Here is a 57473-nt window from a genome sequence, read left to right as displayed (position 1 = left end):
TATGAGTTTGTCGTCTTAACTGCCATGGATGCCGTGACTAATTACAAAACGGATTTTGAAAGTAAGCCCAGCGCCGATTTCTATTTGAAAGGATTTGGCATCAATCAACCGGCTAACTTTACTTCTTTAGGCTTAAATACCGACCATCCTTATGCGAATGGCTCGGAAGAATCGTATGATAATTCAGGTGGTTCAGATAAGTATACGAACTATGATGCTATTTTATTGAAGCCTATCATCGTGCGAGCAGATACTGCAAGAATCTTTTTTGATGAAGTGGTATTGGTGGAAACGGCAGAAACAACGGGTACCTCGTTTTTAAATGCTGACGGATCGGTTAATCGCTCATTTTATGACTATGTCATTGTGCAAGGTTCCAAAGATGGAGGTTTGACCTGGAATAATTTAAGAGATGGATGGGATTCCAATGATTATTCTGAATGGCAAAAAGGGTGGTCAGGAACCAACGTGGATAAAAACGGAAATTCCATTTTGAAAGGTTCTGCTGCCTTATACCAAAAAAGAGAAATTGATATTCTAGGTTCAGGTAAATTTAACCCAGGTGATAAGGTATTGATTCGTTTCCGACTACATTCCGACGTAGGTGCTTATGGCTGGGGCTGGGCCATTGATAATTTAAATATTCAAGGAGCTCAAGCAGTGACTCCGCCTAAATTAGTTTTGGCAGTAGAAAACGGAACTGAAAATACTGGCTTACTCATCCGCCCTAACCCTAGTCAAGGTTTATTTCGAGTTCAATTGCCTTTGGAGCAAATGGGTCAAATCGTGGAGCTGAATGTAATTGATTTGCAAGGAAGAGTGGTCTATCAAGAGCAAGTGACCGTAGGTGGATCTCAGTTAGACACTGAAATACAGGCGGGAAATTGGCCAACAGGAACTTATTTTTGTGTGGTCAAAACAAGTAAACAGCAATTTGTCAAACGAGTATTTTTACTGAAATAAGTATCAAATAGGGAATTAGTTTTCCATGCCATCTCTTTTTAATTATCTTTGCAGTCCTTTAGAAAAAAGAAAATATGTCTTGGTTTACCAGAAAAGATAAGGGAATTCAAACTCCTACCGAATTCAAAAGAGAAGCTCCAGATGGTTTATGGTATCAATGCCCTTCTTGCAAGAAGGCCATCCATACAAGAGAACATCGTTTATTTGCTTACACTTGTTCCAGTTGCAATTACCATGAGAAAATAGGTTCTCAAGATTATTTTGAATTGCTATTTGATCAAACTCGATATACCGAATTAGATGCACTAATGAGTTCAGGCGATCCCTTGAACTTTGTGGATACGAAGAATTATCCAGATCGCGTTAAAGCAACTGAATTAAAGACTGGATTGAAAGATGCGGTTCGTTCGGCTTATGGCGAAATGAATGGCTTACCTATCACGATAGCAGCTATGGATTTCAGTTTTATCGGAGGTTCCATGGGTTCTGTTGTAGGTGAGAAAATCGCCCGAGCGATTGATTATTCCTTAGAGCACAAGCAGCCATTCTTGATGATTTCTCGTTCAGGAGGAGCTCGTATGATGGAAGCAGGTTTTTCTTTGATGCAAATGGCCAAGACATCAGCGCGTTTGGCCTTATTGGATGAAGCGAAGATTCCTTACATTTCTTTATTGACAGATCCTACCACGGGTGGTGTGACAGCTTCTTTTGCCATGTTAGGAGATTTTAACATTGCTGAACCAGGAGCTTTAATTGGCTTTGCAGGTCCACGCGTTATCCGTGAAACAATAGGTAAAGATTTACCAAAAGGATTCCAAAGTGCCGACTTCGTATTGGAGCATGGATTTTTGGATTTCATTGTAGATCGTAAAGACCTAAAAGATAAATTGACTTCGTTGTTGGGTATGTTGCAGAAATAATCCCAAATCAATCATCATAAAAAAAGTCTCCCGAAATTTTCGGGAGACTTTTTTATTATTCAGCAGCTGGAGCAGCAGGAGCGGCAACCGCTGCCTTGCTACGGCTTTTCTTTTCTTTCTCTGGAGGAGGAATAACGTCTTCCACACCGGCAAAAACACGACCACAGTGCTCACACACAATGATTTTCTTTTTGTCTTTGATGTCTGTTTGTCTTTGTGGAGGTACTGAACTAAAACATCCACCACAAGCACCACGCTTCACCATCACTACGGCTAATCCGTTACGGGCATTGTCACGTAATTTCTCATAGGACTTAAACAAACGAGGGTCAACAAGTTTCAAGGCCTTTTCGCGATCTTTCATCGCTTTTTGCTCATCTTCTTCACTTTCGTTGATGATAACCTCTAATTCCTTTTGCTTTTGTTCTAAATCTTTTTTGCGTTCAAACAAAGTAGATTCTACAGAAGCGATTTCATCATTTTTGTTCAATACTTTGAAATCAATTTCTTTGATACGCTTGTCAGCGATCTCCATTTCTAATCCTTGAAGTTCAATTTCTTTCGAAATAGCTTCAAATTCACGGTTATTACGCACGTTCATTTGTTGCTCTTTGTACTTCACAATTAACTTGTCAGAATCCTTTTTAGAATTTTTGTAGTTAGAAATTTGCTCTTCAAAAGACGCGATTTCTTGTTGGAATTTAGACAAACGAGTCTCTAAACCCATGATCTCATCCTCTAAATCACGTACTTCTTCGGGTAAATCACCTCTAACTTTCTTGATATTATCTAAGGCTGAATCAATGGTCTGAAGCTTTAATAATGCTTCTAACTTTTGGGCAATCGTAGTTTCGGTAGCTGTAGCCATTATTATTGTTACGTTTGAAAGTGTCTAACTCTCTTTATTCTTATGCATACCTGACCGGATTGGTCAAGGTCTCGCTTTTCAGAACGGCAAAATTACTAAAAATATTTGATAAATAAGTATGGATGGCATCCTTTATCATAACTTCTGATTCATAATGCCCTATATCACAAAGCATACAGTTATTTTCTCCATCAAAGAACTCATGATATTTTAAATCACCCGTTAAGTAGGCATCCGCTCCCTGTCTTTTGGCCTCAGGAATTAAAAAACTACCAGCCCCACCGCAAAGCGCTACTTTCTTGATTTTCTTTGGTAAAATAGGTGTATGTCGGATAGCCGAAAGTCCCAATGATTTCTTGACAAATTGAATGAAATCTTCACCGGTCATAGCCTCCTCTAATTCACCTATAAAGCCTGCCCCTACTTCATCCCATCGGTTACTTAGGGAATGAATGATATAAGCTACCTCTTCATAGGGATGTACTTTTTTTAAAGTACTCAGTATGGTAGATTCCAAATGACTAGGGAATATCATATCTACTTTCACCTCCTGGACCTCTTCAGCCTCACCTTGTTGGCCTATTACTGGATTCGCTTCATCCGAAGGAGTAAATCGTCCAATGCCCTCTGAAGCAAAACTACATGCTGAATATTCTCCGATATTACCTGCTCCAGCGGCATGAAGTGCTTCACGAACTACCTCTTGATCTGGTATAGGGACATAATAAGTTAACTGTTTCAACGCATTTTCTGCAGGCAAGAGCACCTTTCCTTTCAAACCTATATTTTGAGCTAAATGATAGGAAACTCCTTTTGGGGCATGGTCTAAATTGGTATGAGAAGCATATAAAGCCACCTGATGTTGAATGGCTTTGATGACTGTTCTTTCTACATAATTTTTTCCTGTTAAGGATTTGAGGCCTTTGAACACAATAGGGTGGTGGGAAATAATCACATTGCAGCCTTTTAGAATGGCTTCGTCGACGACCTCTTCCGTGCAATCCAAGCTGATTAAAACACCTTTTACTTCCATGGAAGGATCTCCGACCAGCAATCCGGCATTGTCATAGGATTCTTGCCAGGCCAAAGGTGCCCATTGTTCCATACTGCGGCAAACGTCTGCAAGCTTCATATTCTTTTTTTAGTGTACCAAAGGTAAAATTCTTTCGGGAGCTTTGAAAAAAATGGTTATATTTAAGGAGATAAACCCTATCTATTTGATTTAAATATATGCGATGTAGACCGGCCATAGTGATTATGGAAAATGATCATGTATTATTAATGCGTTACCAATTTGGCTCAGGAATGGTGTATAATTTTCCAGGCGGAAATCCTGACCCAGGTGAAATTTTTCCAGAAACCATTTGTCGGGAATGTCGAGAAGAATTAGCAGTAGAAGTAGAAGTGGGCAATATGCTCTTGATGGGAGAAGTTCCCCATAAAGAAGAGAAAAAAAGTGTATTACATATTCTATTTGAGGGTAAAATTGTTTCAGGGATTCCCATTTTACAAGCGGGAGAAACTACAGCTCAAGAAGTTTGTTGGGTGCCTTTGCATCAGTTATCCAGCCTTCATTTATACCCCCACGTTGGGGAGGCTTTACAAGATTTAGTATTCCTACAAAAGAAAGGTGTTTATCTCGGTGCTATTCAACAGCCTTGGGTGGATTAGGCCAGACATAAGTTCCAAGCAGCAATCCTATTAAACTGGCAGTTAGTCCTGGCCAGATGGATGGTATTTCCAATGGTTCAATAAACTGAAAATATCCCCAAACACCTAAGCCCAATAGCATACTCAAATGGCTACCCATTGAACTGGCCTTTTTCCACCATAAACCCGCATTTAGGGGAATAAACAAAGAGACTAGACCAAATGCCGAGGATTCGCCTACAAGCTCAAAGATGTTTTGCCTTTTAACGGCCATATAAATACATGAGAGTGTGACTAAGACCACTGATAATCGAATGATGCGTAACACTTTTTGATCTGAAGGGTTTTTCATCATCGGTTTAATCAAGTTTTCTCCTAGTACCGAAGCAGGTGCTAAAATAGCTCCGCTAGTCGTACTTAATAAGGCCGATAACAAAGCTCCCAAAAATAAGATTTGAATTCCTGTTGGGGTGAATTTCATGACTAAATGCGGGATTAGGAGCATATCGTCCGACATTAAACTCGGGTACAAACTCACTCCTAAAAAAGCAATCATTAAGGGTAATATTGCCACGGTTAAATACATGATTCCCGCAGAAAAACTAGCTATACCTGCCACATGAGCTGATTTGGCTGACATCACTCGTTGAAATATATCCTGCTGTGGAATAGATCCTAAGCCTATCGTAATCCACGCTGCCAAGTAAGTGAGCCAAGAAGTGATATCGTGTTTTTGGGGAGTGAATTTGAAAAAATCAGTCTCTTGTTTTTCTATAATGGCACCTAGATCGGGAGTTTTTTGATACAATAAAAAAGTCAAAAATATCAATCCAATAATGAGGATGATGTTATGCAAAAAGTCAGTTATGGAAATAGACCACATTCCTCCCAATAAAGTATAAGTCATAACCAAGAGTGCCCCCATTACAATTCCCCATTCTGTGCTGATGGGCAAAAGCAAGTGCAAGGTTAAGCCTAAAGCCACTAACTGTGCCGAAATCCAACCAAAATAGGAGGGAACCATGACCATGGCAGAAAGTTTCTCAGAGAAATTGCCGAACCTTTGTCGGAAATAATCACTAAAGGTTAAGACTTTGAGTGGATATAGTTTTCGGGCATAAACAGTTCCCACAATCACCAATCCCAAAGCAGCACCGAAGGGCTCCTCAATAATCGATAAAACTCCTCCATGTACAAATTCCCGGGGAGCGCCCAAAATGGTCTCAGATCCAAACCAAGTAGCAAAGGTAACCATGGTAGCTAAGGCGAAGGGAAGGTTTCTTCCTGCCAAAACAAAATCCTGAGTTGTATGCACTTTTTTACTCGCCCACCAGCCTACTGCTAGGTTCAATGCCAAATAAAAAAGTACAAATGCAATTAACATGTTGAAAAGAATAAGCTTAAAAATACGTAATTTTCGTGTAAGCTTTCCATTCATCTTTGCCTTAAACCTATGTTTATTAAAAGTCCTGCTTTTGTTTTCCTTTTCTTGATCAGCCTGTTTTTATCTTCTTGCCAAACAGCTAAAATCAAGCAGGCATTCGTGCAATCTGGACTTAATAAATTACATACAGGGATTCTCATTCAGGAACAAACAGGAAAAGTGGTTTTTTCCCAACAAGCAGACCAGTATTTTATGCCTGCTTCCAATGCCAAATTATTGACTTTGCTTTTGGCCAAAACAGTATTGCCAGATTCCGTTCCCTCTTTTGCTTACCAAGAACGTGGGGATAGTTTGTATTTTTGGGGAACAGGTGATCCATCTACCTTGCATGTAAGGTTAAAGAATAGAGCGATTTTGGATTTTTTACAAGGAACTCAAAAAACCTTGGTTTATGCGGATGAGGCGAAATTAGCGCTTCCCCAAGGTGCAGGCTGGGCCTGGGATGATTACCAAGATTATTATGCAGCAGAAATTTCAACTTTGCCCTTGTATGAAAACTTGGCTCATTTTATAAATCAGGGGACCACTTGGAAAGTTTATCCATCCTATTTTAAAACCAATATCACTATCACCAGCGATAAAGATGCTTCTCGAGATCGACTGAGCAATCAATTCTTTCTCCCTGCCCCAGAAGCCAAAACTTCACCCAAAAACATCACCATTCCCTACCTAACTTCCCCTGTCCTGACAGCTAAACTGTTATCAGATACCTTACAAAAACCTGTTTTTTATCAAGCAGTTAAACGAGACCCACTTCAGTCGAAATTAGTTTATGCTGCCAAATTAGATAGCTTATTAGTCCCTTTGCTTCATAATAGTGACAACATGATTGGAGAACAATTGATTTATTTGATGGGAGCACAAAGAGGCTGGACTGGGCCAAGCGCAAATATCATCCAAAAATTAATGCAAGAGCCAGGTTTCGAGTTTTTGAAAGAGCTTAAATGGGTGGATGGTTCAGGGCTTTCGCGATATAACTTATTTCGACCAAAAGATATGATTTTGATTTTGAACAAGTTGCAGAATAAGTTAAGCGAATCTCAATGGAAGTTTCTTTTGCCAGAAGTAGGAAAATCTGGGACCTTGAAATCCATGAAATTAGCCAACCCTCAATCCCATGCCTGGGCTAAATCAGGCTCTTTTGGAAATACCTATAATTTGTCGGGTTATTACCAAAATGCTCAAGGGAAATTATATGTATTCACCATTATGACCAATTTAGCTAATCAAGCAGTCTCAGTCAACAAAAAACAAATCTTGGAGTTTTTGAATGTGCTGCATTGAAAGAAGAGGGTTTTCTAAAGTTGAATCACCCCGCATTTTCTGAAAGGGTTTTATGGATGGCATAAGCCTGCAAACCTAGTATTTTGGCAGATGCTCCGAGTTTAGAAATTTCAACTTGTAAGTTTTCTTTGTAATCAGCCAAGCAATTTTCGTGAATAGCCTGTTCAATTGGGTTACGAATGAAATCACCCAAATTAGCTAAAACACCATGGATGATGATGGATTTGGGATTTAATAAGTGAACGGCAATCGCCAGAACTTTCCCCATTTCATGGCCCATGTCTTGCAATAAATCTATCGCTAATTCATCTCCTTGGTTGGCCGCCTGAACCACCATTTCTATATCTATTTTTTCTAAATTCTCTTTTGTCAGCAAAGAGACATGGCCTTCTTTGATGAGTTCTTTAATTCTTTTGATTAAGTAGGAGGCCTTTGTGACCGTATCCAAGCAACCCACTTTACCACAGTAACACAATTCACCCTGAGGTTTTACCTGAATATGCGCTAACTCTCCGGCAAATCCTGATTCCCCCAAAACCACTTGTCCATTCACTAATAAGCCAAAACCCACTCCATTCCAATCCATATTTACGGTGATGGCATGTTGTATATTTTGAGCAAGACCAAAATGATGCTCTCCTAAGGTGATTGCTTTAGTATCATGTATGACATAGGTTTTTACATGAAGTAATTTTTTTAGTTCTTCAGGTAGGCTTTTGCCTTGAGCGCAAATAGAAGGATAGGTATAATTGATACCCGTTTTCGGATTGATCAATCCAGGCATGGAAATACTAATTGCCTCCAATTCTTGAATTTTGATAGATGATGCTTGAAGAAAAGCACGTATCTCTTTGGTCAGAGATTCTACCATGGCTTTGTTTTCTATCACTAAAGGGATAGCTTGACTAAATATGACCTCATTGTGTAAGTTTAAGATATAGGCTTTACTTGAGTAAGTAGTCATGTCCAAAGCTAAAACATATCTTTCTCGCGCATTTAACCCATATAAAGCCGGTTTTCGACCCAGTTGAACCTCAGCCGGGCCAACTTCCACTATCCATTTCTCGTGGATTAATTCTTCTATCAAAGTGGTTACTGAAGGAACACTGGTATGAACGTGTTTGCTCAAATGTGAAATGGTGAAATTCCCTTGATTGTAAAGTTGTTGTAGTAGTTTTCTTTTTAGTTTACTTTTTTTTAGATCTACAATGGATTCTTTTTCAACAAGTTCACCTTCAGAAATTGATTTGGACAAATCTGACATAATTATGGGCGGATTAATGGTTTCAACTAGATGTGTAAGGGACTTATCTAGGAAATTCGGTGTAAAAGTTCAACTAAATATAAACAATTCATGGAATTTTGTCACATTACTAATGAAAATCAAGGGCTTAGACATCGTAATTGACGATAGTTTCCAAGAAACAAAACGTTATTTCAGGCTATCTTGTTGTTTTGGTTTTTGAAATAGTCTTCGATACAAGGCATAAGTACCTCCGATAAATAAAAGTACATAAATACCACTGCTCGGATTTTGGACCAATGTACCAGCTAAAAATAGTATGGAAATAAATAACAGTAAACTCGGAACATAAGGGTAGGCCCAAGCTCGATAAGGTCGGAGTAATTGAGGTTCAGTTTGTCGTAATCTCAATAAAGAAGAAAATCCAGAGATGTAACTGGCCACAAAGAAAAAAGTAGCAATATCCGACAATCGTTCATTTAAGTTTTTACCAAACAATAGGAGTAAACAGGACATACCCACCGTTAAATGTGTGGCAAAACTAGGGCTACCAAGTGCATTGACTTCACTAGCTTTTTTCCAAAAAAGTCCATCCCGACTCATAGAATACAATACCCGAGGAGCAAACATTACTTGGGTATTCAAAATGCCAAAAATACTTATGGCTAAAAAGGCTGTAATCCATTTGCCTGTATTTTGGCCAAATAGTAAGGTGATGGCATCTGCCGCAGCTAATTTGGAATGACGCACATCTTCCAAAGGTAGTACGTATAAGATGGAGATATTGATGAGTAGATAAATGCTTGCCACTGAAATAACGCCGATGTACATCGACTTAGGCATGCTGTTAACTGGATTTGCATTTTCTTCGGTAAAGTAGGCAGCAGTATGCCAGCCATCAAAAGCATAAAAAATAGAGAGTAAGGCGGTCATAATTCCTGACCAAAGTGGTAATCCTTTAGGACTTGCACTTGGTTCATGCCACATACCACCAGAACCATACATCAAACAGAGTATGATGAAACCTAAAAGGGCAACCGCCTTGATTCCTGAGAGCCATTCTTGCGATTTCCCGGCCATAACCACGCCCAATTGATGGAAAAACCATAGTAAGGCTAAGGTACCAATAGCCACGTAATTTTCTGCATCTTCAAAAAATGGGAAGAGAATTCCCACGTATTCACTAAAAGTATAGGAACCAAATGCCAATGCAGTCACTGTTCCTAACCAAGAACTTACTCCAACTAGAAATCCAATATATCGTCCAAAGGCTCTTTCTGCATATCCGTACCAAGCTCCTGCTTTGGGAATGGATAAACTAAGTTCCAAGACCGTACTGATACCCAATAAGGCATAAGCGGCTACCAATATCCACAAAGTAATTATCAAAAAGGGATTGGCTATCTGATCAGCAATGGGTCCTAGTTTACGAAGTATCCCTGTCCCTACGGTTCCTCCCAAGGTAACAGCTACTCCAAAGCCCGTACCCAATACTTTCCAAAGTTGATTTGTTGCCTTATTTTTCGACATAATTGAACAAAAATAACTTAATTTTAGTTTTCGCAAGGCTTACCCTAACATGAATGAAAAACCGGTTTTTCATTAAGCTGTGTGTTCTATTACTAATTTCTACCGCTCTTTTTGCTCAAAAGCCTAAAGCAGTGAAGGAAGAGTATATCAGTTTCCATTGGAAAAAGCCTAAGAAAACGGTTTATATTCCGTTTGACTTATATTCCAATCTGGTGATTATTCCTTTGGTGATCAATGGTTCAGATACATTAAAATTCATTTTGGATACGGGTGTAGGAACAACCATTCTATCAGATCCTGCTGTTGCCAAAAAGTTGGAATTAAAATCCGTACGAAAAATTCGCGTGAACGGAGTAGGAATGGGAGAGCCTATTTCTGCTAATATTGTCATTGATGTTCGTCTAGGTATTGGAGAAGCGCAAGCAAATCGACAAAGTATCATTTTTCTGGATACAGATGTGTTGGATTTATCCAGTTTCGTTGGGACTAAAATTCATGGAATCATAGGGGCGGATTTATTTACCAATTTGGTGGTGACCATGGATTATTTGAATCGGAAGATCGAGCTACGATATCCTTCCAATTATCGATATAAACCCAGTAAAGGGATAAAATTTCCGATCACTATTTTGGATAATAAACCTTATATCCATGGGGTGAATTTGACTAATAAACGGAGTACTACTTCAGATTTACTGTTATTGGATTCGGGAGCTGGGCATGCTTTTTCCATTGAAGGACAAACAGGAGATACGACCAAATTTCATTTGTCAGAGTATCAATTTCAGTTGGGGAAAGGCCTAAATGGGATAATATTGGGGCATTTAGGAAGAATTAAACAAGTGGGTTTAGGACCTTGGAAATGGAAGGATGTTGTGAGTTCATTCCCAGATTCATTATCCTATCAAGTCAAACAAATGCAAGGTGTATCCCCTGTATCAGGAAGTATTGGAGGAGAATTTTTAAGAAGGTTTAAATTGACCTTCCACTATTTAGATAATTATGTCGTATTTAAGCCCATTGCCTCACGACTAAACCGACCATTTGAAGAAGGACTTTCTGGACTAACTTTGGTGGCCATTGCTCCAGAATTCAAACGATTTAAAGTGGAATCTGTGCAAGACGGTTCACCAGCTGATGATGTCGATTTTAGGGCTGGGGATGAAATTTGGATGGTGAATAATCGTAAGGCTACGGAGTATAGGTTGGATGAGCTGAACCGGTTACTTCAAACTAAAGTGGGGGATAAAGTGATGTTTTTAGTCAAAAGAGGAACTGAAATTCACTTGAAAGAAATCACCTTGAAGAGGCTATTTTAATGTTTTTTAATAACATAGCTTGCCACAATCGGGAAGTGATCTGAATAGGTGATTTTTCGTAGCGTGTTGAATTGTAAAATCTCAAACTCTTGGGAGAAAAACTGGTTGTCGATACGCACCATATAAGGACTGCGATTCAAAGTAAAACCAAATCCTCTCCCTGCACTTTCAAAAGCATTCTCCATTCTCTCCCTCAGGGTACCATAGGCCCATCCATAGGGAGTTTCGTTCAAATCACCCATCACTAAAACGGGATAAGGACTTTGTTGAATGATGCGATTGATTTGGCTAATTTCTTCTTTATGACGAATAAAACCTTTTTTCAGGGAAGCAATGATGCCTCGACCTTCTTTTTTGGCATCCTCGTAATCTTGATCGCGGATTTTTCCAGTGACTTTGCCTACCCGGATTCCCATGGACCAAAGTTGTAAATTGATAACACGAATGGTGTCTTTGCCTTTTACTAAATCAGCAAATAGAAAACCATTGGCCGAGTTTTTAAACTGTTGTCCTTCTTGGTGAATGATGGGGTATTTAGAAAATATGGCTAAACCCATTTTCTCTTTGGCATCAAATATTTCTTTTTTTAAAGGCTGAAAGGCATAATGAGGGTATTGCTCCTTCATCATACTAATGCTTTTATAAGCTGGACGATCGGCATTGGAATAAAATTCTTGGAAACATTTGATGTCGGCCTCATAATCCCGCATGAATTTTTTCAGTTTCTCCACATTGTCTTCATTGGCCTCATAGGCATTGGAATACATCCCGTAAACATTATAATTAAGCACTTTAATGGGCTTTTCTAAACTTTCTTTGGGATTGTGAATGGCAATACTTCTTTGTATGAAACTATATCCTAATAGTAAGACAGTTAAAGGTAATAATGCCCTTTTTGCCCTTTGGAATATCCAATAAATGAGGGAAATAAAACATAGGATTTGAGCCACTGGCATGGTCATCATAATGAATCCCGCTAACCAGTGATCGATGATAAGGGAATAGCTAAGTAAATAGGTTAATAGGGTATATAAACACAAGGGTAAAGTTCCTAACCAGATGATGGAGGATATTATTTTTTTAGGAAGAGATTCGGTGGTTTTACGCTTACCCATACTCAAAGATAACAATTGAAAGATTATGGGAGAGATATTTTATAAATTTTAGAAAGGGGATTGCAATTTTATAAAATTATGAGTACTTTTGCCATCCGATTTGATAACAAATATAATTCAAGAGCTAGTCTCAAATAAAAAGCAAATATTATGGCAAAGGTTTGTCAATTAACTGGAAAGAGAACAAGAGTAGGAAACAATGTTTCTCACGCGAACAATAAGACAAAACGTAAGTTTTTCCCAAATTTACAAACAAAGAAATTCTTTTTAGAATCTGAAGGTGTTTGGGTACGTATGAAAGTAAGTGCTAAGGCGATTCGTACCATCAACAAGAATGGTTTCGAAAAGACTTTAATTGCTTCTGCACGTAAAGGAACTTTATCTGTATAGATTGTAAAAATTTTACGAAATTAGAGCCTCTTTGAAAATCAAAGAGGCTTTTTTTGTTTCTCATGCTTTCATCAGAAGATTATATACGCTACCAAAAACAGCTTAAAATGGCTGATTGGGGAGAATCACAACAGCTGACATTGTCTCGAGCTAAGCTCTTGGTAGTAGGTGCTGGTGGACTCGCTAGTGGGGCATTACCTTATTTGGCAGCAGCGGGTATTGGAAACATCACCATCATCGATGGAGATACGGTAGATTTATCCAATCTAGGTCGACAAGTCATTTACCAACAAGCTGATTTGGGTGAGTTTAAGGCGAAAAAGGCCGAAGCATTTCTTCAAGCCTTAAATCCGAGTATTCAAGTTCAGGGTATTGCTCAAAAATTGACAGAGGAAAATGCAGAAAATCTTATCCAAGCGGTAGACTTAGTGATTGATTGTACTGATAATTTTAAAACACGGTATTTAATTAATGATCATTGCGTTGCTATGGGTAAACCATTTATCTATGCAGCTATCCATACTTGGGAAGGTCATTTAAGTGTGTGTAACATGCGGATGGATTCGGGAAAAATGAGTCCGACATACCGTTGTTTCTTTCCCAATGAACCAGGACCTAATGAAATTCCCACTTGCGATGAAGCGGGAGTATTGGGCTTTTTGCCCGGTATCTTGGGGATTATGCAAGCCAAGGAAGCAATCTTTTGTTTGGCTGGTATGTCTTCTCCAGCTCAAGGGGCCTTAATGACTTGGGATGCCCAAGAAATGCGAAGTCACTTTTTTGCTTTAGAAAGAGATCCTTTGGCTGAGGAAAAGATATTCCCAACTACCGAAGACAGTAGTATCGTAAGAGAATTAAGTCCTGAGGAGGCATTTGCCCAATGGCAGGATGGTCAGATTGACTATGTTTTGGATGTACGTGAGGAAGACGAATGGGATTTTGCTCGCATTGAAGGGGCTATCCATATACCGATGAATGAGATTCCAGCTAAGCTAGCCATGTTGCCCAAAGGCTCCAAAGGATTAGTGCTTTGCCACCATGGCATGCGCTCTGCACATGTCATTGTATACTTACAGCAACAAGCAGGTTTCAAACATGTATTTAATTTAGCAGGGGGTATTGATGCCTGGTCTAGACGCATCAATCCTGATATTCCTCGTTATTAAGAAACGATGGTTCCGTATAAATCAAATTCCTCGGCACGGTCAATTTTAACCTGAACAAAATCACCCAAACGGGCATATTGTTCTGCAGGAATCAATACTTCATTATCGACTTCAGGAGAATCAAATTCGGTACGACCAACAAAATAACCACTCTCTTTGCGGTCAACCATCACTTTGTAGGTATTGCCAACACGAGCTTGGTTCAACTCTTCTGAAATGCCTTGTTGCAAAGCCATGATTTCGTCTGAACGTTCTTGCTTCACATCTTCGGGTACATCATCTTGAACAGAGAAAGCATGGGTGTTTTCCTCATGACTATAATTGAAAATACCCAAACGATCAAAACGCATACGTTCTACGAAGGAATAAGTTTCTTCATAATCTTCTTCTGTTTCACCGGGATAACCTGAAATCAAGGTTGTTCTCAATGCAATGTTGGGTACTGTTCCACGGATGGTTTCAATCAAAGCCTCTGTTTTTTCTCGGGTGATACCACGGCGCATACGTTTTAAAACCGCGTCAGAACCACTTTGAAGGGGCATATCTAGGTACTTGCAAATGTTCTCTCTTTCTGCCATGGTTTGCAAGATTTCTACGGGGAAACCTGCAGGGTAAGCGTATTGTAAACGGATCCATTCGATGCCATTGACATCGGAAAGGCGCTCTAATAATTCTTTTAATTTGCGTCCACTTGGGTTTCCTGCTTCTTTGAAATCCAAACCATAAAAGGTCAAATCTTGTGCAATCAGGATGAGCTCTTTGGTGCCCTTCTTAGCGAGAGAACTGGCCTCTTTTACCAATTCGTCCATGGGACGAGATACGTGGTTGCCACGCATCAAAGGAATGGCACAGAAGGAGCAAGGTCGGTCGCAACCTTCTGCGATTTTCAAATATGCATAATGTGCAGGTGTGGTCAAAAGACGTTCACCTACCAATTCATGTTTATAATCCGCCTTTAAGGCTTTCAGTAAGCGGGGTAATTCATTGGTCCCAAAGAAGGAATCCACTAAAGGGATTTCTCTTTCTAAATCATCTTTATAGCGATGAGAAAGACATCCGGTAACATAGAGCTTGTCTATTTTACCAGCTTCTTTGGCATCCGCATAGCGGAGAATGGTATCAATGGATTCTTGTTTGGCATTATCAATAAAGCCACACGTATTGATGACAACGATGTTGGCCTTATCCTTTTTTGCTTCATGGGTTACTTCCAGGCCATTTCCTTTTAATTGGGTAAATAGCACTTCCGAGTCGACCAAGTTTTTGGAACAACCTAGGGTGATAATATTGATGGAAGGTTTGGCAACAACTTTAGTTTTCATGAAGCATGATTAAATGAACATGCAATTTACGAAGAAAGAACGAAACCTCGATTTTTACCTTTTTTGTGTAATTTTTTCTTTTCGGGATACAAATTTTAGATTCTTTTTATAGTATTGCAGTTCACAAAATCTAAATGTTAATTATGAAGAAATTTATTTTAACCTGCTCTTTGATGGCCATGGGAATTGTTACTTTGGCTCAGAAAGCTAATACATTGACTAGCAAGGAGAAGAAGGAAGGTTATCAATTATTGTTTGATGGTACTACATTAAAAGGATGGCATGCTTACAATAAACCAGGTACGGTAGGAGCGTCATGGTCGGTAACGGATGGGGAGATTGGATTTGATGTGACCAAAAAAGATGGAGGGGATTTGACAACAGATCAGGAGTTTGAAAACTATGATTTTTCGGTAGATTGGAAGATTTCACCTAAAGGGAATAGCGGTATTATCTTCAATGTAACAGAAGACCCTAAATACCATAGTTCATATAATACAGGGCCAGAAATGCAGGTTTTGGATAGTGATGGACACCCTGATGGAAAGATTTTCAATCACCGAGCTGGAGATTTATACGATTTAATTCACTCATCGAAGGAGACTGCTAAGCCAGTAGGCGAGTGGAATACAGCACGTATTGTGAATAACCGTGGTTTGTTGCAATTGTACTTAAATGGCGAGAAAGTAGTGGAAACTCGTTATGACGATGAGAACTGGAAAAAGATGATTGCTGGTTCAAAATTCAAAAACATGCCAGGATTTGGTGTGAACATGAAAGGACGTATTTCTTTGCAAGACCATGGCAATCCAGTTTGGTTTAGAAATATCAAGATTAAGAAATTGTAGTTGAAATAGATTGCTTAATAGGCCTGGGAGATATCTCAGGCCTTTTTTTGTGGGTTGGATTAGAGTTTAATGATAATAATTTGAACCTGAGTGGAATTATAAATCCCTTGAGTCTATTTTCTACATAGCTAATGTCGAATAGTGGGTTGTTTATTCCATCATTGTTAATGAAGTAAAGAAAATAATTCATCATTTTATCAATTAGCAAGGTCTTTCTTTTTTTATAAAAAAAAGAAAGACCGTAGTATTCTATGATCAATCAAGTTCTTGTTGTTGAAAATTAGCCTTGACCTTGCGGTTTACACTGAAATATAGGGAGGTAAACATGTCAAATAGGGGAAGGATTATCGATCAATTGATTTTTTTAAAATCATTTAAGTTTTATTGCTCCATCGCAAGTTTTCTTTGCTTTACTTTTTCCAATTTTGGACTTTAACATATTCCATTGGGGAAGAGGATAAACCACCTAAAAACTTGCTTATTGTATATTGTGTTGCTCTTAGCAAACCTAGGTCTCCATGCTCAAAATCATGCAATTCAATTGCTTAGCTGGGCTGATAGCACAGTAGTTCCATTTGCTACTGTCATGTTTGAGAGCAAAAATTCTGGTTTTCATACGAATGAACAAGGCAGGTTTAGCTTATCCTCCAAACAGATGTTGGATACCATCAGGATTCATTCTATTGGTTTTCAAGAAATGCAGTTGATTATTCAAAAACAGGATTTGAAGGGAGAGATGAGGGTATATTTGATTCCGAAAGTATATGAATTAGCCGAGTTAAAGGTGTATTCTGGTAAAAAGCCATATACAAGTATGAAACCAATAAAAAAAACAGGTATTTTATTGCAACCAGGTGGTGTGGGAGCCCAGTGTGGGTTATTGTTGACTGATCCGAAATTGTTTTTTCGCCAGATTCAGAGTGCTCACTTTTATATCAGTAATATTGGAAATAGACATTTTCCATTTCGCATTCGGATATACTCTGTCAAACAGGGAAAACCAGAGCAAGAAATTACGCAGGAAAGTATCATTGTTCATGCCAAGCATCGAGGTTGGAATGAGTTTGATCTAAGCCAATATCATTATTTTGTGCCAGAAGGTGGCTGTTTAGTGGCGATGGAGTGGTTGAATTTTGAGGATATTTACAATAGTACAAGTAATGATAAATACGAAGCACAAGTCCTAGGTTTAGCTGATTACGGCAAAGGGTATTTGGGATTTCAAAAGACTGAATATGGTTCTTGGAATTTTAATGGGGATTATTTACCTCATTTTACTATGACCAAAATGAATATGTTTTTAAATCCCATGATCCGTTTGACGGTGAAGTAAAAAGGCTTAAAAAATCTCCCAAGCCTTTATTTGAATAATACATGAATTACTTGAAATTTGCTATTTGCCATTTTATCAATTACCAAGGCCTTTCTTTTTTTGAAAAAAAAGAAACAAAAAAACTTTTTTTTTGTCGTCCAGCAAAGGCGAATTTCGCTTCGCGAAACCGTGATTCACTCCGCTATCGCCTATATTTTTGACGCCGACGCGCAATCGCCCATGCTGAGGTCAAAACCTCGTCTACCGCTTCGTTCATCACCATTCGCTGGAGCTGAACGACGGTATTGTCTTTCATATAAATTCTACATTGAACGGTTAATCCCAACGAAAGATGGGAATGCAGCATGAGCGAAGCGGCAGGAAGGAAATGGTAAATTATAAATGGATTCTAATTTCATTCTAATCTAATAACTAACAACTAATAAGATAAAAGCTGTAATCGGACTGAAAATCGGTTCTGCGCTACAGAATTCGTCTTAGGATTAGCCGTATTTCATCCGTTTTTTTTGTTTCTTTTTTTTTGAAAAAAAAGAAAGACTATAGTATTCTATGATCAATCAAGTTCTTGTTGGAGAAAATTCCATATGACCCTTAGGAACATGTTCTTTAGCTTTTACTTATTTCAATAAAATATCAACTTTAAATTTCAAATGTCCTCCAAGTCCTTCATGGATGATTCTCATTAAGGTGGAAAGTCGGATGTCACTGGCATTATTTTCTATTCGAGAAATGTAAGTTTTGGTTGTACCACATTTAAGAGCCAATTGTTCTTGGGTCAATCCTTGTTCTTTACGGAGCTCTTGCAACATGGCCCCAAGTTTGAAAGCTTCAAATCCCTCTTCATATTCTTCACGAATGATTGTGCCTCTTTGACCGTATTGTTGGTCTAAGTGACTTTTGAATGATGTGAGATGTTTATGTTCCTTTTTCATCGAAATAATTTTTTTTAAGTCTTTCTGCTATTTCTATTTCATTTTTGGGAGTTCTCTGAGTTTTCTTTTGAAATCCATTGATTAGAATCACTAGATTTCCTTTATCGAAGAAGCTGAAAACTCTAAAAATATCAGACCCAAATTCAACCCGTATTTCATATAGTCCCGTTGTGCCGCTTACATGTTTAAAATATTTTTCAGGGACACGATCTACCGTAGAAATTAATTGTAATGTCCAGTTGAATTTTTTCTTGACCTCTGGTCTAAGTTCTGAGAAGAAGTCGAGATAATATTTTTTGTAATAAAAAACGTCCCTAATAAAAATTTTTTCTTGCATCAAAGTTAGCTAATTAGGTAACATTTTGCAATTGCAGCGTTGGAATATTTATGGCAATATTCCTTATGCTTTTGCATTATGGAATGAATGAAGACTAATGGGCAAATTTAATGAGGAGGTATAACAAGAATAAGTTAAAAACTGATAATCTATGTATTGAGCAATTGGTTTCTAAATCATAAAAAAGGCTTGAGAAATCTCCCAAGCCTTTATTTGAATCGAATTGTTGATATAAAAGAATCTTCGATTCGCTAACATCAGTTCAGATACTGCTCCTTTGTTTCCATTGATTGGGATTGTAAATCCCTTGATGTTTATACTACTTTATTTAGATTCTTTAAACGTCCTACTGTGTAAGGATTTCTGTTTTATCCATTGAATGGAAATGTCAAAAGGTGCCGTATCCTGGTCAGATACCGTATTATGCCCTAATTTTGAAAACAAGGTATATTCAAAAGGTTTGCCTTGAACTTTAAATGTATTTAATTGCTCGATGCACAACTTGACAGGAATTTGTATGTCTTTCTCCCCAAAAAGCCAAAGTCCAGGAATGGAAAGAGTATTTAGCGTAGCTTTTGGGTCTGTTGTTACAAAATGATACCTGTCCGGGTCATTTTTAATATGTTCACGAGCATCCTCTTCGGTTTGATTTTCCCAAAAGTGATTGTTTCCATTGGTATAAAATTGAAATCGGAGCTGCTCTAAGGTGCTAATGGTAGGACAACTAAATAAAACCATATATGCTATTTTGGGATCTTTGCTGGCAGCTATTGGAATTATCCATCCAGCTTGACTGAAACCAACTAATCCAATGGGCATTTTTTTACCTTTCAAATAGTTTCGAAACGTATTGACTGCTGAATTTGCATCTTGAGATAACAAATTAAGATTAGTGGTGTCAATATTATTCGTGCCAACAGATGGTCCCACATATATACCGCCAGATTCTCCAACACCTCGTTTATCATATGTTAATACGGCAATCCCTGCTTTGGTGAGCCGCTTTGCAAATTCCATTTCTCTTTTTACTGGGTCAGAACCATGAACAATGACCACGGCAGCAAATGGATTTTTAGGTAGTAAAATTGAGCCTGCAAGAGTTATTCCTTGACTTTCAAACTTGATGTCATGAATAACCAAGTTATTGGATTGAGAAAATACACTTAGAGGAAAGCTTAATAAGAATATCCCAATATAGAATTTTGAACAAAATTTGATTTTCATATGGAGGAATATTCAAAGGAAAGAAAAACTGGTATTATATGGCCTTAAAAATTTATGACAAGTGGTTTAAATCCACATTTATTGTCATTCGGCATGCCCCTACAGACCATGTTGTACAGCGGTACAATTCAACATTTACAACTCACCATCCCATTCCCTTTGTCTTCGTCCTAACTCTCAATAAATTCATGTCTGCTGTGATGAATAGGGTAGAGCCATCTTCTCCAAAAGCAACATTAGCCGTAGCACTACCTGCTTCAATTCTACCCAATAATTTACCTGCTGGACTGATAATTAATACGCCCCCTGGTCCAGTTGCCCAAAGGTTACCAGCTTTATCAATCTTAAATCCATCAGGTGCTCCGCGCCAGCCACTTTTAGCTAATTCCGCACCATCAAAAAAGATTTTACCTTCACCTAGGTTTCCATCTTTATCAACTGGAAATGCCTTCCATATTAACCCTTTCGGATCCGATTGTCCCACATATAAGATTTTCTCGTCTGGACTAAAAGCCAATCCGTTCGGACGGGTCATGTCCCTCACTTGTAAGCTTAGTTCCCCCTTTTTGTTTAATCGATAAACTCCTTGGAAAGGCAATTCTTTCGCTGGTTCATCCTTGCCGCGGCCAGGTAATCCATATGGAGGATCAGTGAAATAATAATCTCCTGAACTATGTTGAACTAAATCATTGGGACTATTCAATTTTTTCCCTTCAAATAAATGAGCTAAAGTCTTCTTTTTAGCAGGATTGTCCAAAGGCATTTCAGCAATCCTTCTGTCGCCATGCTCACAAGAAACCAAATTTCCTTTTTTGTTGATAATCAAACCATTAGCACCGGGTTCTTCCGAATACGGTACGGTTCCCGTATAGCCAGATGGTTTTAAAAACACTTCTACTTCTTTGCCTGGTGCCCATTTGTGAATGACATTTTCAGGGACATCTGAGAATAATAAGTAATTCCCTTTTTTAACCCATACTGGTCCTTCCGACCACGTATAGCCTGTTCCTAAAATTTCAATGGGTGAATTAATATCCAATAATTTGTCCAAGGAAGGATCCAATCGATGAATCTTACCAATGGTCGGATAGCTTTTTTCCTGTGCATTCATGCTAAAAAGGCTGCCTGTTAAACAGCAAAATAGGTAAAAGATGTTTTTTTTCATGGTCTTGAGAAAAAAAATGTGGGCTGTTTCGGCCCACATTTCATTGAAAAAATCAACTTATAAATTATGTTTCTTCATTTCCTTTACAGCAAAATCGGCCGCACGGGCTGTTAATGCCATATAGGTTAAGGAAGGATTTACACAAGATGCTGAAGTCATGGATGCTCCATCCGTTACGAAAACGTTTTTCACAGCATGTACTTGGTTATTACCATTCAATACCGATGTCTTTGGATCACGTCCCATACGAGCAGTTCCCATTTCGTGAATAGCCATACCTGGATATGAACCATTATCAAAGGCTCTCACGTTTTTCAAGCCAGCGCTTTCCAACATCTCACGGGCATCTTCCATGATGTCTTTACGCATTTTCTTCTCGTTTTCCTTGAATTCAGCGTCAAATACCACAACCGGTAAACCCCACTTATCTTTGGTATTGGGATCTAAATACATCTTGTTTTCATGGTAAGGTAAAGTTTCGCCAAAACCACTTAAACCCATCATCCAAGGTCCAGGTTTGGTCATGGATTCTTTGTATTCGATACCGAAGTTCAAATCACCTACACCACGGTTCCAGCCCTGGCGAGAACCACTCCCTTGGTATCCAAATCCACGTAAATAATCACGCTTATCATTTCCAATGTTACGGTAGCGAGGAATGTAGATACCATTAGCTCTACGACCGATGTAGTATTTATCTTCATCACCTTCCCAAACTCCACTCGCACCAATTTTAAAGTGGTGATCCATTAAGTTATGTCCTAATTCTCCTGAATCATTTCCGAATCCGTTCGGGAATCGGCGAGATTTAGAATTCAATAGGAGGGCAGTCGTACTGACCGTAGATCCACAAACAAAAATGATTTTCGCATAATACTCACGCACATCTTTGGTGACTGTATCAATCACACGTACTCCTTTGGCTTTTTGTTTTTGATCATCGTAAAGAATCTCCGATACCAAAGAATCAGGACGAAGAGTCATTAAACCAGTTTTGGCTGCTGGAGGCAAAGTACATGATTGCGAACTGAAATAGGCACCATAAGGACAGCCTAAACGACACTTATTGCGGTATTGACAAGCACTACGTCCAATACCCAATTGCGCTTGTTTCGCTTCTGATAAGTTTGCCACACGACCAATCGTCATGTTACGTCCAGGGAAGTTTTTCTCAATACGCTTTCTCACTTCTTTTTCTACGCAATACATGTCCATCGGCTTTAAGAATTCCGAATCAGGCAATTGTGGTAGACCTAATGCTTCTCCAGAAATACCAACGTGTTTTTCTACGTAAGAATACCAAGGTGCGATGTCTTTGTAACGAATAGGCCAATCCACTGCAATGCCATCTTTTAAGTTGGCCTCAAAATCGATATCACTTAAACGATAAGTCTGGCGTCCCCACATGATGGATTTTCCACCCACGATATTCGGACGGAACCAGTCGAAACGCTTTTCTTCTTTGTACATGGAGTCAGAATCATTGAACCAATATGTTTCCGTCATCTCATTGTAGGGATAATCACGCGCTAATTTCGGGTGAGTAGCCTTTTGCTCATTGGTTAATAATCCATTGTATTTAAAGTCCCAAGGATCTTTGTAGCTTGGAGTATATCCAGTCACGTGCTCCATCTGACGACCGCGGTCTAGGACTAATACACGCAATCCTTTCTCAGTTAATTCCTTGGCAGCATATCCGCCTGATACCCCTGATCCTACGATAATGGCATCGTAGGTTTGATTTTTTATTGAATCTATATTTAAGTTCATTGTTATTCTAGTCTTGACATGAAAATTAAAGAGCCCAGGTTTTTTGTCCTGGTGCTAAGGGCATACAGCCATCGAATTTACCTGGTATTGGAAGGTATTCCAATGCCTTAGTAGCCCCAATTTCAGAAGTAAAATAACCTGTAGTGGTTAATTCTTTCATCATGAAAAAGAAGGGTGTAGGAGCTTTTTTGCCACGGTTAGCAGTTCTTTCGGCATCAGATTCCAGCATGATACCCGTTAAAGCTTCTTTCTTTTCTACGGCATTTGCTTGTGCAAAAGATTTGCCTGTTTTGGCTTGACAATTTGCTTCTAATTTCGCTAATCCTGCATAAAAATGTTCTTGATCTTCTTTAGGATAGCAATCGCGTACTACACGTACAATGAATTTTTCTACGCCAGCTGCTTTAGCTCCAGGAGTTCCACTTGTTGGGATAATGACATCGGCCACTTCAGCTAATAATGACTCTTGTTCAGCCGTCACATGGACAAAAGCTCCATGGTTTAACTTTTCTCCACGCAGTCCAGCCATGGCAGGGGCAGAAACAACACCACCCATTAACATGACCACACGCTGTACAGCTTCTCTACGGTTAATGTTCATATTCAAATTATTTTATAAGGATTCAAGGTTAATGCATTGAAATAATTCAATTTTTTCCATACGGATTTCAAATATATACAATTATAGCAAAAATACTAGTGGGTCTTGGAGGTCATTTCTAAAAAAAATATTGCGTAAATTGTGCGTATAATTCAAGTATATGCCCATTTTAGCTGCTGATTTGGTACGTCAAGTAAAGTCAGCCATTCAGCCTTTATATCCAACTCAAGAAGTAGAAGCCATCGCCTATTTATTGGTGGAAATGAGTACGGGTGCTACACGCATGGATTGCCATTTGAATAAAGAAGTTGAAAAGCCCAATGATTGGGAACAAATGCTGTCCAGATTGGCAGAACATGAACCCTGGCAATATGTGTTGGGTAAAGCCTGGTTTCGAGACCGTATTTTTGAATTAAATCCACATACGTTGATTCCAAGACCTGAAACGGAAGAATTGGTGGATTTAGTTTTGGAAAAAATACCTCATAAAAATACCCCTTATAGCATTTTAGATGTAGGTACAGGCTCGGGCTGCATAGCTATTTCCATTGCCCTGGAAGCTCCTAATACACAAGTTTCTGCTTGGGAAATTTCGCATGATGCACAAAAACAGGCAATGCAGAATGCAAAATCTCTTGGTGCCAAGGTCTCTATTGAATGGCAAGATGTATTTGAATGGTCTACTCGAAGTGATACTGAAATGTGGGATATGATTGTTTCTAATCCACCTTATGTGCTGTTTCAAGAAGCATCTCAGATGGAAAAACATGTAACAGACTTTGAGCCAGGTTTGGCATTATTCGTCCCAGATTCCAATCCTTTGATTTTTTATCAGGTACTCGAAAATATGGCATCCAAGCATTTACGCAAGGATGGTTGGATTTTATTAGAGATTAACCAGTCACTTGGTCAGGAAACAAAAGCTCTTTTTTTAACTACTCGCTGGAGAAATATAGAATTGAGGCAAGATTTTCATGGAAAAGACCGTTTTGTATTGGCTCAGAAAGACATTTAAATAAGGATTTATACATTTGTCAGGTAAATGGAACATTTATCCTTGAAAAAGCATTTTAATGGAAATTTGCAAAGGACAGATGTTAATTTGTATACCTTTGCAGAGCAAAAAATTTAAAACAATATCAACAATGAACAGAAAACTTTGGATTGCTTTGGGCGTCATTGCTCTTGTGATTTTTTGGGGAGTCGGAGTGCGTAATGGATTGGCTACTAGTGACCAAGAAGTAAAAGGGTCATGGGCCAATGTACAATCAGCCTATCAGCGTCGTGCTGATTTGATTCCTAACTTAGTTAAAACCGTACAAGGAGTTGCCAATTTTGAGAAATCAACATTGACAGACGTGATTCAAGCACGTGCAAGTGCTACCCAGATGAAATTGGATGCGAAGGATTTAAGTCCTGAAAATATGCAGAAATACCAAGCTGCTCAATCTTCTTTGGGTGGAGCATTGTCTCGTTTGATGGTAGTGGCTGAAAATTATCCACAGTTGAAAGCAACAGAGAATTTCTCTGAACTGCAAGCTCAATTAGAAGGAACAGAAAACCGTATCAAGGAAGAAAGAGATCGTTTCAATGAATCGGTTAAATCTTACAATAGTAAAGTGGTTACTTTTCCCAATAATTTAATTGCTTCATTCTCTGGATTTGCAGAAAAAGGATTTTTTGAAGCAGAAGCTGGTGCAGCAAAAGCCCCAGAAGTTAATTTTGACGAGAAGAAATAAGGATGCACATTAGCCAGGAACAGCAAGCTGAAATTTTACAAGCAATCAAAGAAGCTGAATTAGGAACTTCTGGTGAAATTCGTGTGCATATAGAAAGTCATTGTGAAGGGCACCCGATTGAAAGATCGAAGGTGCTCTTTTTTCAATTAGGGATGAACCAAACGGATTTGCAAAATGGTGTATTGGTTTATCTAGCCATCAAAGATCGTAAATATGCCATCATTGGGGATAAGGGGATTGATGCCCACGTTTCTCCAGAATTTTGGGAGACAATACGAGATGAAATGAGGCCATATTTGGCAAAGAATGAAATAGGAGCAGGATTGGCATGGGGTGTTCGCCGAATAGGCGAAGTATTGACTATGTATTTTCCTTACCAAAAAGACGATATCAATGAGCTCACGGATGAGTTGTCCTTTGGGGCTTAAAATAATACGCATATTCTTGTTGGGCATGGCTTTAATTAGCCTGTCTGTCCCTGTGCTTATGGCTCAATCTGGTATACCAGAAAAACCCAATGGCTATGTGGTTGATTTGTCCAATAAATTAAGTCCGGAAGAGAAACAAAACTTAGAACAGAAGTTGAGAGGATATGCAGATAGCACCTCTACTCAATTGGAAATAGTCATTGTACCTACAACGGGCAATACTGATCCCTATGATTATGCGATGGAAATTGGTAAATCTTGGGGAGTTGGTCAAAAGGGTAAAAACAATGGTTTAGTATTACTCATTACTTCTGAAACGAGAAAAATCCGAATTGTTACGGGCAGGGGCTTAGAATCGGTGTTGCCAGATGCGATCTGTAAACGTATCATCAATCGGATTTTAAAACCCGCTTTAAAGCAGGGAGATTATTTCGGGGGTATCGATGCAGCTACAACTGAAATGATGCAGCGCGCAAGTGGTACTTTTCAATCGGAAGGAGGGGGAGAAAAACAAGATGGAATACCTTTGGTATTTATCATTTTGCTAGTCTTTGTCATCATCACCATTATCCGAGCCATCAAAAATAGAGGTGGTGGTTCCGGTCCTGGCTCAACTGGCGGCGGTATGTTTTTTCCACCCATCTTCATGGGAGGAGGCAATTCCGGAAGAGGCTTTGGTGGAAATGGTGGCGGAGGCGGATTTGATTTTGGTGGATTTGGTGGAGGAGATTTTGGTGGCGGTGGAGCAGGAGGAGATTTTTAATTGATTATAATAACATGGTACAGCAATTAATTCAAAATTCATTAGCAGAATCACAGTCGGTACTAGACCGATTTGTAAATAATCCCAAGCAAATACAGGCTATTGAAGATGCGGCTCAAGTTTTGGTTGACGCATTAAAAAATGGCCATAAAATTATTTCTTGTGGAAACGGTGGCAGTCATTGTGACGCCATGCATTTTGCCGAAGAGCTTTCAGGTCGTTATCGGGAGAATCGTCCGGCTTTAGCAGCAATGGCTATTTCAGACCCATCTCACATTACTTGTGTGAGCAATGATTTTGGCTATAATTACGTTTTCTCTCGGTTTATAGAAGGATTAGGTCAAGAGGGGGATGTTTTGGTAGGTATTTCAACGAGTGGCAATTCAGCAAGCATCATTGAGGCTGTGCAAGCCGCTAAGCAAAAAGGAATGAAGGTGATCCTATTGACTGGGAAAGACGGAGGTAAATTAGCTAATTTAGGAGATGCCGAAATACGTGTAGAACATGAAGGATTTGCGGATCGTATTCAGGAAATTCACATTAAAGTGATTCATATTATGATTCAATTGGTAGAATACCATATTTTCGGTCGACAATAGTAATCAAGCATTATCTGAAGCCTTTGATGTCAAGATCTAGGGCTTTTTTATGTCAAATTATCCACTTCTTGCCCATAAAAAAAGCCCCTGTTATACAGAGGCTTTTTGTTTTTTTGTAAGGCTTTTTCTAGTATTCTCCTTCCGCTTCATTGCTTCCCATAAGGACATCCACTACACGAGAGAATATATTTTTAATACCAGGTTTATCTTTACCTCCTCCACTTCTTCCAGCATCTCCGCTAGAATCTCCAATGGTAGTAGGTTCATGTTCTTCCGTAGGAATAGCTTGGTCTAATTGTTCATAATACACCTGTACTAGACCAATAGCCGTAGCGAAAGATGGATCATGAATTTCTTCTGAAGCTTGGGAATTTTGAACGACCATGGGAACACCTACGCGGCATTCTAGGTCAGTTATTTTTTGGAATAACTCAGCTATATCGGGTAATTGGGCACCACCACCACAAAGTACTATCCCGCTTTTGAATGATTGTGGATCGCCAATTTTACTGATTTCTGCCACAATTTTAGCAGCTAATTCTTTTAAACGCTCTTCTAATATGATGGCTAAGTTTTTCACAGAAACAGGTGTTGGTTTACGACCAGCAATACCCGGAATCATGACAACTTCATTGATATCAATTAATTTACTAATGGCAGAGCCAAAAGTAGTTTTTAAGGCTTCTGCATTTTCTAGAGAAACATTTAACCCTATGCGGATATCCTCCGTCAAGCGATCTCCACCCCAGTTTAACACACTAGCTTGAACTAAGACTTTGTTTTGATACACACTGATTTCTGTAGTACCACTACCAATATCAACTAAAACAACTCCTTCTTCTTTTTCTTCAGGACTTAAAACTGCAGTAGATGCAGCAATGGGACTGAAATAGACATTCCCTTTTTTAATGTGATCCGATTCAGCCGCTACTAAGCATTGTACTAATAAACCATATTTATCTGGATTGGCTGTGACCACCATGAAGTCGGCTTGGATTTTTTGTCCAATTTGACCTACAGGGTCCGTGGTTGTGGGTAAATTATCTACTTTGAAACCAATTGGAAGTGTATGCAATAAGCAAGGATTCTTCTCTAAAACAGGCTTTTTAGCCTCTTCTATCAAGGCATGAATTTCTTGAAGAGAAACAGCTTCCCGCGGATTTTTACGAACCTTAATGCTGGTATAAGGCTGCACATTGATGTGGCTGCCGGATAAATTAGACGAAAAATAATAATCGGTATTTTTGCCTTCAAGGGCTCCAGAAATCTTTTTTAAAGCTTCTGCAATGGCCGCAGAGGTCTTATTGATGTTAACAATTTCACCACGTAAAATATGCCCAACAGTATTGGCTTTGCCAGAGGCAATGATCTCTAATTTTCCTGAAGCATTTTGTCTGCCAGCTACTGCTCTAACGAAGGAGCTACCAATGTCCAATCCGATGATTAAATCGTTCCGCATAATTTGTTATTGAAGATTACTCAAGCTTACAAGGAAGCCATAAAGGTTTAAAAATAGCTATTTTGACTAATAATCGCAAATAACCTGATTCTTATATTTTAAGCGTACCCAGCGATACGTATTCCAACCTTTATTCGGGATAATTTTCTTATAAAATAGGGCTAGCTTTTTAAATTTTGTGTCAATATTTATAGGTAATCCAAAGTCGACCCGCGTTACCCCTAAGGTAGGAATCATCACCACTCCACCATCTTCTGCAACTTCTAATTGAGAGATTTGGGCTCTCCAAAATTCATTGTTATTGATGAATTCAAATAGTTCTATCAAATGTTTTCCTTTGACATCACTTAGATTTTTCCGATTCTTCTTAAAAAATGCACCAGAAACGACCAAGATTCTAGGAGTAAAAAGAGGACTGGTGCCAATGAACTTGCCATCTTGAGTTACATATTGATCGCTTAAACTTGATTGATCTACTGTATTTCTCAAAATACGAGCAATGGGGCTATATTCTTTCACGGAAATGATGATTTTGCCCGAGAAATCATAATGAGCTTCACAGGATTTCACCAAGGGAATACGCTTAACACGCTCTTCCATTTGATGTAAGGAGATATTTTGCAAGTATTTGCCTACATAATACCGAGTACCTTGTTCGGTAACCACATTATTGATATCCTTTTTCCCAAGAAGAGGTCTTTCATTTTCGGAATCTAATTTGACGACAATCCCGGTACATTGAATGTCATTATAGGATAAATCCGAATAAATGACGGCTGCAGTCCCCATGCCCAACAAGATGATTAAGCTGATTAATCGTTTGATTATTGCCCACTTACTTGTGTTTAATAGAGCCATGTAATGTAGTTTGTTTTAATTTATTGTAATGAGCCTCTTAAGTCGGTCAAAAGTAGATCAATATCTCCTGCTCCCATAGTCACCAATAATCGAGGTTTTTGCTGTTCAATTGCATGTTTCAAACCTTCCTTGCTGATGCATTGTTTCTTTTCCAGGCTGATTAATTCCAATAATTTTTCTGAGCTTACTCCAGGGATGGGAAGTTCTCTAGCTGGGTAAATATCTAACAAATATAATTCATCTGCCAAGGAAAGGCTTTGCGCAAAATCAGCTAAAAAATCCCTTGTTCTAGAAAATAGGTGCGGCTGGAAAACAGCTACAATTTTTTCGTTTGGATATAAAGCCCTGACTGAATTTAGGCAAGCAGCAATTTCTGTTGGATGATGAGCATAATCATCGATCATCACATGTTCATCTGTTTCCACATGGTATTCAAATCTTCTTTTAACACCTTTGAAGCTAGCAATTCCTGATTTGATTTCCTCTCCAGTTAAACCGACTTGCATCGCTAAAGCCGCTGCCGCTAGGGCATTCTCAATGTTATGAAAACCAGGAATGCGCATGGGTATATCCTTGATTTCTCCTGCTGGATAAATCATATCAAAGACCATCCGATGATTTTGAATACGAATATTAATAGCTTGGAAATCTCCAGATTCAATGCCAAATGTGGCATTTCTCTGTTTGGAAGCTAAATCTAAGCCTACTTTTTGAATGAAAAAACCTTGATCTTGAATCTGACTTACAAACAATTGAAAAGACTCAACCACTTGTTCTGAGGCTCCATAAATATCCAAATGGTCCGCATCCGTTGATGTTACTACCGCAGCATAAGGATGTAAGGTTAAAAAAGAACGGTCATATTCATCCGCTTCTACCACGCAAATGATATTTTCTTTATCCTTATTTGGGATAAAGTTGGTGCCATAGTTTTGTGTAATTCCACCCAAAAATGCAGTTACATTTTTGTTGGCATGAATTAATAAATGCGTCAATAGAGAAGAGGTGGTAGTTTTACCATGCGTTCCAGCCACCGCTAAAGTGGGTATTTGCTCGGTAATCCAGCCTAAAATTTCTGATCTTTTATATAATGGTATGCCTAATCCCAATAAGTAATTTTTCTCGACATGATCCGCAGGAATGGCAGGGGTATAAATGAAAAGACTATGTGCCGTATCAGCTAAAATCTCGGTAGGAATACAAGCAATATCATCAGTGTAATGGATTTGCATGCCTTCCTGACTTAATGTTTTTGTCAGTGGGCTTTCTGTTTTATCATATCCTGCCACTGGAAACCCATTGTGTAAAAACCAACGGGCTATGGCCGACATACCAATTCCACCTATTCCAAGGAAATAGACATATTTTAAATCTTTCAGTTGAATATTACTTTTCATGCAGTGTCAACAAGGCTAGAATGTTGGTAGCTATATCGTGTGCGGCCGATGGTTTGGCCATGGATTTACTTTGTTTTTCTATTTGAGCAATGAGTTCTTTGTTTTGAAGACAAGCAATGGCTTCTTGGACAAGCTTTGTTTTAGCTTCGACATCTTTAACTAAAATAGCGGCTCCTTCGCTAACTAAACTTATGGCATTTTGGGTTTGGTGGTCTTCAGCGGCCCTAGGTAAAGGAACAAGAATACTAGCTTTTCCCACTAAACAAATTTCGGAAACAGATAGGGCTCCAGCTCTGGAAATGACTAAATCAGCCGCGGCATAGGCTAAATCCATTTCGTAAATAAAGGCAGAAATATAGGCATGCAAGTCAGATTGATTTTGAGCAGAAACTTTGGCTTCTTGCTCAAATGGAATACCTGTCTGCCAAATGATTTGTACTTGCGAATTGACCAATTGCTCTAATCCAGCTTGTATAGCCAAATTGATTGTTCTTGCCCCTTGGCTTCCCCCGATGATCAATATGCAGGGTTTGTCTGTTTGTAAACCAAAGTGCGCAATAGCTTTCTCTTTTTTACCCGCTTGATCGATGAGGTCTTTGCGGACAGGATTCCCTAAATACTGGATTTTCTCTTTGGGAAAGAATATTTCCATATTGGGGTAGGCCACAAAAATACGTTGAGCTTTGGAAGCTAAAAACTTATTGGTGATGCCTGCAAATGAATTCTGCTCTTGAATAACGTAGGGAATTCCCTTTATCCAAGCCGCCAATAACATAGGTCCAGAGGCATAACCACCCACTCCAACGGCCATATCGGGTTTGAATTCATTTAAAATGGCAAAGGCTTTGGATAGACTTTTGATGAGTTTGAAAGGAAATAACAAGTTTTTCATCATGTGCTGACGGTTGATACCCACAATGGGTAAACCCACAATCTTAAAACCAGCTTTAGGTACTTTTTCCATTTCCATTTTCCCCTCTGCTCCTACAAAGAGAAATTCACTGTTTGGAGCAATTTCTTGTATGGCAGATGCAATGGCAATAGCTGGATAAATATGTCCTCCCGTACCCCCTCCTGAAATGATGATTCTTTTTGGTTTCACTAAATAATCGTTTTTAAATCTTTGGTTTCTTGGTCTTTATCTCGACTTACGGATAGGATAAGTCCAATACTAATGGCTGTAAATATCAAAGATGTCCCCCCAGCAGAAACCATGGGCATGGGTTGGCCTGTTACTGGACCAGCACCTACGGCGACCAGCATATTGATGAATGCTTGAAATACAATGGAGAAGGTGAGGCCTGCCGACAGTAATCCACCAAAGGGTTTGCCACTGTGCCTTACGGCATTGGCACCTCGATACATGAGCCAAAGGAAAAAGAGTGGGATGAAAATAGCCACTACAATTCCGTATTCTTCAACGATGATCGCATAAACAAAATCCGATTCAGCTTGGGAAAGGAAGTAGCGTTGCTGGCTACGACCTGGACCTTTGGGACTTAAAGCACCCGTGGCAATGGCGTAGTAACTACGATATAGTTGGTAATCCTCGTCTTTTTTATCAACAGATTTGCTGTCCTTTTTACCTACACGATTACTGAAGTTGGCAATCCTAGCTTTAACTGTTTTTGCTCGTTGACCAATTTCTAAAGTTACCACCAAGCTTGCTAGCACAGCCACGGAGGCAATGATATAGCCAATTTGCTTCCAAGGAACACGACCAAAAATCATTAGAATGATACTGGTTAAGAAGATCAAAATGCTTGTGGAAAAGTTAGATAGCATGATGAGAAAGCAAGTGATTCCGATTTTAATCAATAACCAGAGGAAAAACTGCCAATTATAGGCTTCAGGATTGGATTGTCGCGTGGAGAAATCTTTGGCAAGACTTCCAATCAAACATAATTTGGCCATGTCAGAAGGCATGAAGGAGATGGGCCCGATTTCCAACCAACGGCTAGCCCCGCCTTTACTTTCTCCAAAAACAAAGGCAACAAGAATTAGTATCCAAGAGAACAATAGAGCTACATGGCTGTATTGAGCAAATTTCAGGTAGTTCTGACGGGAAAACCAGGACATTAAGATGAAGGAAAAAACCAATATCACCATGGACTTGATGAAACTGAAAATGGGGTCCATGGGATTCATCATGACCATCCTGCCTTTGGCAGAAAACTGAATCAGTAAACCAAAGGCATTCAGTACAAATACGATGAACCATATTTGGTAATCACCTGCCAGTTTGGACTTGATGAATTCTGAAATTCTATTTTCCATCGGTGAGAGTTTTTACCATTGCTTTAAATTGATTTCCCCGGTCTTCATAGTTTTTGAATAAATCAAAACTTGCACAGGCAGGAGAAAGTAGTACTATATCTCCAGATTGTCCCCATTCCAAACTTTTTTGAACGGCGGATTGTAGCTTATCCGTTGAAAATAAAGAGGAACAAATAGGTCCAAAATGTGATACTAATTTTTGATTATCTGTACCCAAACAAATTATTCCCTTCACTTTTTCTTTGACTAAATCATCTAGGACTTCATATTCATTTCCTTTGTCAACGCCTCCAATCAACAAAATAATGGGCTGTTTAAAGCTGTTTAAGGCGTAGAATACAGCATCCACGTTGGTTGCTTTGGAATCATTGATAAACTGTATCCCTTTCCAATGACCACAAGGTTCTAGACGGTGAGGGGCATTCTCAAAAGTTAATAGAGATTGGTGTATTGACTCAGCACTAATTCCCACAGCCTCAGCAGCTAGAATTGCAGCCGACATATTAATGGCATTGTGGGGACCCTTTAGAGGAGCATTATCCAGAGCTAATTGAAAATGGGAAGAACCTTTGATGTCATGTTGTTGAATCAGCATGTCGGCTGTATCATCATCAAAGCTAATGGTTCTTACCTGAGCTTGATGAGGCAAAGAACTAGCATGTGATTGCAATACGGGATCACCTGACCAAAATATGCAGGTTGTATTTGGTTTCGCATTTTGGAAAATGCGGAATTTCGATTGAATATAATTTTCAAATTGGTATTCGTAGCGGTCTAAATGATCGGGTGTGATATTCAACAACACGGCTACATCTGGTGCAAATTGAAAGCAACGATCTAATTGAAAGCTGGAAATTTCCAAAACATAATAATCATGTTGGTTTTCCATGACTTGTTTGGCAAAACTATGTCCAATGTTTCCTGCGAGACCGACCTTTAATCCTGCATCTTTGAGCAAATGATAGGTAAGCAGGGTAGTAGTGGTCTTACCATTACTACCGGTGATAGCAATAATTTTAGCCTGCGTATATCGGGAGGCAAATTCTATTTCTGAAACTAAAGAAATGTTTTTGTGCTTGATTTCTTTAACGATTGGGCTTTTCTCAGGAATACCAGGACTGATGATAATCTCCTGAGCATCCAATATTTTATCCATGGAATGCGAGCCTTGTTCAAAAGGAATTTGTGCATCCAATAAACTTTGCTGGTATTCAGGTTTTAGTTGCCCTTGATCAGATAAAAATACGTCGAAGCCTTCATGTTTGGCCAACAGGGCAGCCCCTACGCCACTTTCACCTCCGCCTAGGACTACGATTTTTGACATTCGCTTAAAAAAGAAAGGAAAATTAAAGATATAAACTAATACAAGTTAGAAAATGTCTCGGACTAATGAAAATGCGAGAGTAGACTTCTGGGATAAAAATTGTCATTTTTTTTAATCCGCCCTTACAATGGAATGTGCGGATTTAGAAGGATAAATATAATGGAGTATAATCGTATTATTTATCCATTCTTTTGTTGCAAAGGGCTAAAAAAAAGACCAGCTAGAATAGCTGGTCTTTTGATATTTCGATGGTTTTGGAATTAAGCCAAAGCCACACGTTTGAAAGTTGAGATAGTCAAACCTTTTTGAGTTTGCTCTAACAACTGACGAATGTTGATTGAAGAATCTTTAACGAATTGTTGGTTCAATAAAGTAGATTCTTTGTAGAATTTCTCCAATTTACCTACGGCAATTTTCTCCAACATCGCTTCAGGCTTACCTTCTTGACGAGCTTGATCTTTTCCGATTTCGATTTCGCGTTGAATTGTTTCCGCATCAACACCATCTTTATCTAAAGCTACTGGCTTCATTGCAGTGATTTGCATCGCGATATCTTTACCTACTTCAGAAACATCAGTTCCTTCAACACCTTCGAATGCTACTAAAACACCGATTTTGTTGTTTGAGTGAATGTAAGATACTACTTTCTCAGCATCAATGTTTTCATAGGCAGCTAAAGTGATTTTCTCACCAATTTTACCTGTTAATTCAATGATGTGACCTTCTACTGAACGACCGTCTGAAAGAGGCTCAGCTAAAAGAGCAGAAGCACTAGGAGCGTGTGATTTCACAGCAGCTTCTAAAATGCTTTGAGCTAAGTTATTGAAATCGGCTACTTTAGAAACTGGTTCAGTTTCACAAGCTAAAGCGATTAATTTACCATTTGAATGATCGGCTGAAAGCGCTACGAGTACTACTCCCTCGTTGGTTGCATTTTCAGCACGTTTTGCGGCTACCTTTTGACCAGCTTTGCGAAGAATGTCGATGGCTGCTTCGAAATCGCCTTCGGCTTCAGTCAAAGCTTTTTTGCAATCCATCATTCCGGCGCCAGTCATTTGGCGTAATTTATTAACGTCTGCGGCTGTAATTGACATTTTATGAATATGTTTATTCTTGTTCTGCTTCTTTTTCGTACTTAGCGGCTACTTTAGCTGCTTCTTGTGATTCCTCATCAGCAATACGCTTTGATTCCTCTTCTTCAGCTAAACGAGCATCGTCTTTATCTTGTTTTCTTTCAGCTAAACCTTCTTCGATAGCTTTACCAATAGCAGCTGTAATAACCGCGATTGACTTGTAAGCATCATCGTTTGCAGGGATAGGGAAATCAACTAAATCTGGATTTGAGTTGGTATCACACATCGCGAAAACTGGGATACCCAATTTTTTTGCTTCTTCAACAGCAATGTGCTCACGCTTAACGTCAACAACAAAAAGAGCAGCTGGAAGACGAGTTAATTCAGTGATACCACCTAAAACACGCTTCAATTTCTCTTCTTCACGAGTCATCATTAAACGCTCACGCTTAGCAAGAGTTTTAACGATTACTTCGTCTTTTAACATTTTGTCGATGCTAGACATCTTCTTGATGGACTTACGTACCGTCGCGAAGTTTGTCAACATACCACCTAACCAACGATCAGTTACGTAAGGCATTTTTAATTTTTCTGCTTCAGCAGATACCACTTCTTGCGCTTGCTTTTTAGTAGCAACGAACATGATCTTACGACCAGAACGAACGATAGTACGCATAGCTGCAGTAGCTTCGTCTAAACAAGAAAGAGTTTTATTAAGATCGATGATGTGAATCCCGTTCTTCTCCATGAAGATGTAAGGAGCCATTTTAGGGTCCCACTTACGGGTAAGGTGTCCAAAGTGTACACCTGCATCTAATAATTCATTGTAGCTTAATTGTGCCATTTTTTGAGTTTAAGAATGAGGAAAAATAAAAATGTGGAAAAGGCATCGGCAACAGACAAGCCCTTTCCACGCAATTTGGGATTAACGCTTAGAGAATTGGAATCTCTTACGCGCCTTTCTTCTACCTGGTTTCTTACGTTCTACCATGCGTGGATCACGCGTTAGGAAACCTTCTTTTTTCAAAGGTGAACGTAATTCCGAGTCTTGCGTTTGCAATGCACGAGAAATAGCTAAGCGTAAAGCTTCAGCTTGTCCTTTGATTCCACCACCATCTACGTTGGCGGTTACGTCAAAAGAACCTAATGTGTTGGTTAATGCGAAAGGCTGATTAACGACAATCTGAAGAATTTCAGATGGGAAGTAATCAGTCATCGTACGGCCGTTGATTTTAATCTGGCCTTTACCAGGGGTCATTGAAATACGGGCGATTGCCGTCTTTCTTCTACCGATTTTGCTTGTTAATTCTGCCATTTGATTGAGGATTGACCTATTTTTGGGTCATATTGTCCGTTAAAACTTTATTTCTTTTGGTTGTTGAGCTGCATGTGGGTGCTCGGTACCAGCATATACAAATAGGTTAGTGAACAATTCACGTCCTAAACGATTTTTTGGTAACATACCTTTCACCGCAGATTCTATCACACCGCGTGGGTTCTTAACTAACACCTCACGTGGAGTAGCAAAACGCTGTCCACCTGGATATCCTGTGTGACGGATGTACACCTTGTCAGTCATTTTCTTTCCTGTCAAGCGAACTTTCTCCGCATTGATCACAATGACATTATCACCACAATCTACGTGTGGAGTAAATGAAGGCTTGTGCTTGCCACGAATAATTTTTGCGATTTCAGAACATAAACGTCCTAAAACTTGATTTTCAGCATCTACCACCACCCAGTCTTTCTGTACTGTAGCCTTATTGGCGGAGATGGTTTTGTAACTTAAAGTATCCACTATAGTATTGTTTAACTGTTGAATCGCACCATCAAGACCACGGAATTTGTCTTAAGGATTTGATTATGACCTATTTTGCAACTAAACGGGCATTCAATCGAAAAATGGGAGTGCAAATTTAGAAATTCAAAGACTAATATCCAAGCGAGATATCAAAAAATAAAAATATATGTCCATAAACAAAAAAGGAGGCTATTGCCTCCTTTTTTGTTTATCAGTTTAAGCTCTTATAAATTGCTTAAATCAAAAGTGTCCATAAAGGCTGTGGTGAATTTACCCGATTGAAAACCCGGATCATCCATTAACTTGATATGGAATGGAATCGTAGTTTTAATTCCTTCTATGACAAATTCTTGTAAAGCGCGTTTCATGCGTAACAAGACTTCCTCTCTGCTTTGACCGCTAACAATAACCTTTGCAATCATGGAGTCATAATTAGGAGGAATCGTATAGCCTGAGTAAACATGGGAGTCAATACGCACGCCATGTCCACCTGGTAAATGTAAATTGGTGATTTTACCTGGGGATGGACGGAAGCCATTGGCCGGATCTTCCGCGTTAATACGGCATTCTAGAGCGTATAATTTAGGGAAGTAGTTTTGGCCAGAAATAGCTATTCCTGCTGCTACCTTAATTTGTTCCTTAATTAAATCGAAATCTGTTACCTCTTCCGTAATTGGGTGTTCTACTTGAATACGAGTATTCATTTCCATGAAGTAGAAATCTCCATTTTTGTCCACTAAAAACTCAATGGTTCCTGCTCCTTCATATTTAATCGCTGCTGCACCTGCTACTGCGGCTGCTCCCATACGAGAACGCAAATCTTCGGTTAAGGCAGGTGAAGGGGTTTCTTCACACAGTTTTTGGTGACGACGCTGAATGGAACAATCACGTTCTGATAAGTGACAAACCGTTCCGAATTTATCTCCAACAACTTGAATTTCAATATGACGTGGTTCTTCTACAAATTTCTCCATGTACATACCATCATTTCCAAATGCTGCGGCAGCTTCCATTTTGGCATCATCCCAAAGTTTGGCAAACTCAGATTCTTCACGTATGATACGCATACCACGTCCACCACCACCAGCCGTAGCTTTGATGATAACAGGATATTTGATTTTTTTGGCCAATTCAATGGCTTCTTCCACCGTATCCAATAAACCATCTGAACCAGGAATCACAGGTACTCCTGCTTTTTTCATGGTATCTTTGGCTGTAGCTTTATCTCCCATGGAATTGATCATTTCGGCAGATGCTCCAATGAACTTGATTCCATGCTCTTCACAAATGCGAGAAAATTCTGCATTTTCAGATAAAAAGCCATATCCCGGGTGAATGGCGTCTGCGCCAGTCACTTCAGCTGCTGAAATAATAGCAGGAATACTTAAATAAGATTGTTTACTAGGAGGGGGGCCAATACAAACCGCCTCATCCGCAAAACGAACATGCAAACTATCGCGATCTGCTGTAGAAAACACAGCCACCGTTTTGATGCCCATCTCCTTGCAGGTACGAATAATACGAAGGGCTATCTCCCCACGATTCGCAATGAGTATTTTTTTAAACATAGTAATTCTTTTTTGGCGCGCTCTTCACTTGTTAAAGTGGAGCGTTTATTATGCTTTTTCTACTAAGAAAAGGGGTTGGTCAAATTCAACGGGTGTGGCATTGTCCACTAAAATTTTCACGATTTTACCTGATACTTCAGCATCGATCTCGTTGAATAATTTCATTGCCTCAATCATACAAACTGTTTTACCAGGTTCGATGCTTGATCCAACTTCTACATAATTACCTTTATCTGGCCCTGGAGCTAAATAAATTGTTCCGATCATCGGAGATTTTACTGTATATAAATTGTCTGCTACTGGAGCTGGAGCTGCTGCAGGAGCCGCTGGTGCAGCTGCTGCTACTGCTGGCGCTGGTGCAGCTGTAGGTGCTGGTGTATGTACAACCTGTACACTTGGAGCAGCTTCTCCATGTTTTTTAACAGAAACTTTTAATCCTTCAGTTTCAATACTTACCTCTGCTAGAGGTGATTTAGCGATATAATCCAGTAATCGCTGTATTTCTTTGGTGTCCATTCTAGATAGTATTAGGTTTACCTGCTTGCACTTATGGTACAAATGTAATAAAAATGAGATAAGCTGTTTATTTTACTCGTTCCGCGTATGCGTAAGTACGTGTATCTACTTTAATCACTTCGTCTTGTTCGATAAAAATAGGAACGGTGATGGTAGCGCCAGTCTCTACGGTAGCGGGTTTTTTAGGTGAGTTAGCCGTATCTCCACGAACGCCTGGTTCAGTGTAAGTTACTTTTAATTCAACGAAAGGAGGTAATTCACAAGAAATAGCCTCGTCATTCTCTGTATTAATTAAGATTTCTACTTCTTGGCCTTCTTTCATCAAATCTGCCATCACCACTAAATTGTCGTTAAGCAAAATTTGTTCAAAAGATTCATTGTCCATGAAGTTATAGCCATATTCATCTTTATAAATGAATTGAAACTTTCTTCTTTCCACGCGTACTGGGTAAATACTAACTCCCGAGTTAAACGTATTGTCAATCACTTTACCCGATGTTAGGGATCTCAATTTCGTACGAACGAAAGCTGGACCTTTACCTGGTTTTACGTGTAAAAATTCGACAATGGAAAATAAGTCATCGTTGTATTTGATAACCATTCCATTTTTAATGTCTGCTGTAGTTGCCATGTATGTAATGTAAAATTATTTCGGATCGTAAGCCCACTTTACATAAGCTGATGCCCAAGTAAAGCCTCCACCGAAAGCTGCTAAAATTAAATTATCTCCTTTTTTTAATTGGTTCTCATAATCCCAAAGACACAATGGAATAGTAGCAGCCGTGGTATTACCATAGCGCTGAATATTCAACATCACTTTGTCTTCTCCGATGTTCATGCGATTAGCAGTGGCATCAATAATGCGCTTGTTAGCCTGATGAGGGACCAAGTAGGCAATATCATCGCCTGTCAACTGGTTTCTCTCCATGATTTCAGCAGAAATATCTGCCATACGAGTTACGGCAAATTTGAAAACAGATTGCCCTTCTTGGCGAATATAATGAAGTTTTTGATCGATGGTTTCATGTGTAGGAGGGTATGCACTTCCGCCTCCTTTTTGCATCAAACTTTCGCATCCTTCTCCATCTGATTTTAAAATAAAATCTTGTACACCTGTTCCATCTTGGCTTGGTTCCAACATCACTGCACCAGCACCATCTCCGAAAAGGATGCAAGTAGTTCGGTCGGTATAGTCTACGATAGCAGACATTTTATCAGCTCCAACGATAATTACCTTCTTATAACGCCCCGATTCAATAAAAGCGGTCCCTGTTCCTAAAGCATTTAAAAAGCCAGAACATGCCGCAGCTAAATCAAAAGAAGCTGTTTCGCGGATACCCACCGATTTACAAATCAGGTTGGCACATGAAGGGAAGAAATAATCAGGAGTAACAGTAGCACAAATTAGTAAATCTACTTCCTCAGGTTTCGTATTGGTTTTCTTCAATAAGTCCGTAACGGCTTTGGCTCCCATATAAGAAGTTCCCAGCCCTTCGCCTTTCAGAATTCTACGTTCTTTGATTCCTGTACGAGTGGTAATCCATTCGTCGTTAGTTTCTACTAACTTTTCTAACTCTTCGTTGGTCAACACATAGTCCGGTACATATCCTGCTACTCCGGTAATGGCTGCGTTTATTTTATGAGTCATGTTTCTTTAACCTAAATCTTTTTTTATTTGTTCTCGATTATGCCCTTGATTTTCTCGCAGACTTTCGATTCCACAACGGACTTGCAAAGTCCAATCATATTTTTAATGGCTACCGGACTTGATGCACCGTGGGCGATGATCACATTGCCATTGATTCCGATGATAGGGCTACCTCCGTATTTTTCATAATTCGTATTTTCGACAAATTCATTGGTCATCCCTTGGTCTTTCATGATGTTGTAAATGGATTCACCCATTTTTAACATGATGTTTCCCGTAAAACCGTCCGTCACAATTACGTCTGCTTTTCCCTTGAAGAAATCTTTTCCTTCAATATTACCTATAAAGTTAATGCTAGTATTGGCTTTTAATAAAGCGTGGGTCGCTTGGGCTAAAATAGAACCTTTTTGTTCTTCTTCACCGATGTTAATTAGTCCCACTCGAGGATTTTTGATGCCTGTAGTAGCTTCAAAATAAACTGAACCTAGTAAGGCAAATTGTTCCAACATTTCTGGCTTGCAATCTGCGTTGGCACCAATGTCCAACATGACAGCGTATTTCCCATTCGTTTGAGGAACAAAACCTGCAATGGCAGGTCTTTGGATACCTTCGATGGTTTTTACGGAGAACAAGGAACCAACCATCATGGCACCAGTATTACCAGCCGAAGCAAATACATCGGCTTTGCCCTCCTTTAAAAGACCAAACCCAATTCCGATGGAGGAATTGGGTTTTTGGGATAAAGCTCGGGTAGGGTGCTCACCCATTTCAATCACTTGATCTGCGTGAATGATTTGAATTTGCGTTCCAGAGTATTGATGCTCATCCAAAATGGTTTGAATGATATCACGAGGCCCTACTGCTAGAATTATTTCATTATTGGAAAGACTGGGAAGTGCTAAAAGGATACCCTCTAAAACTGCTTTTGGAGCAAAATCTCCACCCATCACGTCGACCGCTATTTTCATCTAATTATGTTTAATTACTAAAGCTTGAGGCAAAAATAGTATTAAATTTAGTCAAAAAATAGCATTTTAACGGGATATTTTCGCTTTTAGCAAAAATAAGTTCTTTTCCTTGATCAAAAGAAATAAGACTAAGAAGAATAACCTTCTACGATCATCTTTCCTTTGTAGAATAAGTTTCCTTCGTGAACGTGTGCACGGTGGAATAAATGAGTTTCTCCTGTTTGGCTATCCACAGATAATTGTCTTGGAGTGCTAAAATCGTGAGAACGTCTTTTGTCACGGCGTGTGGTTGAAATCTTTCTTTTAGGATGTGCCATTGTATGTAAATTGAATTAATTTCTAATTATTGTCTGTTAATTTTTTTAATGCTGCCCAGCGCGGATCCATGCTTTCTTCCTCTGTTTTAGGAATGTCTGCATCTTTCGCAGTGGTATATAAAAATTCATTTTCAGCTGATTCATCTTCCGGTTTAACAAACCGAGGATGCAATTTTTTCATAGGTACTTGCAAAGCTATGAAATCATATAAATCCTGCGATAAATTAAGTTTTGGCTCTTTTCTGTCAATTAAAAACAGATTATCACCCAAGTCTTCAAAATGATCCCCGTATTTGTAAATTAACTTTTCCTGAATATCAATGGGGAATTCAAATTCCTCATTGGATCGATCACAAATTAAATTTAAATGGCCTTTGATCTTCATCAAAACCTGAATCATCGTAGCAGATTTATTTAACTCAATTTCTGCTTGAAACTTGCCTTTTTGTACCCATTCCTGCTCAAAAGCCTCAAAAAAATCATTTCCGCCCTCAAAGCTATATCGGTACGACTTGTCTTCTAGGGAAATGATGGGTATCTGATAGGCATCCAATACTTTCATTGTCTCTCGGGTAAAAAGGATTGCAAAATTAGTCATTTTTTTGGAAACAGCAAGACCAAGCTGGAACAATTTGATAAAATCTTACGACCTTTGAATTCATGAATCAAATACCTGCTTCTATTCGTTCGTTTATTCGTGCTTGGCTTATCTTTGAAGTCATTGTTTGGGTATATGCCTTAGCCTTTTCTCGTTTTGATCAAATGCGATGGATAAATGAATATCACTCCTCCATTGGAGATCTTGTATTTCGTTTTTTCACCAGTTTAGCTGAAGTTTTTCTACCCTTACTCTTTGCTGTTTTTTTATTCTTTAAACAGCGAAAATGGGTTTTGCCATATTTAGGATCCTATTTACTTTCCACATTGATCACTCAAGCACTCAAGCATTTTGTTTTTGCTGGAAGCTTGCGACCGTTTGCCTATTTTAGAAATGAAAGTTATGATTGGTACACAGTTCCTGGGGTATTCATCAATGAATTCAATAGCATGCCCTCCGGACATACTGCAGCAGCTTGGTTTATGTTTTTCTGGATGGCAACGGCCAGTAAAAAGGCCCCATGGGGTGTTTTATTTGCCTTTTTGGCCGCTGGCGTAGCACTTTCTCGGGTTTACCTTTTTCAGCATTTCCCCATCGATACGGCTGTCGGGGCTATCATAGGTGTTTGTAGCTCAGCCTTGGTATATTATTTGACTATCTTTAAAAAATCGACTAATGAGTCTCTTCCTTCTGCGTAAACCTTATCTTTTTTGGTTCATCCTAGGTGCTGTCATTTATATTCCATTTTTGGGATCAAGTCATTTATTTGATTGGGATGAAATTAATTTTGCTGAGTCCGCTAGAGAAATGATTAAATCGGGCGACTACCTCAGTGTGCAAATCAATTTTATGCCTTTTTGGGAGAAGCCTCCTTTATTTATTTGGCTCCAAGCCTTAAGTTTTCAGTTTTTTGGCACTTTCACTGATTCTGCATGGACCAGCATGGAATTTGCCGCGCGCTTTCCTAATGCACTTATTGGAATTGCGACTCTTTTGACCTTATATCGAATTGGAGCCAAGCATTTTTCTCCCAAAATGGGGCATTTGTGGGCTTTTTCTTACCTAGCTGCTATTACACCCCATGTGTATGCTAGCTCTGGCATCATTGACCCTCTATTCAATCTCTTGATATTTTTGGGAGTCTACTACCTCATTCAGTCCTACTGGAAAAATTTTGCAGGAAAAGAATTATTGATTTCAGCCATTTTTATTGGTTTGGCTTTATTGACAAAAGGTCCCGTAGCTTTATTGATTTGGGGATTAACTGCTGTCGTGTATTTTTTATTGCATCGACATGAATGGAGCCGACTCATGTCTTGGTTGAAAGCTTTGACTTGGGTTAGCATCATCGCGATCCTTTTCTTTGTTTCTTGGTATGGAATCATCGCTTTGAAATTTGGCTCGGGAATTATTTCGGATTTTTTTGCCTATCAAATACGTTTATTAACCACCGGAGATGCAGGTCATGGCCAACCCTTCTATTACCATGCCTTGGTATTATTATTCGGTTGTTTCCCTATTTCTATTTGGGCAATTAGTCCACTAATTTCAAGAAAATCTGAGGTGAATTTAGCTACGAAGGAAGAGCGTGATTTAAGTGTTTGGTTCCGCATTCTATTTTGGGTAGTTCTGATTTTATTTAGTCTGGTCAAAACCAAAATCGTCCATTATTCATCCATGTGCTGGATCCCATTGAGTTTTTTTTCTGCTCGGGTTTTGTATGACTGGGTGTTGGGCTTCAGTACTTGGAAAAAATGGTACAGTGTAGGGCTTTTGGTGATCGGTCTACTTTTTTCTTTTATCTTATCTCTCGTTCCTTACATTGGGTCGCATTCCTTTGACTTTATTCCCATGATTCAGGACAAATTTGTTCAAGGGAATTTGCAGGCGCCAGTATACTGGTCGGGCTTTGAAATATTGATTGGTATTGCATTTGCTTTAGCTATCCTCTATTCTGTAGCTAGAAAAGGGGCTGTAAACGCCATGCGCATCCATTACTTAATGATTTCTAGCATTGTAATTATTATGCTGTATATGAGAATTGTAGTGCCAAAGATCGAGGGCTATACACAGGCAACGGTAATCGACTTTTACGAATCCAAAGTGGGGCAGAAGGTTTACATAGAAACCGTTGGTTTTAAATCATTTGCTCATCTCTTGTATTTTCAAAAACAAAGTGCTTCCCCAGATGGAGAAGCACTCTTGCAAATGAAACGTGTGGATAGACCCTGTTATTTCATCATGAAAAACGACGTAAATGATGCTATGAAATACCATCCTAACATCAGTTTTATGAAAGAAGAGAATGGATTTCTATTCTTTAAACACAAATAATTAGGCTAATTCTTTTTCAGTAAAGAAAAATGCTCCTTCTATGGCTGCATTTTCATCTGAATCTGAACCATGAATGGCATTGGATTCCAATGATCTAGCGAATTGTTTACGAATGGTACCTTCCGCAGCTTGAGCCGGATTGGTGGCACCAATTAGAGTGCGGAAATCTTCCACGGCATTTTCCTTTTCTAAGACCATAGGAATGATGGCTCCAGAACACATGTAATCACACAAACTTTGGAAGAATGGTCGCTCTGCATGAACGGCATAAAACTTACCAGCTTCCTCACTACTTAATTGTACTTTTTTAAGAGCAATGATTTTAAAACCCGCGGCCTCAATTTGCTGAATGATGGGCCCAGTGAATCCATCTGCAACAGCATCTGGCTTAATCATAGTAAAGGTGCGATTTGTAGGCATAGTAAAATTTTTATTCAAATTTATCTTTAACTTTGCGAACGCCCAAATTTATTATGGCGCATTATCAAATTTATGTCTTCCATTTCGGCGCTTCAAGCACAATTAAACTCTGGTACAAAGGCAGTCATCACGACACACTTTAACCCTGATTCAGATGCCATCGGCTCATCATTAGCCTGGCAAAATTATTTACTGCAACTTGGTTTAGAAGTAAGTGTCGTAGTTCCCTCGGCTGTTTCGGCCAACTTAAAATGGATGCCAGGTGCAGAGCATATTCTAAATTTTGAAGATACCTTACACAAGGTTCAAATTGAAGCCTTATTAAAAGAGGCTGAATTTATTTTTTGTTTGGACTTTTCAGGTTTACAACGTTTGCATGGTTTAAGTCATTCCATTAAGTCGGCTCGTGGTACCAAAGTGGTGATAGATCATCATTTAAATCCAGAAGATTTTGCCACTTATTATTATCACCGAACCACTGCTGCATCTACCTGTGAATTGATTTTTGATTTGATTCAAGAATGGGGAGATGATGCTCGCATCAATGAAGCTATGGGTTCATGCCTTTATTCTGGGATTATGACTGATACAGGTTCATTTAGACATCCAAACACCACAGCGCACGTGCATGAGGTAGTAGCTCAACTCATTCAAAAAGGAGTTAATACCAATGCTATTCACCGAAATATATTTGACTCGGCCAGCTTAGATCGTTTACGCTTTTTAGGACACATTTTAGCGAACCGCTTGGATTATTTGCCTGAATATCATTTGTCATTGATGTGGATCACGGAAGAAGATCAAAAACAATTTAATTCACAAGCAGGAGATACCGAAGGAATCGTAAATTATGGATTGCAGATTGCAGGAGCTATTTGGGCTATCTTATTGATACAGCGCCCGGATGGTATTAAATTATCTTTCCGTTCCATTGAACCATTTGCGGTGAATGAATTTGCTTCCAAGTATTTTGAAGGTGGTGGTCATAAAAATGCCTCAGGTGGTCGATTTTCTTCCAGCTCCATCGAAGGAGCGAAGGAAAAATTGCAAGAAGTGTTACCTTTGTATCTTTCTGAAATAAATCGAGTTAAAAATTTATAAACGAATCAATCTAAAACAATCCATAACAGACTTCGGTCTCAACAAAACAATCATGCGTAAACAACTCATTGGTCTTTTATCAGCAGTCGTATTTTTGTCTGCATGTAATCAAAACAAAGTCGAAGTTATTGACGGCGTTAAAATTCAATTTCACAGTCATGACGACAAAGCCAAAAAGCTGAAAGATGGAGACATCATTACTTTTGGATTAGTGATTAAAAATTCAACTGATTCTGTTTTACAGGATACATACAAAGAAGGAAAACCAGGTAAAGGAATGATCCAAGCGCCTAATAACGCCCCAGGTTCTTTTAAAGGTACTTTTGAAAATGGTTTACGTTTATTGGCTTTAGGAGATAGTGCTACAATTTTGGTGCCTATAGATAGCTTAACCAAAAACATTCAAGCACCACTTCCTCCATTCTTGAAGCCAGGTTCTGATTTGAAATACACCGTGAAAGTACTGAAAGTACAATCTCGTGCTGAATTTGAAAAAGAAATGGAAAAAGAAGCTGCTGTAAACAAGCAAGCGGCGGCTGGAAAATTAGCTCAAGAGCCTAAGGTTATAGCTGATTATGTAGCTAAATCGGGTAAAACTTTCCAGAAATCAGCTTCAGGTTTATATTATTCTATCCTTAGCCCAGGTGCTGGTGCATCGGCTAAAATGGGAGAGACTTGGACAGTAAATTACCGCGGTTCTTTCTTAGATGGCAAAGAATTTGATAAAGGTAGTGCAGCTGAAATGCCATTAGGTCAAATGATTCCTGGTTTTAACGAAGCGTTGACATTATTGAAAAAAGGAGGAAAAGGCGTGTTTGTGATACCTTCAGCTTTAGGATATGGAGATCAAGAGCGTGGTCCTATCCCAGCTAACTCCGTTTTGGTATTTGAAGTAGAATTATTGAACAAAAAATAAATGATAGGGGGATTTCGGTCCCCTTATTTCTTTTTTCATACGAATTCGGATGCTTATTCGTTTAGGATGGAATAAAATCGAGTGAATTAGTGAATGTATATGATGATGGTCAATCGAATGTTTGTTAGAATTAGTGCTTTTTTGGCTTTGACTTTGGGTTTGGGGGCTTGCTTAAGCAATGTGGAATTGGTGGATGAAATTAGAGCGAAAGAAAATCAAGCTCAGATTGCTTCTTATTTTTCTAAGCAAGGCCAAAGCCCAATTGCCATGGAAAATGGGGCTTATTATGTAGTCACTAAAAGTAATCCTACTGGAGAGTTGGCTACTAAAGGTGATACGCTTTCAGTGCATTATGAATTTGCGAATTTGGTAACAGGCCAAGTTTTGGATAGTACAGATCGTAAGTTAAATACGCCTTATGTTTACCGCTATGGATTTACGAATCCGGTATTTAGTCGGTTAATGGCTTTTGTTCGTGAAGGAGAACAAGCTGTGATGGCTTTGCCAGGAACGGCTCAAGATTTCCCTGGACTTCCAGCTTATACACCCATGACAGTATCCATTAAATCGTATAAGGTTCGTTCACAGACCGACAATATCAACGAGTTTATTGCTGCTAGAAAATACAATGTGACCGAGACTACAACAGAAGGTTTACGTTTTATTCAGCTAGTGAAAGGAACTGGAGAATTACCTGCTACAGGTAAAGTAGTTAAAATTAAATACACCGGTAGATTTCTAAATGGCTATGCTTTTGATGGAAATATGTTGAAAACAGACAGTCTATCTGTGACCATCGGTGGTACTCAAACGGTTCAAGGTTTTCAAAAAGGTATTGAAAAAATGCGTTTGGGAGAAAAGGCTATTTTAGTATTCCCTTCCACTTTAGGATATGGTCAAGCAGGTTCAGGAACCATACCTGGTTACACCCCTTTGATGTTCGAAGTATATTTAGCCAAAATTAATGACTAATAATCATGAATAGAAGTACATATTACCTAAGTTTAGTTTTCATCCTAGCGCTTTTCGGGTTTTCAAGTTGCAATTTTAATGCCATTGACCAACAAGTTGAAAATAACGATAGCGACATTCAGAAATACATTGCAAGCAATAAGTTAAATGCCCAGAAGTCTCCTGAAGGCATGTATTATTCCATTTTATCTGCTGGTACTTCAGGTAAACAGGCTAATTATACCGACTTAGTAAAATTTCATTATGTAATGACCTTGCTAAATGGTTCTAAAGTAGATTCTACTTCACGTATCTTAAATCAACCTAGGGCTTATGTAGCAGGAAGTTTTGAAAGCATCTTCACTCTACCCTTGCGTTATATGAAAGAAGGCGACAAGGGAGTATTTATTTTGCCAGCTAATTTAGCCTTTGGTGGTAGTTCATATGGTAATGGATTAATTCCAGCATTCTCAGTCATTAAAATTGATATCGAGTTAATTTCCATTCAATCAGAAAATCAGGTGATTGAAGAAATGAAGAAAACCTACAATGTCAATAATCCGGAGGTTACACCTACAGGTTTGATTTTCCAAAAGACGATTTCCAATCCTACAGGTAAAGCACTGACACCTACGCAAACTTATTTGATTAATTACACAGGTCGTTTAGGTTTTAGTTATTTGAAATTAGATGCGGCTGGTAAAGTGATTTATGATCCAATTTTTGATTCTCGTACAGGGGCTTCCATGTTAGTAGGTGCTGGGCAGCTTATTTCTGGTTTTGACGAGGGAATTATGAAGTTGAAGATGGGAGAAAAAGCCATCATTATCCTGCCATCTAAATTAGGATATGGAGCTAATAATCAGGGTTCCATTCCAGCAAATTCACCTTTGTGTTTTGAAATAGAGGTTCCCATTCAATAAGTTCATGCTACCTATCTTGTATCTAGCGACCCAAAATCTCCATAAAGTAGAAGAGATTGCGGCCTTATTGGCAGGTCAGTTTGAAGTTAGAACGGTACAAGACTTAGGACTCCAAGAAGAAATTCCAGAAACTGGAAGTACTTTGGAAGAGAATTCTTTACAGAAGGCTCAATTCATTGCAGATCGCTATCAGGTTACCTGTCTATCAGATGATTCAGGCTTAGAAGTAGAAGCCCTAGGAGGTGCTCCTGGTGTGTATTCTGCAAGATATGCGGGAGAACCCAAAAACGATCAAAAAAATCTAGATTTACTATTGCACAATTTGAGATCGGAAAATCATCGAAATGCTCGATTTGTAACGATTTTAACCTACCATACTGAAGGAAAGTACATTCAGTTTGAGGGTGAAATAAAGGGTAATATCACAATGGAAGCAAGAGGTAGCTCTGGTTTTGGATATGATCCAGTTTTTCAGCCTCAAGATTCCACAAGGACATTTGCTGAAATGACCTTACATGAAAAAAATCAAATGGCTCATCGAGCTCGTGCTTTACAAAAATTCAAAACATTTGTCGACGAAAGTCGAAAATCTCACGACAAATAGTAGTATTGTTCCAATCAATCTGTATTTTTGTTTTTAGTATCATATAAGCTTTAACCTTGTTCAACGGTAGATTAATGAATTGGAGCAGTCGTGTTTTTTTGGCTCTGCTGATTCTTTTGGTGGGTGTACATTGGGCTCAGGCGCAATTTGTGATCAAGGGAAGAGTGACAGATGCTTCTAATGGTGATCCGGTGCCCTTTGCCTCTGTTGGCTTAGTGGGTGTGAATCTAGGAACAACCACCAATTTTCAGGGAGAGTACACTTTTCATTCTAAAGTTTTAACGGATTCCCTTTTTGTATCCTTTGTAGGATATAAAAAACGAGTCAAATTCATTGACAAAAAGAAAGCATTCCAAGAAGTTGATTTTCAAATGGACCCTGCACAAAGGGCTTTACAAGAGGTTGTTGTGTATTCAGGTGAGAATCCAGCCTTCAAAATATTACGACAAGTAGTCAAACAACGCGATGTAAATGATCGCAATAAATTGACGGCTTATGAGTACGATTCGTATACCAAAATGGAACTTGATGTGGATAACATTTCAGAGAAATTGAGGAATTCGAAAATCATGAAGGAGATTGAATCTTCCATAAAGAAGTTTGAGAAAGAAGCTGGTGAGGATGGAAAGCCCGTAATTCCCACCTATATCTCTGAATCCATAGGTAAATTTTATTATCGAGAGTCGCCCAAACGAAAGAAAGAGAAGATTCTAAAGACCAACATAAAAGGTGTTGGGGTTCAGGATGGAGGCTTTATTTCGCAATTGGTTGGAGGGAACTTGATAGCTAATTATAATTTCTATCAAAATTATGTACCTTTTTTTGGTAAGGATTTTGCTAGTCCAATCGGAGACAATTGGAAAGGAAATTATAAGTATTTTCTTGGGGATACGGTTAATTTGGATGGTCATGTTTGCTACCAATTGGATTTTGACCCCAAAAATCCTCAGGACTTAGTATTTACTGGTCAAATGTGGATAGATACCACTAGTTTTGCTTTGGTTCAGATTGATGCGGCGATTGATAAGCAAGCTAATTTGAATTTCATCGACAAGATTAAAATATCTCAGGAATTAGAGCAGGTTGCCGAAGGTGCTTGGTTACCTTCTAGAACTCGATTTTTGATTGATATTGAAGAATTGACTAAAGGCTCAGCCGGGATGTTATTGAAGATGTATATATCCAATAAGGGCTTTGTGGTCAATCAACCTAAACCTTTGGAATTTTATGATTTAACATCTGAAGTGGCTGAAGATGCTAAAGAACCTGATCCTGAGTTTTGGAAGCATGCTCGCTATGAGCCATTGAGCCGACAGGATTTAACGGCATTTGCCTTGATTGATTCAGTGAAGAATTTACCTATCGTGCGAACCTATGTGGAAATTGCGGAGATAGCACTGAGTGGATATAAGAAATTTAATGACATTGAGGTAGGGCCTTATCTGAGTAGTGTTGCAGTCAATCGATTAGAAGGAGCGCGATTTAGATTGGGTTTTAGAACCAATTCTAATTTTGATAAGCATTGGATATTGCGAGGTAATGTAGGATTTGGTACCAAAGATTTGGTGCCTAAATATTCAATTGAAGTCAATTATTTATTCTCAAAAGCCAAATGGACTATTGCTGGTTTGCGACATTCCTATGACATTGAGCGGGTTGGTTTAACACCTGAATTGATTGGAGATAATCGATTGTTTTATGCCTTCACACGTTGGGGGGCCTTTTCTGGAGCCTTTTTCAGAAGGGAAAGCGAAGCCTTTTTCAGTACGGAAGTAACCAAAGGTTTGAGTTTTACGGCTCAAATGAATACACGTTCTTTTGATCCCTTATTTAGATTTCAATATCGCTTAAATCCTGAGTTGGGAAACGCTTCTCCTGTGCAGGATTATTACCAAGAATCATTTGTAACCTTAGAAGCTAGATTTGCCAAAGGGGAAACCTTTATAATGAATGGTAATGAACGCATTACCCTAGCAACAAAACGAATTCCTGTTGTGACATTCCGTTATCAAAGAGGATTCAAAGGCTTTTTGGGAGGAGATTTTGATTATGAGCGTTTTACCTTGAAAGCCTATCAAACATTCAGATTAGGAACTTTTGGTAGGTCTGATTATACCCTTTCTTTAGGGTATACACCCTCCAATTTACCTGCACCCTTGTTATTCCCTCATTTAGGAAATGAGACCTTATTCTTTGTGAGAAGTGCTTTCTCTACTATGAATTATTTTGAGTTTGTAAGTGATCAATTCGTTTCATTACAATACAATCATAATTTTGAAGGATTATTGTTCAACCGGATTCCATTAATTAAGAAATTGAAATGGAGATTTATTGCTAGTGGTAACTTACTTTGGGGAAGTCAAAGAAAGGAAAACAAGGATATCATGAAGGATGTAAATAATCCGTTGAAATCGAAGTTTTTAGATATGTATTCTTTTGATTCTTTGAACCCCAACGTACCTTATGCGGAAGTGGGTTATGGAATAGATAATATTTTTAAATTATTTAGGATTCAAGCATTCCATCGACTGTCATATATGGACCATGGTTCACCCAAGGCTTTTCGCTTGATGGCTTCTGTTAATTTCTCATTTTAACCTTTTTTGGTATATTATTAAGATGAAAATTTAAACATTTCAAGAATGTTTTTAATCTTCTTGATTTTGGCTTTTAGCCCCCCTATATTTGGGTTCAGCGCCTTTTCTAAATTATGGTGACCTTTAATATTATTATGATTTTAATTCTCATTGGGCTTTGTTTATTGAGCTATATTTTGGGCTCAATTCCAACGGCTATTTGGTATGGTGAAGCCTATCATGGGGTGGACATCCGTACCTTAGGAAGTGGGAATGCTGGGGCGACTAATACCTTCCGAGTTTTAGGAAAAAAGGCGGGAAGCATCGTACTATTTGTGGATGCATTTAAGGGTTTTTTGGCAACATCTCTTTCTACTTTCTTGTTTTACCTTCATTTGATCGATTGGCAAACATGTGTTTCACTGAAAATTGTATTTGGATTTTTGGCTGTTTTAGGGCATTTATTGCCGGTTTTCTGTGATTTTAAAGGAGGTAAAGGGGTTGCTACTTTGATGGGTATGGTGTTGGCCTTGCATCCTGAAGCTGCATTGGTGAGTATTGCCGTATTTCTATTTGTATTTTATGTTTCGAATTACGTTTCCTTAGGATCCATGGTTGCATCCTTGGTTTTCCCTTTCTTAATGGTCTTTAAAGTGTTTGGGGAGGAATTCCCAATTTTGATTTATTTCGGTTTTATTGTCGCCTCTTTGGTGATTTTTATGCACCGTAAGAATATTGCACGCATCCTTCAGGGTACTGAAAATCGGATGTATCTAATCCCTCGAAAGAAACAATCCTAAGTCGTTTTTTTTTATCTTTGTGCGTGGATGATTTAATCCCATTCGCCTCTCGATATGAAAAAAACACAAGCTTATATTCAAGCTAATCAACAACGATTTTTAGAAGAATTACTCGATTTATTACGTATTCCGTCTATCTCTGCGGATCCGGCTTATGCTGGTGATGTAAGGAGAGCAGCGGAATATATTGCTAATAATTTGCGACAGTCTGGTGCTGAGCAGGTTCGCTTGGAAGAAACAGCTGGTTTTCCTGTGGTTTATGGAGAAAAGATTGTGGATCCCAATGCCCCTACTGTTTTAGTTTATGGTCACTATGATGTGCAACCAGCAGACCCTTTAGAATTATGGGAAAGTCCTCCTTTTGAGCCAGTTATCAAAGATGAAATTATATATGCTCGAGGTTCATGCGACGATAAAGGTCAGGTTTTCATGCATGTGAAAGCTTTTGAGGCTATGTTGGCTACCGATAACTTACCTTGTAATATCAAGTTTATGATAGAAGGAGAGGAAGAAATTGGTTCCAATAATTTGGCCATTTTTGTCGCTAATAACAAAGAATTACTTCAAGCAGATGTGATTTTGATTTCAGATACGGCCATTATTGCCAATGATATCCCGTCTATTGATGTGGGATTAAGAGGATTAAGTTATTTGGAAGTTACGGTACAAGGACCCAACCGCGATTTACATTCAGGAGTTTATGGTGGAGCGGTAGCTAATCCCATCAATATTTTGTGTGAGATGATAGCATCCATGCACGATGAATTTAATCAAATTACGATTCCCGGATTTTATGATGCAGTTCAAGAGTTAAGTGCTTCAGACAGGGCCGCTATGGCCCAGACACCATTTGATTTGGATGCCTATCAAAAAGATTTGGGAATAGCTTCGGTTCATGGAGAAAAAGGATATTCTACATTAGAGCGAGCATCCATTCGTCCAACTTTGGATGTGAATGGAATATGGGGAGGATATATTGGAGAAGGAGCAAAAACAGTATTACCATCTCTGGCTCATGCCAAGATTTCCATGCGTTTGGTTCCGAATCAAAGTTCAGAAAAAATTACTCAATTGTTTACAGATCATTTTAAATCCATTGCTCCTAAAGGGGTGAAGGTCACCGTGACTCCTCATCATGGGGGAGAAGCCTATGTGATGCCAACGGATACTATTGCTTATCAAGCAGCGTCCAAGGCTCTAACGGATACATTTGGGAAAGAACCTGTACCTACACGAGGTGGAGGAAGTATTCCAGTTCCTACTGTGTTTGAAAAAGAGTTGGGAATTAAGTCGGTTTTGATGGGATTTGGTTTGGATTCAGATGCTATACATTCACCGAATGAGCACTTTGGATTGTTTAATTTTTATAAGGGAATTGAAACTATCCCACACTTTTTTAAGCACTTTTACGCACTTTCTTCAAAATAATGACTGAGAATTTAAGTAAGCTAGCAACTGAATCTGATTCCAAGTATTTGGATTTGGATAAACAGTCCGTAGATACCATTCTACGACAAATCAATGCCGAAGATAAGACAGTTCCTTATTCGGTAGAAAAGGTGATTCCACAAATAGAAAAAGTAGTAGAACAGGTTGTTGCCCGCATGGAAAAAGGGGGAAGGTTGTTTTACATTGGTGCTGGAACGAGTGGTCGATTGGGTGTTGTAGATGCTTCTGAGTGCCCACCCACCTATGGGGTTCCTCATGATTGGGTCATTGGATTGATTGCTGGAGGAGATGGTGCTATTCGTAAGGCGGTGGAAAATGCCGAAGACGATGAACAGCAAGCCTGGTTGGATATGAAGGCCTATGATATCGATGAAAACGATGCAGTGATTGGAATTGCGGCTTCTGGTAGGACACCCTACGTTATTGGAGGATTGAGAGATGCTAATGCCCATGGAGTATTAACTGCTTGTATCGTATGCAATGAAGGTAGTTTAATTGCCAAGGAGGCCCAATTTCCTATTGAAGTAGTAGTAGGTCCAGAATATGTAACGGGAAGTACTCGAATGAAATCAGGAACTGCTCAGAAATTGGTGTTGAATATGATATCTACGGCAGTGATGATTCGTTTGGGACGTGTTAGAGGAAATAAAATGGTGGACATGGCGTTAAGTAACCACAAATTAGTGTTGAGAGCTATTCGAATGGTGAAAGAAGCTACGGGAGTTTCTGAAGATAAAGCTTCTGAATTATTGGATCAGCATGGAAGTGTAAGAGCAGCGGTGGATGCCTTTCATGCTTCTATTTAATAAAAAGGGAGAAATATGCGTAGGAGCATATAGAAAATAACGTTTTAATCCCTTATTTTGCGAACAATTAAACATTCAATCAAAATGAAAAAAATATCAAAATTTATTTTGGCTGTAACTTTAGGAACATTTGCATTTGGTTTCCAAGCTAATGCAGAAGATTTTCCTGCTGATATCAAGCCATTAATGCAAAAATATACTTGCTTTGCTTGCCATAAGGTAGATGCACGTTTAGTTGGTCCGGCTTACACGGATGTGGCTAAGAAAAAGTATAGCAATGCAAAAATTGTAGAATTAATCGCGAATCCAAAGCCGGAAAACTGGCCAGGTTATCCACCAATGATGGCATTGAAAAATGTGCCTAAGGCGGATGCCATGAAGATTGCTTCTTGGATCAACTCGTTGAAATAAATCAAAAAAAAATCCCGATTTAATCGGGATTTTTTTTATTATACTCTAGCGACTTATTTAGTCGCTTTTGTTTTTTTAGGAGCTTTGACTGCTTTTTCTTCTGTTGCTTCTTTGGCAGCTTTAGGGGCTTTTGCTGCTTTTTCAGCTTTTGGCTCAACAGCAGCAGGAGCAGCTTGGAACATATCAGGAGTATTATTAACCAAAATCAAATACCAAGAAAGGATTTTTTTGATATCGGAAGCATATACACGGTCTGAATCGTAATTCGGGACAATACTAGCCAATAAGCCAAATAATTCGGCATCACTCGCTTTTTTAGGTTCAATGTTCAAAGAACCTTGGCATACGGAATGAATTAATTGAAATAAGTCACCCAGAGGCAATGTACTGTCTTGATGATCGTCAAGGTACAATGAAATGTCCTTTAAAACCGAGATACGAGTTTGACCGCTAACAACGGACTTTTGCTTTAGAGCATCTAATGTTTCTACAATAACCCCAGTACGTGTGGGTTTCAATACTCTAAATAATCCGCTTTTGCCTGAGATGTGGGCAATTTCATTTAATAATTCCATGATTGATGTTTAATTCGGTCGCAAAAATATTAAGATTTCCTTGATTTATAGGGAGATGAGTCAATTAATTCCTGAATACTGGCTAAGATTTCTTCTCTACCTTGGTGTTTTTCTGCAGACGTGATAAACATTTTTGGTAAGGCTTCCCAAGATTGTAATAAAAACTCCTGGTAATGCTTGAAATTATCATCGACCTGTTTTTGAGATAATTTATCGGCCTTAGTAAATACAATATAAAAAGGGATTTGCTCTTCGGCCATTCGTTCCATGAAGGCAATATCTACAGGTTGAGGCTTTAATCGTAAGTCAACTAATAAAAATAAACAAGTCAGGCTTTTGCGATTGATCAAGTAATCCAAAATCATTTTTTCGAATTCCTTTCTCTTTTCTTTACTTACTTGGGCGTAACCATAGCCAGGTAAATCCACAAGATACCAGTTGTCGTTAATCAAAAAATGATTGATTAACTGCGTTTTACCTGGGGTTTGAGAAGTTTTAGCTAGTTTTTTATGAAAAGTAATGGAGTTGATTAAAGATGATTTCCCCACATTAGAACGCCCAATAAAGGCAAATTCTGGGTATTTGTCTGGGGGACATTTTAAGTAATCTGTATTACTGGTGATGAATTGAGCACTAATTACCTGCATAAGGAACATTTTAAAGAGACACAAAGATACGAGGTTATTAGTTATAAGGTAGTAGTGTTTAGTTATTAGTGGAGTATGTCTTGTCCTGATATAGGTTGACAGTTGGGTTTATTAATAACTCATTGTAAATATAGTTTAAGCTGCATATAAATCAACTGGCATTTTCATTTTTAAAGCTAAATGCGGTCTTACTTCATTGTAGG

General features: G+C 38.8%; 59 protein-coding genes (1 of these 59 running past the window's edge). 26 read left to right on the top strand and 33 right to left on the bottom strand.

All coding sequences use genetic code 11. From position 1 onward, the window contains the following. Both G9H60_RS03940 and accD read left to right on the top strand, forming a co-directional pair. Positions 1 to 963: the final stretch of a T9SS type A sorting domain-containing protein gene (locus G9H60_RS03940; protein WP_223142813.1), read on the top strand. Its footprint begins 1665 nt before the window's first position; 963 of the gene's 2628 nt are visible here — the last part of the coding sequence; its start codon lies beyond the left edge, outside the window; the stop codon is at positions 961 to 963. Between the two features lie 74 nt (positions 964 to 1037). Continuing rightward, complete coding sequence (gene accD, locus G9H60_RS03935; RefSeq protein WP_223142812.1) at positions 1038 to 1883, top strand: acetyl-CoA carboxylase, carboxyltransferase subunit beta; 846 nt, start codon at positions 1038 to 1040, stop codon at positions 1881 to 1883. Positions 1884 to 1938: 55 nt separating this feature from the next. On the opposite strand, the gene G9H60_RS03930 is transcribed toward accD, so the two are convergent. After that, positions 1939 to 2751, bottom strand: coding sequence for a zinc ribbon domain-containing protein (locus G9H60_RS03930; RefSeq protein ID WP_223142811.1), 813 nt, complete (start codon positions 2749 to 2751; stop codon positions 1939 to 1941). A gap of 40 nt (positions 2752 to 2791) precedes the next feature. Beyond that, complete coding sequence (locus G9H60_RS03925; RefSeq protein ID WP_223142810.1) at positions 2792 to 3883, bottom strand: Nif3-like dinuclear metal center hexameric protein; 1092 nt, start codon at positions 3881 to 3883, stop codon at positions 2792 to 2794. A gap of 98 nt (positions 3884 to 3981) precedes the next feature. On the opposite strand from G9H60_RS03925, the gene G9H60_RS03920 reads away from it, so the two are divergent. Further along, positions 3982 to 4422: an NUDIX domain-containing protein gene (locus G9H60_RS03920; RefSeq protein WP_223142809.1), complete on the top strand. Its 441-nt coding sequence runs from the start codon at positions 3982 to 3984 to the stop codon at positions 4420 to 4422. On the opposite strand, the gene G9H60_RS03915 is transcribed toward G9H60_RS03920, so the two are convergent. Then, positions 4397 to 5785 (bottom strand): sodium:solute symporter family protein, encoded by a 1389-nt coding sequence (locus G9H60_RS03915; RefSeq protein WP_223142808.1) that lies wholly within the window; start codon positions 5783 to 5785, stop codon positions 4397 to 4399. The genes G9H60_RS03920 and G9H60_RS03915 overlap by 26 nt on opposite strands. Before the next feature lie 69 nt (positions 5786 to 5854). Here G9H60_RS03915 and G9H60_RS03910 point away from each other — a divergent pair, with 69 nt between their 5' ends. Then, on the top strand, positions 5855 to 7129 hold the full coding sequence (locus G9H60_RS03910; RefSeq protein ID WP_223142807.1) for a D-alanyl-D-alanine carboxypeptidase: 1275 nt from the start codon (positions 5855 to 5857) through the stop codon (positions 7127 to 7129). A 25-nt stretch (positions 7130 to 7154) separates the two neighbouring features. Here the strand turns inward: G9H60_RS03910 and G9H60_RS03905 are convergent, their stop codons facing one another. Beyond that, positions 7155 to 8393: an ROK family protein gene (locus G9H60_RS03905; protein WP_223142806.1), complete on the bottom strand. Its 1239-nt coding sequence runs from the start codon at positions 8391 to 8393 to the stop codon at positions 7155 to 7157. Positions 8394 to 8561: 168 nt separating this feature from the next. Further along, positions 8562 to 9902 (bottom strand): APC family permease, encoded by a 1341-nt coding sequence (locus tag G9H60_RS03900; RefSeq protein ID WP_223142805.1) that lies wholly within the window; start codon positions 9900 to 9902, stop codon positions 8562 to 8564. 53 nt (positions 9903 to 9955) lie between these two features. Between G9H60_RS03900 and G9H60_RS03895 the strand changes: the two genes are divergently transcribed. Further along, positions 9956 to 11221, top strand: a complete 1266-nt coding sequence (locus tag G9H60_RS03895) for an aspartyl protease family protein (protein WP_223142804.1) — start codon at positions 9956 to 9958, stop codon at positions 11219 to 11221. On the opposite strand, the gene G9H60_RS03890 is transcribed toward G9H60_RS03895, so the two are convergent. Beyond that, positions 11218 to 12336 (bottom strand): endonuclease/exonuclease/phosphatase family protein, encoded by a 1119-nt coding sequence (locus G9H60_RS03890; RefSeq protein ID WP_223142803.1) that lies wholly within the window; start codon positions 12334 to 12336, stop codon positions 11218 to 11220. The genes G9H60_RS03895 and G9H60_RS03890 overlap by 4 nt on opposite strands. A gap of 150 nt (positions 12337 to 12486) precedes the next feature. Here G9H60_RS03890 and rpmB point away from each other — a divergent pair, with 150 nt between their 5' ends. Together rpmB and G9H60_RS03880 are read left to right on the top strand one after the other, a co-directional pair. Beyond that, positions 12487 to 12726, top strand: coding sequence for a 50S ribosomal protein L28 (rpmB, locus tag G9H60_RS03885; RefSeq protein ID WP_109322213.1), 240 nt, complete (start codon positions 12487 to 12489; stop codon positions 12724 to 12726). Between the two features lie 62 nt (positions 12727 to 12788). Continuing rightward, complete coding sequence (locus G9H60_RS03880) at positions 12789 to 13892, top strand: HesA/MoeB/ThiF family protein (RefSeq protein ID WP_223142802.1); 1104 nt, start codon at positions 12789 to 12791, stop codon at positions 13890 to 13892. Here G9H60_RS03880 and rimO read toward each other — a convergent pair. Continuing rightward, positions 13889 to 15214 carry a 30S ribosomal protein S12 methylthiotransferase RimO gene (gene rimO, locus G9H60_RS03875; protein WP_223142801.1) on the bottom strand — a complete coding sequence of 442 codons (1326 nt, stop codon included), beginning with the start codon at positions 15212 to 15214 and terminating at the stop codon, positions 13889 to 13891. The two genes, G9H60_RS03880 and rimO, sit on opposite strands and share 4 nt — an antisense overlap. Before the next feature lie 143 nt (positions 15215 to 15357). On the opposite strand from rimO, the gene G9H60_RS03870 reads away from it, so the two are divergent. Both G9H60_RS03870 and G9H60_RS03865 read left to right on the top strand, forming a co-directional pair. Further along, on the top strand, positions 15358 to 16062 hold the full coding sequence (locus G9H60_RS03870) for a 3-keto-disaccharide hydrolase (RefSeq protein ID WP_262899939.1): 705 nt from the start codon (positions 15358 to 15360) through the stop codon (positions 16060 to 16062). A gap of 490 nt (positions 16063 to 16552) precedes the next feature. Further along, the gene (locus tag G9H60_RS03865) at positions 16553 to 17395 is read left to right on the top strand and encodes a carboxypeptidase-like regulatory domain-containing protein (protein WP_317197218.1); all 843 of its coding nucleotides are present in this window, start codon (positions 16553 to 16555) and stop codon (positions 17393 to 17395) included. 617 nt (positions 17396 to 18012) lie between these two features. Here G9H60_RS03865 and G9H60_RS03860 read toward each other — a convergent pair. From G9H60_RS03860 to G9H60_RS03835, 6 genes are all read right to left on the bottom strand, one after another. After that, positions 18013 to 18327 (bottom strand): helix-turn-helix domain-containing protein, encoded by a 315-nt coding sequence (locus G9H60_RS03860; protein WP_223142798.1) that lies wholly within the window; start codon positions 18325 to 18327, stop codon positions 18013 to 18015. Then, the gene (locus tag G9H60_RS03855; protein ID WP_223143042.1) at positions 18311 to 18664 is read right to left on the bottom strand and encodes a type II toxin-antitoxin system RelE/ParE family toxin; all 354 of its coding nucleotides are present in this window, start codon (positions 18662 to 18664) and stop codon (positions 18311 to 18313) included. The genes G9H60_RS03860 and G9H60_RS03855 overlap by 17 nt, the downstream gene beginning before the upstream one ends. 324 nt (positions 18665 to 18988) lie before the next feature. Continuing rightward, positions 18989 to 19888 carry an alpha/beta hydrolase family protein gene (locus G9H60_RS03850; RefSeq protein WP_223142797.1) on the bottom strand — a complete coding sequence of 300 codons (900 nt, stop codon included), beginning with the start codon at positions 19886 to 19888 and terminating at the stop codon, positions 18989 to 18991. A 142-nt stretch (positions 19889 to 20030) separates the two neighbouring features. After that, positions 20031 to 21053 (bottom strand): SMP-30/gluconolactonase/LRE family protein, encoded by a 1023-nt coding sequence (locus G9H60_RS03845; protein WP_223142796.1) that lies wholly within the window; start codon positions 21051 to 21053, stop codon positions 20031 to 20033. A 57-nt stretch (positions 21054 to 21110) separates the two neighbouring features. Then, a complete protein-coding gene (locus tag G9H60_RS03840) occupies positions 21111 to 22823 on the bottom strand; it encodes a GMC oxidoreductase (protein WP_223142795.1) in 1713 nt (570 codons plus the stop codon). Between the two features lie 25 nt (positions 22824 to 22848). Continuing rightward, positions 22849 to 23418: a gluconate 2-dehydrogenase subunit 3 family protein gene (locus G9H60_RS03835; protein WP_223143041.1), complete on the bottom strand. Its 570-nt coding sequence runs from the start codon at positions 23416 to 23418 to the stop codon at positions 22849 to 22851. A 166-nt stretch (positions 23419 to 23584) separates the two neighbouring features. On the opposite strand from G9H60_RS03835, the gene prmC reads away from it, so the two are divergent. The 5 genes from prmC (at position 23585) to lpcA (ending at position 26953) form a co-directional block, all read left to right on the top strand. Then, the gene (prmC, locus tag G9H60_RS03830; RefSeq protein WP_223142794.1) at positions 23585 to 24439 is read left to right on the top strand and encodes a peptide chain release factor N(5)-glutamine methyltransferase; all 855 of its coding nucleotides are present in this window, start codon (positions 23585 to 23587) and stop codon (positions 24437 to 24439) included. A 130-nt stretch (positions 24440 to 24569) separates the two neighbouring features. Continuing rightward, on the top strand, positions 24570 to 25163 hold the full coding sequence (locus tag G9H60_RS03825) for a LemA family protein (RefSeq protein WP_223142793.1): 594 nt from the start codon (positions 24570 to 24572) through the stop codon (positions 25161 to 25163). A 2-nt stretch (positions 25164 to 25165) separates the two neighbouring features. Next, a complete protein-coding gene (locus tag G9H60_RS03820) occupies positions 25166 to 25591 on the top strand; it encodes a TPM domain-containing protein (protein WP_109322225.1) in 426 nt (141 codons plus the stop codon). Positions 25592 to 25616: 25 nt separating this feature from the next. After that, entirely contained in the window at positions 25617 to 26354 is a 738-nt protein-coding gene (locus tag G9H60_RS03815; RefSeq protein ID WP_262899937.1) for a TPM domain-containing protein, read from the top strand. A 14-nt stretch (positions 26355 to 26368) separates the two neighbouring features. Then, a complete protein-coding gene (gene lpcA / locus G9H60_RS03810; RefSeq protein ID WP_223142792.1) occupies positions 26369 to 26953 on the top strand; it encodes a D-sedoheptulose 7-phosphate isomerase in 585 nt (194 codons plus the stop codon). Between the two features lie 127 nt (positions 26954 to 27080). On the opposite strand, the gene ftsA is transcribed toward lpcA, so the two are convergent. The 17 genes from ftsA to G9H60_RS03725 form a co-directional block, all read right to left on the bottom strand. Beyond that, positions 27081 to 28412, bottom strand: a complete 1332-nt coding sequence (gene ftsA / locus G9H60_RS03805) for a cell division protein FtsA (RefSeq protein ID WP_223142791.1) — start codon at positions 28410 to 28412, stop codon at positions 27081 to 27083. 66 nt (positions 28413 to 28478) lie between these two features. Further along, on the bottom strand, positions 28479 to 29270 hold the full coding sequence (locus tag G9H60_RS03800) for a cell division protein FtsQ/DivIB (RefSeq protein WP_223142790.1): 792 nt from the start codon (positions 29268 to 29270) through the stop codon (positions 28479 to 28481). Positions 29271 to 29290: 20 nt separating this feature from the next. Further along, entirely contained in the window at positions 29291 to 30667 is a 1377-nt protein-coding gene (murC, locus tag G9H60_RS03795; protein ID WP_223142789.1) for a UDP-N-acetylmuramate--L-alanine ligase, read from the bottom strand. Continuing rightward, on the bottom strand, positions 30657 to 31769 hold the full coding sequence (murG, locus tag G9H60_RS03790) for an undecaprenyldiphospho-muramoylpentapeptide beta-N-acetylglucosaminyltransferase (RefSeq protein WP_223142788.1): 1113 nt from the start codon (positions 31767 to 31769) through the stop codon (positions 30657 to 30659). The genes murC and murG overlap by 11 nt, the downstream gene beginning before the upstream one ends. Then, positions 31769 to 32944, bottom strand: a complete 1176-nt coding sequence (locus G9H60_RS03785; RefSeq protein ID WP_223142787.1) for an FtsW/RodA/SpoVE family cell cycle protein — start codon at positions 32942 to 32944, stop codon at positions 31769 to 31771. The genes murG and G9H60_RS03785 overlap by 1 nt, the downstream gene beginning before the upstream one ends. Further along, positions 32934 to 34268: a UDP-N-acetylmuramoyl-L-alanine--D-glutamate ligase gene (gene murD / locus G9H60_RS03780; RefSeq protein ID WP_223142786.1), complete on the bottom strand. Its 1335-nt coding sequence runs from the start codon at positions 34266 to 34268 to the stop codon at positions 32934 to 32936. The genes G9H60_RS03785 and murD overlap by 11 nt, the downstream gene beginning before the upstream one ends. 260 nt (positions 34269 to 34528) lie before the next feature. After that, entirely contained in the window at positions 34529 to 35362 is an 834-nt protein-coding gene (gene tsf / locus G9H60_RS03775; RefSeq protein WP_223142785.1) for a translation elongation factor Ts, read from the bottom strand. A gap of 13 nt (positions 35363 to 35375) precedes the next feature. Beyond that, a complete protein-coding gene (rpsB, locus tag G9H60_RS03770) occupies positions 35376 to 36185 on the bottom strand; it encodes a 30S ribosomal protein S2 (RefSeq protein WP_166374641.1) in 810 nt (269 codons plus the stop codon). A gap of 81 nt (positions 36186 to 36266) precedes the next feature. Further along, positions 36267 to 36656: a 30S ribosomal protein S9 gene (gene rpsI / locus G9H60_RS03765; protein ID WP_109322236.1), complete on the bottom strand. Its 390-nt coding sequence runs from the start codon at positions 36654 to 36656 to the stop codon at positions 36267 to 36269. A gap of 39 nt (positions 36657 to 36695) precedes the next feature. Beyond that, entirely contained in the window at positions 36696 to 37139 is a 444-nt protein-coding gene (gene rplM / locus G9H60_RS03760; RefSeq protein WP_109322237.1) for a 50S ribosomal protein L13, read from the bottom strand. Positions 37140 to 37366: 227 nt separating this feature from the next. Then, positions 37367 to 38710, bottom strand: coding sequence for an acetyl-CoA carboxylase biotin carboxylase subunit (accC, locus tag G9H60_RS03755; protein ID WP_223142784.1), 1344 nt, complete (start codon positions 38708 to 38710; stop codon positions 37367 to 37369). A gap of 48 nt (positions 38711 to 38758) precedes the next feature. Next, complete coding sequence (gene accB / locus G9H60_RS03750; RefSeq protein WP_223142783.1) at positions 38759 to 39226, bottom strand: acetyl-CoA carboxylase biotin carboxyl carrier protein; 468 nt, start codon at positions 39224 to 39226, stop codon at positions 38759 to 38761. Positions 39227 to 39293: 67 nt separating this feature from the next. Beyond that, positions 39294 to 39857 (bottom strand): elongation factor P, encoded by a 564-nt coding sequence (gene efp / locus G9H60_RS03745; RefSeq protein ID WP_109322240.1) that lies wholly within the window; start codon positions 39855 to 39857, stop codon positions 39294 to 39296. Between the two features lie 15 nt (positions 39858 to 39872). Beyond that, positions 39873 to 40874: a beta-ketoacyl-ACP synthase III gene (locus G9H60_RS03740; protein ID WP_223142782.1), complete on the bottom strand. Its 1002-nt coding sequence runs from the start codon at positions 40872 to 40874 to the stop codon at positions 39873 to 39875. Positions 40875 to 40897: 23 nt separating this feature from the next. Then, a complete protein-coding gene (gene plsX / locus G9H60_RS03735) occupies positions 40898 to 41842 on the bottom strand; it encodes a phosphate acyltransferase PlsX (RefSeq protein ID WP_223142781.1) in 945 nt (314 codons plus the stop codon). A gap of 128 nt (positions 41843 to 41970) precedes the next feature. Continuing rightward, positions 41971 to 42159, bottom strand: a complete 189-nt coding sequence (gene rpmF / locus G9H60_RS03730) for a 50S ribosomal protein L32 (protein ID WP_109322243.1) — start codon at positions 42157 to 42159, stop codon at positions 41971 to 41973. 22 nt (positions 42160 to 42181) lie between these two features. Next, a complete protein-coding gene (locus G9H60_RS03725; protein WP_223142780.1) occupies positions 42182 to 42757 on the bottom strand; it encodes a YceD family protein in 576 nt (191 codons plus the stop codon). A 62-nt stretch (positions 42758 to 42819) separates the two neighbouring features. Here G9H60_RS03725 and G9H60_RS03720 point away from each other — a divergent pair, with 62 nt between their 5' ends. Both G9H60_RS03720 and G9H60_RS03715 read left to right on the top strand, forming a co-directional pair. Further along, on the top strand, positions 42820 to 43455 hold the full coding sequence (locus G9H60_RS03720; protein WP_223142779.1) for a phosphatase PAP2 family protein: 636 nt from the start codon (positions 42820 to 42822) through the stop codon (positions 43453 to 43455). Beyond that, the gene (locus G9H60_RS03715; protein ID WP_223142778.1) at positions 43433 to 45091 is read left to right on the top strand and encodes an ArnT family glycosyltransferase; all 1659 of its coding nucleotides are present in this window, start codon (positions 43433 to 43435) and stop codon (positions 45089 to 45091) included. The genes G9H60_RS03720 and G9H60_RS03715 overlap by 23 nt, the downstream gene beginning before the upstream one ends. Here the strand turns inward: G9H60_RS03715 and G9H60_RS03710 are convergent, their stop codons facing one another. Then, positions 45092 to 45511, bottom strand: a complete 420-nt coding sequence (locus G9H60_RS03710) for a nucleoside-diphosphate kinase (RefSeq protein WP_223142777.1) — start codon at positions 45509 to 45511, stop codon at positions 45092 to 45094. 72 nt (positions 45512 to 45583) lie between these two features. Between G9H60_RS03710 and G9H60_RS03705 the strand changes: the two genes are divergently transcribed. The 10 genes from G9H60_RS03705 (at position 45584) to G9H60_RS03660 (ending at position 56048) form a co-directional block, all read left to right on the top strand. After that, positions 45584 to 46612, top strand: a complete 1029-nt coding sequence (locus G9H60_RS03705; RefSeq protein ID WP_223142776.1) for a DHH family phosphoesterase — start codon at positions 45584 to 45586, stop codon at positions 46610 to 46612. A 52-nt stretch (positions 46613 to 46664) separates the two neighbouring features. Continuing rightward, positions 46665 to 47528, top strand: a complete 864-nt coding sequence (locus G9H60_RS03700) for an FKBP-type peptidyl-prolyl cis-trans isomerase (RefSeq protein WP_223142775.1) — start codon at positions 46665 to 46667, stop codon at positions 47526 to 47528. Positions 47529 to 47645: 117 nt separating this feature from the next. Beyond that, positions 47646 to 48500: an FKBP-type peptidyl-prolyl cis-trans isomerase gene (locus G9H60_RS03695; protein ID WP_223142774.1), complete on the top strand. Its 855-nt coding sequence runs from the start codon at positions 47646 to 47648 to the stop codon at positions 48498 to 48500. Positions 48501 to 48505: 5 nt separating this feature from the next. After that, a complete protein-coding gene (locus tag G9H60_RS03690) occupies positions 48506 to 49402 on the top strand; it encodes an FKBP-type peptidyl-prolyl cis-trans isomerase (protein ID WP_223142773.1) in 897 nt (298 codons plus the stop codon). Positions 49403 to 49406: 4 nt separating this feature from the next. Further along, positions 49407 to 50006 (top strand): RdgB/HAM1 family non-canonical purine NTP pyrophosphatase, encoded by a 600-nt coding sequence (gene rdgB, locus G9H60_RS03685; protein ID WP_223142772.1) that lies wholly within the window; start codon positions 49407 to 49409, stop codon positions 50004 to 50006. A 74-nt stretch (positions 50007 to 50080) separates the two neighbouring features. After that, positions 50081 to 52603, top strand: a complete 2523-nt coding sequence (locus tag G9H60_RS03680) for a DUF5686 and carboxypeptidase-like regulatory domain-containing protein (RefSeq protein WP_223142771.1) — start codon at positions 50081 to 50083, stop codon at positions 52601 to 52603. Positions 52604 to 52737: 134 nt separating this feature from the next. Continuing rightward, complete coding sequence (plsY, locus tag G9H60_RS03675) at positions 52738 to 53382, top strand: glycerol-3-phosphate 1-O-acyltransferase PlsY (RefSeq protein WP_223142770.1); 645 nt, start codon at positions 52738 to 52740, stop codon at positions 53380 to 53382. Positions 53383 to 53436: 54 nt separating this feature from the next. Beyond that, positions 53437 to 54810, top strand: coding sequence for a dipeptidase (locus tag G9H60_RS03670; RefSeq protein WP_223142769.1), 1374 nt, complete (start codon positions 53437 to 53439; stop codon positions 54808 to 54810). After that, positions 54810 to 55637 carry an N-acetylmuramic acid 6-phosphate etherase gene (gene murQ / locus G9H60_RS03665; RefSeq protein ID WP_223142768.1) on the top strand — a complete coding sequence of 276 codons (828 nt, stop codon included), beginning with the start codon at positions 54810 to 54812 and terminating at the stop codon, positions 55635 to 55637. The genes G9H60_RS03670 and murQ overlap by 1 nt, the downstream gene beginning before the upstream one ends. A gap of 84 nt (positions 55638 to 55721) precedes the next feature. Continuing rightward, complete coding sequence (locus tag G9H60_RS03660; RefSeq protein WP_109322256.1) at positions 55722 to 56048, top strand: c-type cytochrome; 327 nt, start codon at positions 55722 to 55724, stop codon at positions 56046 to 56048. Positions 56049 to 56101: 53 nt separating this feature from the next. On the opposite strand, the gene G9H60_RS03655 is transcribed toward G9H60_RS03660, so the two are convergent. Continuing rightward, on the bottom strand, positions 56102 to 56623 hold the full coding sequence (locus G9H60_RS03655) for a DUF5606 family protein (protein ID WP_223142767.1): 522 nt from the start codon (positions 56621 to 56623) through the stop codon (positions 56102 to 56104). 29 nt (positions 56624 to 56652) lie between these two features. Continuing rightward, positions 56653 to 57270 carry a ribosome biogenesis GTP-binding protein YihA/YsxC gene (gene yihA, locus G9H60_RS03650; protein ID WP_223142766.1) on the bottom strand — a complete coding sequence of 206 codons (618 nt, stop codon included), beginning with the start codon at positions 57268 to 57270 and terminating at the stop codon, positions 56653 to 56655. Positions 57271 to 57473 lie beyond the last annotated feature (203 nt).

This window comes from Aquirufa aurantiipilula (assembly GCF_019923745.1).
Lineage (GTDB): Bacteria > Bacteroidota > Bacteroidia > Cytophagales > Spirosomataceae > Aquirufa > Aquirufa aurantiipilula.
This window is presented reverse-complemented; position numbering and strand designations above follow the sequence as displayed.

Excerpts from the sequence above, each read along its gene's own strand:
- rdgB (WP_223142772.1), top strand. The coding sequence starts at position 49,407 with ATGCTACCTATCTTGTATCTAGCGACCCAAAATCTCCATAAAGTAGAA.
- murD (WP_223142786.1), bottom strand. The coding sequence starts at position 34,268 with ATGTCAAAAATCGTAGTCCTAGGCGGAGGTGAAAGTGGCGTAGGGGCT.
- G9H60_RS03920 (WP_223142809.1), top strand. The coding sequence starts at position 3,982 with ATGCGATGTAGACCGGCCATAGTGATTATGGAAAATGATCATGTATTA.
- ftsA (WP_223142791.1), bottom strand. The coding sequence starts at position 28,412 with ATGCGGAACGATTTAATCATCGGATTGGACATTGGTAGCTCCTTCGTT.
- rpmF (WP_109322243.1), bottom strand. The coding sequence starts at position 42,159 with ATGGCACATCCTAAAAGAAAGATTTCAACCACACGCCGTGACAAAAGA.
- rpmB (WP_109322213.1), top strand. The coding sequence starts at position 12,487 with ATGGCAAAGGTTTGTCAATTAACTGGAAAGAGAACAAGAGTAGGAAAC.
- G9H60_RS03925 (WP_223142810.1), bottom strand. The coding sequence starts at position 3,883 with ATGAAGCTTGCAGACGTTTGCCGCAGTATGGAACAATGGGCACCTTTG.
- yihA (WP_223142766.1), bottom strand. The coding sequence starts at position 57,270 with ATGCAGGTAATTAGTGCTCAATTCATCACCAGTAATACAGATTACTTA.
- G9H60_RS03800 (WP_223142790.1), bottom strand. The coding sequence starts at position 29,270 with ATGGCTCTATTAAACACAAGTAAGTGGGCAATAATCAAACGATTAATC.
- G9H60_RS03690 (WP_223142773.1), top strand. The coding sequence starts at position 48,506 with ATGAATAGAAGTACATATTACCTAAGTTTAGTTTTCATCCTAGCGCTT.
- G9H60_RS03725 (WP_223142780.1), bottom strand. The coding sequence starts at position 42,757 with ATGACTAATTTTGCAATCCTTTTTACCCGAGAGACAATGAAAGTATTG.
- G9H60_RS03705 (WP_223142776.1), top strand. The coding sequence starts at position 45,584 with ATGTCTTCCATTTCGGCGCTTCAAGCACAATTAAACTCTGGTACAAAG.
- G9H60_RS03855 (WP_223143042.1), bottom strand. The coding sequence starts at position 18,664 with ATGCAAGAAAAAATTTTTATTAGGGACGTTTTTTATTACAAAAAATAT.
- G9H60_RS03655 (WP_223142767.1), bottom strand. The coding sequence starts at position 56,623 with ATGGAATTATTAAATGAAATTGCCCACATCTCAGGCAAAAGCGGATTA.
- G9H60_RS03660 (WP_109322256.1), top strand. The coding sequence starts at position 55,722 with ATGAAAAAAATATCAAAATTTATTTTGGCTGTAACTTTAGGAACATTT.
- tsf (WP_223142785.1), bottom strand. The coding sequence starts at position 35,362 with ATGTCAATTACAGCCGCAGACGTTAATAAATTACGCCAAATGACTGGC.
- accB (WP_223142783.1), bottom strand. The coding sequence starts at position 39,226 with ATGGACACCAAAGAAATACAGCGATTACTGGATTATATCGCTAAATCA.
- G9H60_RS03905 (WP_223142806.1), bottom strand. The coding sequence starts at position 8,393 with ATGTCAGATTTGTCCAAATCAATTTCTGAAGGTGAACTTGTTGAAAAA.
- G9H60_RS03890 (WP_223142803.1), bottom strand. The coding sequence starts at position 12,336 with ATGGGTAAGCGTAAAACCACCGAATCTCTTCCTAAAAAAATAATATCC.
- G9H60_RS03840 (WP_223142795.1), bottom strand. The coding sequence starts at position 22,823 with ATGAACTTAAATATAGATTCAATAAAAAATCAAACCTACGATGCCATT.
- rpsB (WP_166374641.1), bottom strand. The coding sequence starts at position 36,185 with ATGGCACAATTAAGCTACAATGAATTATTAGATGCAGGTGTACACTTT.
- G9H60_RS03820 (WP_109322225.1), top strand. The coding sequence starts at position 25,166 with ATGCACATTAGCCAGGAACAGCAAGCTGAAATTTTACAAGCAATCAAA.
- G9H60_RS03930 (WP_223142811.1), bottom strand. The coding sequence starts at position 2,751 with ATGGCTACAGCTACCGAAACTACGATTGCCCAAAAGTTAGAAGCATTA.
- G9H60_RS03825 (WP_223142793.1), top strand. The coding sequence starts at position 24,570 with ATGAACAGAAAACTTTGGATTGCTTTGGGCGTCATTGCTCTTGTGATT.
- G9H60_RS03815 (WP_262899937.1), top strand. The coding sequence starts at position 25,617 with ATGGCTTTAATTAGCCTGTCTGTCCCTGTGCTTATGGCTCAATCTGGT.
- lpcA (WP_223142792.1), top strand. The coding sequence starts at position 26,369 with ATGGTACAGCAATTAATTCAAAATTCATTAGCAGAATCACAGTCGGTA.
- G9H60_RS03670 (WP_223142769.1), top strand. The coding sequence starts at position 53,437 with ATGAAAAAAACACAAGCTTATATTCAAGCTAATCAACAACGATTTTTA.
- accC (WP_223142784.1), bottom strand. The coding sequence starts at position 38,710 with ATGTTTAAAAAAATACTCATTGCGAATCGTGGGGAGATAGCCCTTCGT.
- plsX (WP_223142781.1), bottom strand. The coding sequence starts at position 41,842 with ATGAAAATAGCGGTCGACGTGATGGGTGGAGATTTTGCTCCAAAAGCA.
- G9H60_RS03895 (WP_223142804.1), top strand. The coding sequence starts at position 9,956 with ATGAAAAACCGGTTTTTCATTAAGCTGTGTGTTCTATTACTAATTTCT.
- accD (WP_223142812.1), top strand. The coding sequence starts at position 1,038 with ATGTCTTGGTTTACCAGAAAAGATAAGGGAATTCAAACTCCTACCGAA.
- G9H60_RS03715 (WP_223142778.1), top strand. The coding sequence starts at position 43,433 with ATGAGTCTCTTCCTTCTGCGTAAACCTTATCTTTTTTGGTTCATCCTA.
- G9H60_RS03740 (WP_223142782.1), bottom strand. The coding sequence starts at position 40,874 with ATGACTCATAAAATAAACGCAGCCATTACCGGAGTAGCAGGATATGTA.
- G9H60_RS03915 (WP_223142808.1), bottom strand. The coding sequence starts at position 5,785 with ATGTTAATTGCATTTGTACTTTTTTATTTGGCATTGAACCTAGCAGTA.
- efp (WP_109322240.1), bottom strand. The coding sequence starts at position 39,857 with ATGGCAACTACAGCAGACATTAAAAATGGAATGGTTATCAAATACAAC.
- G9H60_RS03785 (WP_223142787.1), bottom strand. The coding sequence starts at position 32,944 with ATGGAAAATAGAATTTCAGAATTCATCAAGTCCAAACTGGCAGGTGAT.
- G9H60_RS03710 (WP_223142777.1), bottom strand. The coding sequence starts at position 45,511 with ATGCCTACAAATCGCACCTTTACTATGATTAAGCCAGATGCTGTTGCA.
- G9H60_RS03700 (WP_223142775.1), top strand. The coding sequence starts at position 46,665 with ATGCGTAAACAACTCATTGGTCTTTTATCAGCAGTCGTATTTTTGTCT.
- murC (WP_223142789.1), bottom strand. The coding sequence starts at position 30,667 with ATGAAAAGTAATATTCAACTGAAAGATTTAAAATATGTCTATTTCCTT.
- plsY (WP_223142770.1), top strand. The coding sequence starts at position 52,738 with ATGATTTTAATTCTCATTGGGCTTTGTTTATTGAGCTATATTTTGGGC.
- G9H60_RS03870 (WP_262899939.1), top strand. The coding sequence starts at position 15,358 with ATGAAGAAATTTATTTTAACCTGCTCTTTGATGGCCATGGGAATTGTT.
- G9H60_RS03860 (WP_223142798.1), bottom strand. The coding sequence starts at position 18,327 with ATGAAAAAGGAACATAAACATCTCACATCATTCAAAAGTCACTTAGAC.
- G9H60_RS03720 (WP_223142779.1), top strand. The coding sequence starts at position 42,820 with ATGAATCAAATACCTGCTTCTATTCGTTCGTTTATTCGTGCTTGGCTT.
- G9H60_RS03850 (WP_223142797.1), bottom strand. The coding sequence starts at position 19,888 with ATGAAAATCAAATTTTGTTCAAAATTCTATATTGGGATATTCTTATTA.
- G9H60_RS03845 (WP_223142796.1), bottom strand. The coding sequence starts at position 21,053 with ATGAAAAAAAACATCTTTTACCTATTTTGCTGTTTAACAGGCAGCCTT.
- G9H60_RS03680 (WP_223142771.1), top strand. The coding sequence starts at position 50,081 with ATGAATTGGAGCAGTCGTGTTTTTTTGGCTCTGCTGATTCTTTTGGTG.
- rimO (WP_223142801.1), bottom strand. The coding sequence starts at position 15,214 with ATGAAAACTAAAGTTGTTGCCAAACCTTCCATCAATATTATCACCCTA.
- murQ (WP_223142768.1), top strand. The coding sequence starts at position 54,810 with ATGACTGAGAATTTAAGTAAGCTAGCAACTGAATCTGATTCCAAGTAT.
- G9H60_RS03880 (WP_223142802.1), top strand. The coding sequence starts at position 12,789 with ATGCTTTCATCAGAAGATTATATACGCTACCAAAAACAGCTTAAAATG.
- G9H60_RS03900 (WP_223142805.1), bottom strand. The coding sequence starts at position 9,902 with ATGTCGAAAAATAAGGCAACAAATCAACTTTGGAAAGTATTGGGTACG.
- G9H60_RS03695 (WP_223142774.1), top strand. The coding sequence starts at position 47,646 with ATGTTTGTTAGAATTAGTGCTTTTTTGGCTTTGACTTTGGGTTTGGGG.
- G9H60_RS03910 (WP_223142807.1), top strand. The coding sequence starts at position 5,855 with ATGTTTATTAAAAGTCCTGCTTTTGTTTTCCTTTTCTTGATCAGCCTG.
- rpsI (WP_109322236.1), bottom strand. The coding sequence starts at position 36,656 with ATGGCAGAATTAACAAGCAAAATCGGTAGAAGAAAGACGGCAATCGCC.
- prmC (WP_223142794.1), top strand. The coding sequence starts at position 23,585 with ATGCCCATTTTAGCTGCTGATTTGGTACGTCAAGTAAAGTCAGCCATT.